General features: G+C 61.9%; 41 protein-coding genes and 1 riboswitch (1 of these 42 only partly in view). Of the genes, 24 read left to right on the plus strand and 17 right to left on the minus strand.

The genetic code is table 11. The features are described from left to right. Nucleotides 1-1,037, minus strand: partial view of a threonine synthase gene (gene thrC / locus OHL18_RS14525; protein ID WP_317890498.1) — the 5' portion only. It extends 262 nt beyond the left edge of the window; 1,037 of the gene's 1,299 nt are visible here — the first part of the coding sequence; the start codon lies at nt 1,035-1,037; the stop codon falls past the left edge of the window. 176 nt (nt 1,038-1,213) lie between these two features. On the opposite strand from thrC, the gene modA reads away from it, so the two are divergent. The 3 genes from modA to OHL18_RS14540 all read left to right on the plus strand — a co-directional run bounded on the left by modA (nt 1,214) and on the right by OHL18_RS14540 (nt 3,609). After that, entirely contained in the window at nt 1,214-1,990 is a 777-nt protein-coding gene (modA, locus tag OHL18_RS14530; RefSeq protein ID WP_263375565.1) for a molybdate ABC transporter substrate-binding protein, read from the plus strand. Between the two features lie 133 nt (nt 1,991-2,123). Continuing rightward, complete coding sequence (gene modB / locus OHL18_RS14535; RefSeq protein ID WP_317890499.1) at nt 2,124-2,888, plus strand: molybdate ABC transporter permease subunit; 765 nt, start codon at nt 2,124-2,126, stop codon at nt 2,886-2,888. Next, entirely contained in the window at nt 2,881-3,609 is a 729-nt protein-coding gene (locus tag OHL18_RS14540; RefSeq protein ID WP_263375566.1) for an ATP-binding cassette domain-containing protein, read from the plus strand. Before modB ends, OHL18_RS14540 begins: the two co-directional genes overlap by 8 nt. 96 nt (nt 3,610-3,705) lie before the next feature. Here the strand turns inward: OHL18_RS14540 and OHL18_RS14545 are convergent, their stop codons facing one another. Beyond that, the gene (locus tag OHL18_RS14545) at nt 3,706-4,773 is read right to left on the minus strand and encodes a UDP-N-acetylmuramate dehydrogenase (RefSeq protein WP_263375567.1); all 1,068 of its coding nucleotides are present in this window, start codon (nt 4,771-4,773) and stop codon (nt 3,706-3,708) included. 156 nt (nt 4,774-4,929) lie between these two features. On the opposite strand from OHL18_RS14545, the gene OHL18_RS14550 reads away from it, so the two are divergent. The 3 genes from OHL18_RS14550 (at nt 4,930) to OHL18_RS14560 (ending at nt 8,563) form a co-directional block, all read left to right on the plus strand. After that, on the plus strand, nt 4,930-5,355 hold the full coding sequence (locus OHL18_RS14550; protein ID WP_263375568.1) for a BrxA/BrxB family bacilliredoxin: 426 nt from the start codon (nt 4,930-4,932) through the stop codon (nt 5,353-5,355). 116 nt (nt 5,356-5,471) lie between these two features. Next, nucleotides 5,472-6,632, plus strand: a complete 1,161-nt coding sequence (locus tag OHL18_RS14555; RefSeq protein ID WP_263375569.1) for a sigma-54-dependent transcriptional regulator — start codon at nt 5,472-5,474, stop codon at nt 6,630-6,632. 158 nt (nt 6,633-6,790) lie between these two features. Further along, the gene (locus tag OHL18_RS14560) at nt 6,791-8,563 is read left to right on the plus strand and encodes a DUF885 domain-containing protein (protein ID WP_263375570.1); all 1,773 of its coding nucleotides are present in this window, start codon (nt 6,791-6,793) and stop codon (nt 8,561-8,563) included. Nucleotides 8,564-8,565: 2 nt separating this feature from the next. Here OHL18_RS14560 and OHL18_RS14565 read toward each other — a convergent pair whose 3' ends face one another. Beyond that, entirely contained in the window at nt 8,566-9,159 is a 594-nt protein-coding gene (locus OHL18_RS14565) for a nucleoside deaminase (RefSeq protein ID WP_263375571.1), read from the minus strand. A gap of 216 nt (nt 9,160-9,375) precedes the next feature. Between OHL18_RS14565 and OHL18_RS14570 the strand changes: the two genes are divergently transcribed. From OHL18_RS14570 to OHL18_RS14585, 4 genes are all read left to right on the plus strand, one after another. After that, on the plus strand, nt 9,376-10,107 hold the full coding sequence (locus tag OHL18_RS14570; protein WP_263375572.1) for an SDR family NAD(P)-dependent oxidoreductase: 732 nt from the start codon (nt 9,376-9,378) through the stop codon (nt 10,105-10,107). A gap of 85 nt (nt 10,108-10,192) precedes the next feature. Continuing rightward, complete coding sequence (gene proC / locus OHL18_RS14575; protein WP_263375573.1) at nt 10,193-11,056, plus strand: pyrroline-5-carboxylate reductase; 864 nt, start codon at nt 10,193-10,195, stop codon at nt 11,054-11,056. A gap of 148 nt (nt 11,057-11,204) precedes the next feature. Next, on the plus strand, nt 11,205-12,149 hold the full coding sequence (locus tag OHL18_RS14580) for a COX15/CtaA family protein (RefSeq protein ID WP_263375574.1): 945 nt from the start codon (nt 11,205-11,207) through the stop codon (nt 12,147-12,149). A gap of 212 nt (nt 12,150-12,361) precedes the next feature. After that, on the plus strand, nt 12,362-12,691 hold the full coding sequence (locus OHL18_RS14585) for a hypothetical protein (RefSeq protein ID WP_263375575.1): 330 nt from the start codon (nt 12,362-12,364) through the stop codon (nt 12,689-12,691). A 62-nt stretch (nt 12,692-12,753) separates the two neighbouring features. Here OHL18_RS14585 and OHL18_RS14590 read toward each other — a convergent pair whose 3' ends face one another. Next, on the minus strand, nt 12,754-15,081 hold the full coding sequence (locus OHL18_RS14590) for a glycoside hydrolase family 31 protein (RefSeq protein ID WP_263375576.1): 2,328 nt from the start codon (nt 15,079-15,081) through the stop codon (nt 12,754-12,756). 137 nt (nt 15,082-15,218) lie between these two features. On the opposite strand from OHL18_RS14590, the gene OHL18_RS14595 reads away from it, so the two are divergent. After that, on the plus strand, nt 15,219-16,832 hold the full coding sequence (locus OHL18_RS14595; protein WP_263375577.1) for a DUF5597 domain-containing protein: 1,614 nt from the start codon (nt 15,219-15,221) through the stop codon (nt 16,830-16,832). 17 nt (nt 16,833-16,849) lie between these two features. Here OHL18_RS14595 and OHL18_RS14600 read toward each other — a convergent pair whose 3' ends face one another. Continuing rightward, nucleotides 16,850-17,980, minus strand: coding sequence for a LacI family DNA-binding transcriptional regulator (locus OHL18_RS14600; RefSeq protein WP_263375578.1), 1,131 nt, complete (start codon nt 17,978-17,980; stop codon nt 16,850-16,852). 209 nt (nt 17,981-18,189) lie between these two features. Here OHL18_RS14600 and OHL18_RS14605 point away from each other — a divergent pair, with 209 nt between their 5' ends. Beyond that, a complete protein-coding gene (locus OHL18_RS14605; RefSeq protein WP_263375579.1) occupies nt 18,190-20,013 on the plus strand; it encodes a glycoside hydrolase family 2 protein in 1,824 nt (607 codons plus the stop codon). A gap of 250 nt (nt 20,014-20,263) precedes the next feature. Here OHL18_RS14605 and rpiA read toward each other — a convergent pair whose 3' ends face one another. Continuing rightward, on the minus strand, nt 20,264-20,956 hold the full coding sequence (rpiA, locus tag OHL18_RS14610; RefSeq protein ID WP_263375580.1) for a ribose-5-phosphate isomerase RpiA: 693 nt from the start codon (nt 20,954-20,956) through the stop codon (nt 20,264-20,266). A gap of 380 nt (nt 20,957-21,336) precedes the next feature. Between rpiA and OHL18_RS14615 the strand changes: the two genes are divergently transcribed. The 6 genes from OHL18_RS14615 (at nt 21,337) to OHL18_RS14640 (ending at nt 30,986) form a co-directional block, all read left to right on the plus strand. Beyond that, on the plus strand, nt 21,337-22,743 hold the full coding sequence (locus OHL18_RS14615) for an acetyl ornithine aminotransferase family protein (protein WP_263375581.1): 1,407 nt from the start codon (nt 21,337-21,339) through the stop codon (nt 22,741-22,743). 112 nt (nt 22,744-22,855) lie between these two features. Continuing rightward, nucleotides 22,856-23,875, plus strand: coding sequence for a DUF1338 domain-containing protein (locus tag OHL18_RS14620; RefSeq protein ID WP_263375582.1), 1,020 nt, complete (start codon nt 22,856-22,858; stop codon nt 23,873-23,875). Nucleotides 23,876-23,964: 89 nt separating this feature from the next. Next, nucleotides 23,965-26,937, plus strand: coding sequence for an FAD-binding and (Fe-S)-binding domain-containing protein (locus tag OHL18_RS14625; RefSeq protein WP_263375583.1), 2,973 nt, complete (start codon nt 23,965-23,967; stop codon nt 26,935-26,937). Between the two features lie 107 nt (nt 26,938-27,044). Next, complete coding sequence (locus tag OHL18_RS14630) at nt 27,045-28,043, plus strand: carboxypeptidase-like regulatory domain-containing protein (RefSeq protein ID WP_263375584.1); 999 nt, start codon at nt 27,045-27,047, stop codon at nt 28,041-28,043. 285 nt (nt 28,044-28,328) lie between these two features. Next, entirely contained in the window at nt 28,329-28,772 is a 444-nt protein-coding gene (locus tag OHL18_RS14635) for a response regulator (protein ID WP_263375585.1), read from the plus strand. Nucleotides 28,773-28,775: 3 nt separating this feature from the next. Continuing rightward, complete coding sequence (locus OHL18_RS14640; protein WP_263375586.1) at nt 28,776-30,986, plus strand: PAS domain-containing protein; 2,211 nt, start codon at nt 28,776-28,778, stop codon at nt 30,984-30,986. A 152-nt stretch (nt 30,987-31,138) separates the two neighbouring features. On the opposite strand, the gene OHL18_RS14645 is transcribed toward OHL18_RS14640, so the two are convergent. After that, on the minus strand, nt 31,139-31,582 hold the full coding sequence (locus tag OHL18_RS14645; RefSeq protein ID WP_263375587.1) for a hypothetical protein: 444 nt from the start codon (nt 31,580-31,582) through the stop codon (nt 31,139-31,141). A 127-nt stretch (nt 31,583-31,709) separates the two neighbouring features. On the opposite strand from OHL18_RS14645, the gene amaB reads away from it, so the two are divergent. Both amaB and OHL18_RS14655 read left to right on the plus strand, forming a co-directional pair. Further along, nucleotides 31,710-33,281 (plus strand): L-piperidine-6-carboxylate dehydrogenase, encoded by a 1,572-nt coding sequence (amaB, locus tag OHL18_RS14650; RefSeq protein ID WP_263375588.1) that lies wholly within the window; start codon nt 31,710-31,712, stop codon nt 33,279-33,281. 127 nt (nt 33,282-33,408) lie between these two features. Then, nucleotides 33,409-35,157: a patatin-like phospholipase family protein gene (locus OHL18_RS14655; protein WP_263375589.1), complete on the plus strand. Its 1,749-nt coding sequence runs from the start codon at nt 33,409-33,411 to the stop codon at nt 35,155-35,157. Nucleotides 35,158-35,165: 8 nt separating this feature from the next. On the opposite strand, the gene OHL18_RS14660 is transcribed toward OHL18_RS14655, so the two are convergent. Further along, a complete protein-coding gene (locus tag OHL18_RS14660; protein WP_263375590.1) occupies nt 35,166-36,569 on the minus strand; it encodes a porin in 1,404 nt (467 codons plus the stop codon). A gap of 196 nt (nt 36,570-36,765) precedes the next feature. On the opposite strand from OHL18_RS14660, the gene OHL18_RS14665 reads away from it, so the two are divergent. Continuing rightward, nucleotides 36,766-40,059, plus strand: coding sequence for an alpha-mannosidase (locus tag OHL18_RS14665; RefSeq protein ID WP_263375591.1), 3,294 nt, complete (start codon nt 36,766-36,768; stop codon nt 40,057-40,059). Between the two features lie 320 nt (nt 40,060-40,379). Here OHL18_RS14665 and OHL18_RS14670 read toward each other — a convergent pair whose 3' ends face one another. Then, a complete protein-coding gene (locus tag OHL18_RS14670) occupies nt 40,380-41,735 on the minus strand; it encodes a phospholipase D-like domain-containing protein (RefSeq protein WP_263375592.1) in 1,356 nt (451 codons plus the stop codon). A 270-nt stretch (nt 41,736-42,005) separates the two neighbouring features. Between OHL18_RS14670 and OHL18_RS14675 the strand changes: the two genes are divergently transcribed. Then, entirely contained in the window at nt 42,006-44,018 is a 2,013-nt protein-coding gene (locus OHL18_RS14675) for a hypothetical protein (RefSeq protein WP_263375593.1), read from the plus strand. 199 nt (nt 44,019-44,217) lie between these two features. Here OHL18_RS14675 and OHL18_RS14680 read toward each other — a convergent pair whose 3' ends face one another. The 7 genes from OHL18_RS14680 to OHL18_RS14710 form a co-directional block, all read right to left on the minus strand. Continuing rightward, the gene (locus tag OHL18_RS14680; protein WP_263375594.1) at nt 44,218-45,387 is read right to left on the minus strand and encodes a ribonucleotide-diphosphate reductase subunit beta; all 1,170 of its coding nucleotides are present in this window, start codon (nt 45,385-45,387) and stop codon (nt 44,218-44,220) included. Nucleotides 45,388-45,546: 159 nt separating this feature from the next. Continuing rightward, nucleotides 45,547-48,393 (minus strand): ribonucleoside-diphosphate reductase subunit alpha, encoded by a 2,847-nt coding sequence (locus tag OHL18_RS14685; RefSeq protein WP_263375595.1) that lies wholly within the window; start codon nt 48,391-48,393, stop codon nt 45,547-45,549. A 101-nt stretch (nt 48,394-48,494) separates the two neighbouring features. Beyond that, nucleotides 48,495-48,689: riboswitch (cobalamin riboswitch) on the minus strand. 84 nt (nt 48,690-48,773) lie between these two features. Further along, the gene (rbsK, locus tag OHL18_RS14690; protein WP_263375596.1) at nt 48,774-49,694 is read right to left on the minus strand and encodes a ribokinase; all 921 of its coding nucleotides are present in this window, start codon (nt 49,692-49,694) and stop codon (nt 48,774-48,776) included. A 9-nt stretch (nt 49,695-49,703) separates the two neighbouring features. Then, complete coding sequence (locus tag OHL18_RS14695; RefSeq protein ID WP_263375597.1) at nt 49,704-50,702, minus strand: GRP family sugar transporter; 999 nt, start codon at nt 50,700-50,702, stop codon at nt 49,704-49,706. Between the two features lie 71 nt (nt 50,703-50,773). Continuing rightward, the gene (locus OHL18_RS14700; protein WP_263375598.1) at nt 50,774-51,280 is read right to left on the minus strand and encodes an NUDIX domain-containing protein; all 507 of its coding nucleotides are present in this window, start codon (nt 51,278-51,280) and stop codon (nt 50,774-50,776) included. Between the two features lie 73 nt (nt 51,281-51,353). Next, nucleotides 51,354-52,847 (minus strand): glycosyl hydrolase family 8, encoded by a 1,494-nt coding sequence (locus OHL18_RS14705; RefSeq protein WP_263375599.1) that lies wholly within the window; start codon nt 52,845-52,847, stop codon nt 51,354-51,356. A gap of 113 nt (nt 52,848-52,960) precedes the next feature. Continuing rightward, nucleotides 52,961-55,867 carry a ligand-binding sensor domain-containing diguanylate cyclase gene (locus OHL18_RS14710; protein WP_263375600.1) on the minus strand — a complete coding sequence of 969 codons (2,907 nt, stop codon included), beginning with the start codon at nt 55,865-55,867 and terminating at the stop codon, nt 52,961-52,963. A 645-nt stretch (nt 55,868-56,512) separates the two neighbouring features. On the opposite strand from OHL18_RS14710, the gene OHL18_RS14715 reads away from it, so the two are divergent. Both OHL18_RS14715 and OHL18_RS14720 read left to right on the plus strand, forming a co-directional pair. Next, nucleotides 56,513-56,677, plus strand: a complete 165-nt coding sequence (locus tag OHL18_RS14715; RefSeq protein WP_263375601.1) for a Flp family type IVb pilin — start codon at nt 56,513-56,515, stop codon at nt 56,675-56,677. A gap of 105 nt (nt 56,678-56,782) precedes the next feature. Continuing rightward, nucleotides 56,783-57,016 (plus strand): Flp family type IVb pilin, encoded by a 234-nt coding sequence (locus OHL18_RS14720; protein ID WP_317890500.1) that lies wholly within the window; start codon nt 56,783-56,785, stop codon nt 57,014-57,016. 204 nt (nt 57,017-57,220) lie between these two features. Here the strand turns inward: OHL18_RS14720 and OHL18_RS14725 are convergent, their stop codons facing one another. Further along, the gene (locus OHL18_RS14725; protein WP_263375602.1) at nt 57,221-57,601 is read right to left on the minus strand and encodes a YidH family protein; all 381 of its coding nucleotides are present in this window, start codon (nt 57,599-57,601) and stop codon (nt 57,221-57,223) included. Nucleotides 57,602-57,671: the final 70 nt, after the last annotated feature.

Consider the following 57,671-nt stretch of genomic DNA (forward strand, 5'->3'; position numbering starts at 1 on the left):
AGCTTCTTCAGCCCAGCCAGCGTCACCGCCGAGGCCGGCTCGCAGCCAATCCCCTCGGCGCCAATCTGCGCCTTGGACAGCGCAATCTCCTGCTCGGTCGCCTGCTCCACCCATCCCCCGGTAGTCCGCAGCACCTCAACCGTCTTCTTCCAAGAAGCCGGATTGCCGATCCTGATCGCCGAAGCCCGCGTCTCCGCCACCACCGGCTCAAGGCTATCGCCACCATTCGCCTGCATCGCGCGATAGAGAGGATTAGCCCCCGCCGCCTGGATAACGCTGATCTTCGGCACCCGCGAGATCAAACCAAGCTGCTTCATCTCCGCGAACCCCTTGCCCAGGGCAGCGCCATTCGCAAGGTTGCCGCCCGGCACAATCACGTGCTCCGGAACCTGCCACTCCAACTGCTCCACCATCTCGAACGCAGGAGTCTTTTGCCCCTCCAGCCGGTACGGGTTCACCGAGTTCAACAGATAAATCGGAAACTTCTTCACTAACTCCGTCAGAACCTTGACGCAGCCGTCAAAGTCCGTCTTCAGCTGGATCGTCAGCGCGCCATAGTCCATCGACTGCGACAGCTTGCCCCACGCAATCTTGCCCTCAGGGATAAAAACGATGCTCCGCAGCCCCGCCCGCGCCGCATAAGCCGCCATCGCAGCAGAGGTATTGCCAGTCGAAGCGCATGCGACCCACTCGAACCCACGCTCCGCCGCCACCGAGATCGCCGCCGTCATCCCGGTGTCCTTGAACGACCCCGTCGGATTCATCCCCTGGTGCTTCGCCAGCAGCCAGTCGATTCCGGCAATCGCGCCACAACGCGGCATCTCGTACAGCGGCGTGTTGCCCTCGCGCAGCGTCACCACGCGCTCAAAGTCCTTCACGATCGGGAACAGGTCGCGGAACCGCCACACACCGCTCTGGTCGATCGAGAGCGTAGACGTCCGCCGCTCCTGCCACAGCCACCGCAGAGCATTAGGGTTAGGAGGCAGCGCGGATCCGCCCGAGCTCGCCGAAGGCGTTGCGCTCCAGGGATACACCACCTCGTACAAACTTCTGCAATTCGTGCACCGGAAATCGCTCGCAACCTCGCGGCCAGGTATCTCCGACCCGCAACCAGTGCATCGTAAGCTATGTGTATCGAATGTCATTGTCCCCTCTAGTCTATTGCAATCGCCGGAAGCGACCAACCCATCCACTGCAACAATTGGGCCAATTCATGCGCAATCGTTCCGCGTATCTCGTCGCCGTCTGCGCTGCAGCCGTGCTCTGCTTCGCAGCCAACTCCGCCAACGCCCAGGCTAAAGAGATCCGCGTCGCCGCCGCCGCCGACCTTCAATCCGCGCTACCGGCCATCGCCCAGCGCTACGAGGCCAGGACCGGCGTGAAGCTCGTCGTCAGCTACGGATCATCTGGAACTCTGGCGACTCAGATCCTCAACGGCGCCCCCTTCGACCTCTTCCTCGGTGCCGACTACGTCTTCCCCGAAAAGATCGTCGCCGCCAACCTCGCCGACTCGAAGGACGCCATTCCCTACGCCAAGGGATCGCTGGTCCTCTGGGCGCGCAAGGACAGCCCCCTCCAGCCTTTGCACCTCGAAGCCCTCTCCGACCCACGCGTCCAGAAGATCGCGATCGCCGACGAGCTCCGCGCTCCCTATGGCCGCGCGGCCGTTTCCGCCCTTACCAAGCTCAAGCTCTACGACCAGCTCAAGCCCAAACTCGTCGTCGCGGAGAACGTCGCCCAGGCCAGCCAGTTCGTCCAGTCCGGCAACGCCCAGCTCGGCTTGATCTCGCTCACCACGGCGATGTCGACCACCTTCAAGGACCAAGGCACCTACGTCCTCGTCCCCAACATCTATCCCGAGATCCGCCAGTGCGCCGTCGTCATCTCCAAATCCGACCGCCGCACCGAAGCCCACGCCTTCCTCGACTGGCTCCGATCCTCCGAGATCCAGGCCGAACTCCCCAAGCTAGGCCTCGACCCCGTCCAGTAGGAATCTCCGTCAGGACGCCTGTAGCCTTAGAGCTCTGACATCCCCAACAACAGCCCGGGTGCCCCATCCATCGCAGTCTCTTCGCGATGGGTGGGACGTAAGAAGTCGACTCCCCCATTCATGCGGCTTCATCTTGAGTGAGAACTCGCGCGAAGCACGAACCGCCGTCCCTGCTCCCTGTTCCCTTATCCCTCAATTTAGACTTACCCACAGCATGGACATCCCTGCTCTCTTCCTAACGCTGCGGCTAGCACTCTCCACCACCGCGATACTCCTGGTAATTGCGATCCCGATCGCCTGGTGGATCGCCTCCGGCTCCAGCCTCACCCGCGCGCTCACGCAAGCCATCGTCGCCCTCCCATTAGTCCTTCCCCCGACTGTCCTCGGCTTCTATCTCCTCGTAGCTCTTGGGCCGCTCACCGCTCCAGGACGCCTCATCACCCACCTGCTCGGCCACCCTCTGGCCTTCAGCTTCTCCGGACTTCTCATCGGCTCGCTCCTCTACAGCTTTCCCTTCGCCGTCCAGCCGCTGGTAGCCGGATTCACCGCCGTGGACCGCGCCTACCTCGAAGCCGCAGCTGGCCTCGGCATCCCTCCGCTTCGTCGATTCACCAGCATCGCTGTTCCACTTACACGTGGCTCGCTCCTCACCGCCGCCGTCCTCACGTTCACTCATACGGTTGGTGAGTTCGGCGTCGTCCTCATGCTTGGCGGCAACATCCCCGGCGCCACCCGCACGCTTTCCATCGCCCTCTACGACCAGGTCCAGGACTTCAATTACGCCGCCGCCAACCGCACCGCCGCGCTTCTGCTCGGCTTCGCCCTTACCGCACTCCTCGTGATCTATCTGTTGCCGGCAAGTCGCCGCAGCAACGCCCTGCGAGACGGCCTTGCCTGATCCCCGCCCCCACCTCTCCTGCGAGATCCGGCACCGTCTCGGCACCCTCAATCTGGATGTCGCCTTCGAACTCAGCCAGCCTTGGACCGTCCTCTTCGGTCCCTCGGGTAGCGGGAAGAGCACCATCCTCCGCGCCATCGCCGGCCTCGCCAGGCCACACCACGCCAAGATCGCCCTGCATCACAACGGCAACGCTCAAACCATTTCCGACACCAGCGCTGGCGTCTTCCTGCCACCCCACAAACGCCGAGTGCGTTGGGCTGCCCAGCACGCCGCGCTCTTCCCCCACATGACCGTCCGTGAAAACCTACGGTATGCCACCGAGACAAGAGACGCTGACTCGGATCGAGCGGCAGACCTTGCGCTCGAACGCTTTCATTTAAAGAAGTTCGCGGACAGCAGACCAGCAACCCTTTCTGGTGGCGAACAACAAAGAGTCTCCGTAGCCCGCGCCGCTATCGCCGCCAACGGTCGCCTGTTGCTCCTGGACGAACCCTTCACCGGCCTCGACACCCCGCTCCGCGATGCTCTCCTCACCGACCTGCAAGAGTGGCTGGCCCTCTCGAAGACGCTCGTCCTCTCGGTAACCCACGACATCGCTGAAGCCTTCCAGCTCAACGCTGAAGTCCTCAAGCTCCACGAAGGCCGCATCCTCCAGCAGGGTCCCGCTGCTGAGGTTCTGGCCGAAGAGCGCTTACGCCTTCTTGCGCAGCTCAGCTAATGCTCGTCTTAGGGTAGGGCACCCACTAACTTCGGGGCGCAAGGCAAAGTTCCCAGAATGAATGAGTTACGGAACATCCCTCTTGCAAGATCTTGATTACAGTGAACTTGCCGGGGAGCTGAGACGGCGCGAATCTCCCAGAATGACCGGTTCCTGCTCGAGCTGCACGCTGAAGCGTTCCTCTACTCGCCGCACAATCTCGTCCCGAAGTGCCACAATCTCTCCAGCCGTAGCTCCTCCGCGATTTACCACCGCCAGCGTATGACTCGAGGAGATGCCCGCCCGCCCCATCGCAAATCCCTTGTGAAATCCCGCCTGCTCCACCAGCCACGCCGCCGCCAGCTTCACCTTTCCTTCACCAGCGTCCCAATAAGGAACTGCACCCTCCGCGGCATCGGAAATTCTTTGGAATACAGCCGAAGACACGACGGGATTCTTGAAGAACGATCCCGCGCTTCGGCAGTCCGCCTCGCCGGGAACCAGCAGCATGCCCTTCCCATGCCGAATCTCCCGCACAGCTTGATAGACCTCCATCGGCGTCGGCGACTGCCCCTCAAACCGCCGCTGCAACTCTGCATACCTCAACTCAACCCTGAGCCGCCGATCAAACCGGAACGTCACCGACGTCACCACATACCGCCCGCGAGCCGTCGAGTTGAAGATGCTTCGCCGATAAGCGAATCCACACTCTGCGGCGCTCAACGAGACGAACTGCATCGTCGTAAGATCAAGGGCCCGCACCGACACGATCGTCTCCGCGACCTCCTGCCCGTACGCTCCGACGTTCTGCACCGGCGTTCCGCCCACCATCCCCGGAATCCCCGCCAGGCACTCCACGCCGCTCAAGCCGCGCTCGCATGTCGCGAGCACAAACCCGTCCCAGTCCATCCCCGCAGCCGCCTCTACCTCGACCGCATCGTTTTTTTCGTCAAACGCCAGCGAACCGGCGATTTCCATCCGCAGCACCAGGCCGTGGAATCCGTTATCCCCAACCAGCAGGTTGCTGCCGCCACCCAGCACAAAGACCGGCAGCGCCTTCGCCCGCGCAAACTCCACCGCCTCCACCAGACCGCCTTCGCTGCGAACGCGAACCAGGTACTTCGCCGCCCCACCCACACCGAGCGTCGTAAGCGGCCCCAGCAAAACATTCTCTTCAATCGTCACCGATTGAGACTACAACAGCCCGGCGCGCATCAGAACCCTGCTGGCGCACCGTCTCCCAGTTGGCGCGGCGTTTCCCAGTTGGCGCGGCGCTGCTCCAGCCCTTACAATCAAACGTGACGCCAGCGTTAACGGCTTGAAGAAAGCCAAGGAGAAAACATGTACCCAGAGATGATGCTGATCCCGATGCGCGAGGAACTCACCCGCGCCGGTCTCAAGGAAGCCCGCACCGCCGCCGAAGTCGACTCCGCGCTCGCCGAACCCGGCACCACCATGCTCGTCGTCAACTCTATCTGTGGTTGCGCCGCTGGCAAGATGCGACCCGGCGTCCGCCTCGCGCTGCAGAACGCGACCCAGCCCGACCACAAGGTCACGGTCTTCGCCGGCCAGGATCGCGAAGCCACCGAGAAGGCCCGCAGCTACTTCGGTGGACACCCGCCGACCTCGCCCGCCATCGCCATCCTGCGCGACGGCCAGCTCGTTTACCTGATGCAGCGCTCGGCCATTGAAAGCTCGACTGCTCCGGCCATCGCCCAGGAACTCGCCCGCGCCTTCGACACCTACTGCGCGAAGACCACCGCCTAACCGTAACGATTCAGCACGTTCCATAGCGGCCGGTGCCCATTGCGGTGCCGGCCGTTACCTTTTGTCGCCAACCCGCTCATCCCTGCGGACTTGTCTGCCGATACCGTCTTGAGCAGATGAGCGAATACGACCACTCCGTCAGCACCTCGCGAGCATACGCTCCAGCGCTCCGCCAGCACCTCGAAGATCCCGGCCTCTGTGCGCTCGAAGACTATGTCTGCCTCACCGGCGACAGCTTCGCGATGCGCTCCCTCCGGGCCCAGCTTCGACGCGTCTCGCCCCACTTCCGTGTCGCCCTCATCACCGGCGAGACCGGAACCTGCAAGGAGACCGTCGCCCTCGCCCTCCATCGCGTCTCCGCCGACTCCGACGGCACCTTCTCTACCCACACCGCAGCCTCGCTCCTCGAACTCCTTCCCAGCGTCTCCGCCCAGGTTCGCGCCACCCTCCGCAGCCTCGGTTCGCCGTCTCGCTCGTTCCGGCTGATCCAGTCCAATGGCGTTGCGGCCATCCTGCAAGCCGTCCCAATGCGCCCCGAGCCCGTCCCCGATCCGCGGCCTGAATTCCGGCCCGAACTCCTCCCCAACTTCACCGGCCCCGGCCGCACCCTTTTCATCCGCGGTGTGGACGAACTCTCCACCACCCAGCAGGTCCAGCTCCGCCAGACCCTGCAGCGTCTCTCCAGCGCCCGCATCGGCCCGGAACGCCCTCGCATGATCTTCTCCGCCGGCCGCGATCTCCGTTCCCTGGCCGGTGCGGGACAATTCGACCGCAAACTCTACCGTCTGATCTCCGCCGTGGAGATCCTCATCCCCGCCCTGCGCTCCCGGCTCGAAGACATTCCCCTGATCACCTGCGCCATCCTGGGCCGCTGCACTCCCGAGGGCTGCCATCCTACGGCTGCCTTCGATGGCCGCGCCATCGCCCAGCTTCAGGCCCACGACTGGCCCGGTAACGTTCGCGAACTCGAGCGCGTCGTCGAGCTTGCCCGTCCCCACAGCGAAGACGGCGATCCAGACTGCCCCGACGGCGTGATCGAGGCCGCGCATCTGCCTCCGCTCGGCGAGTTCGCCCAGGAAGAACGTCCCAGCCAGATCGAAGCCCGGGTCGAGCGCCTCGACGACGTCATCCACAACCACGTCCTCGACGTCCTTCTCCGCTGCAACGGCAACAAGGTCCGCGCCGCCGACCGCCTCGGTATCAGCCGGTCCACCCTCTACCGCATGCTCGAAGCTGGCTCCCCACCCGACCGAAAAAAGCCTAACTCGGTGCCCTGATCGAAGCGCCGTCTCGTCGCACCACATTTAACCTCCGAGTACAACTCTGTGCCCCATTCATCGCGCCTCTGTCTTTCGCGATCAGTGGGTCTCGCCACGAACGCCAGTGGCAACACTCCGCCACGATAGACTGAACTCTCATAACCTCCGAGGTCTGCGTGAAGAGTCTCCTCCGTTCCACTGTCGTCGCCGCCATCCTTGCCACCACCGCGCTCTTCGCATCAGCCCAGGCAGCCCCGTCCGCCGCTCAGCGCAGCAAGGACCTCGCTGCCCTCTTTCACGACATCTGGGAAGACAATCTCAAGCACTCTCCCGAGTACGCTTCCACCCTCGGCGACAAGCGCTACAACGACCAGCTCTCCGACTACTCTGCGAGAGAAGTCAACGCCCGGCTTGAGCGTGGCCTTGGCTACATTGCACGCCTCTCGATGATAGACACCACTGGCCTCTCCGACCAGGAACAGCTCTCCGCCGACCTCATGCTTCGCTCTCTCACCGAAGAGCAGGAGGCCGCCCGCTTCAAAGAGTGGGAGATGCCGGTCGACCAGTACACCGGCTTCCATCTATCGTTCTCGCACCTCCTCGAAAGCTTGAGCTTCGACTCCGTCAAGGACTACGACGACTACATCGCCCGCCTCAAGAAGTTGCCCTTAGCCTTCTCGCAGCAGATGACCAATATGCAGCTTGGCATCGACGAAGGCCGCATGCCGCCTCGTTACATCCTCGAAAAGGTCCTCACCCAGACCCAGTCCATCGCTGGCACAACGGCCAAAGACAGCCTCTTCGCCGAACCGCTGAAGAAGTTTCCAAAGTCCATCACCGCAGCCGAACAGACCCGAATCTCCGCCGACCTCCTCGCCGCCGTCTCCAATGACGTCCTGCCCACCTACCAGCGCTTCGCGAAGTTCCTCTCGACGACCTACATCCCCGCCGGGCGCAAAGATCCCGGCGCATGGTCTCTCCCCGACGGCGACGCCTACTACGCCTTCTGCGTCCGCCGCAGCACCACCCTCGACAAATCCCCAGCCGAGATCCACCAGATCGGCCTTGACGAAGTAAAGCGCGACGAAGCCGAGATGCTCGCCATCATCCACAGACTCGGCTTCTCCGACCTGAAGACCTTCAGCGCCGCCCTCAAAGCCAACCCCAAAGAGCACCCGCAGTCGAAGCAGCAGCTCCTCGACCTCTACACCGGCTACATCGCGGCGATGAAGCCCAAGCTGCCCGAACTCTTCGGCCGCCTGCCCAAGGCACCGCTCGAAGTGATCGCCATGCCCGACTCCATCGCTCCCGGCAGCCCGCCGGCCTACTACGACCAGGGCACCGCGGACGGCAAGCGTCCGGGCCATGTAGACGTGAACCTGCTCAACTTCTCCGACCGCCTGCTGACCAACGTCGAGGTCATCAGCTACCACGAAGGCGTCCCCGGCCATCACCTGCAGATATCCATCGGGCAGGAGCTGACCGGCCTTCCCGACTTTCGCAAGCAGTCTTCCTACACCGCTTTTGTTGAAGGCTGGGCGCTGTACAGCGAACGCCTCGGTAAGGAGATCGGCTTCTACCAGGACCCCTATAGCGACTACGGCCGCGTCGAAGCCGACATGTGGCGGGCAATCCGATTGGTCGTGGACACCGGCGTCCACTCCCAGCACTGGACTCGTCAGCAGGTCATCGACTACTTCCATGAGAACTCCGCCATCGACGAGCCCACCGTTCAGTCCGAGACCGACCGCTACATCGCGTGGCCCGGGCAGGCACTCGGCTACAAGATGGGGCAGTTGAAGATCCTAGAACTACGCAAGCGCGCGCAGGATGCCCTCGGCCCGAAGTTCAACCTGAAAGCCTTCCACGACGAAGTCCTCGACTCAGGCGCTCTACCGTTGGATGTTCTCGACAAACGCATCACGGCTTGGATCGCCACGCAGAAGTAAGGTCACTTCCACTTCTTCATCACCGCCTGCATCTTCGCATTCGTGAACAATTCCAGTGCCCGCTCTCGCTCAACGGGCCCCGTCACCGAGCACTTCAAATCCGTCCTTCGCGCCACCTCCACCGACGGAATCATGATCTGGTGACCGAACCGCGCTGCATCCGCGATAGTCGCGCCGTACACCACGCGGTCGAGCTCAGCCCACAGGCAACACGCCATGCACATCGGACAAGGCTCGCACGTCGTATACAGCGTGTAACCCTTCAGGGACCACGCCTGCAGCTTTGCGCACGCCTTCCGGATGGTTACGATCTCGCCGTGCCCGCTCGGGTCATGGTCTTCGCTCACTCGATTCACCGCGCGCATCAGCGATGCGCCGGTCGCGCTGTCAAAGATCTCCGCCCCATAAGGCACCGGATGCGGTGTATCCATCGTCGTCATTGTGAACGCGATCAGTGACCGCATTCTCTCTGCATCGAGCGACGTTGCCGCGGTCGTCGTCACGACGCCGCCCTCGGCAGCAGGCGCGAACATGGAAGCTCCCGCCACCGCAATCCCGCCTCGCAGAAACCTCCGCCGCGATCCTTGCTTATTCAAACTCCGCACAGATCTCACCTCTAAGTGATTGCCCTGCTACTCGGCTCGGCATCGTGGCAATATATCAGACACGACTTTTCTGGCCATGCGGGTGCGCAACCAATAGTTCATAGATACAGAACTAATGAATCTCGAGAATCGCCGCCACCATCCATTCAACTGAACGCACGCCGGGCAACAAAGTTCAAACGCAGCAGACAAATCAGGAGAATCGCAATGGGAAAACTTGACGGAAAAGTAGCGGTCATCACCGCAGCCACCTCGGGCATGGCCCTCGCCACCGCAAAGCTCTTCGTCGAAGAAGGCGCCTACGTCTTCATTACCGGACGCCGCCAGGACAAGCTCGATGAGGCTGTAAAAGCCATCGGCCGCAACGTCACTGGCGTCCAGGGCGACGCAGCCAACCTCGCCGACCTCGACCGCCTGTACGAAGTCGTGAAGAAGGAGAAGGGCAAGATCGACATACTCTTTGCCAGCGCCGGGCAGGGCGAGTTCGGCAAGATCGGCGAGATCACCGAGAAGCACTTCGACGATATCTTTAACCTCAACGTCCGCGGAACCCTCTTCACCGTGCAGAAGGCTCTTCCCCTCTTCACGGACGGCGGCTCCATCATCATGAACGGCTCTATCGCTGGCATTAAGGGCTTCCAATCCTTCGGCGTCTACGCCGCCAGCAAGGCCGCCGTACGCTCCTTCGCGCGCACCTGGCTCAACGACCTGAAGGACCGCAAGATCCGCGTCAACGTCATCAGCCCCGGCCCCATCGACACGCCCATCCTCGACCCGCTCGGGCCCGATGCGAAGGCGCAGTTCACATCCATGATCCCGCGCGGAGAGATCGGCCGCCCGGAGGAGATCGCCACCGTCGCCCTCTTCCTCGCCTCCAGCGATTCCAGCTTCGTCAACGGCGTAGAACTCTACGTCGACGGCGGCATGTCTCAGATCTAACCTCAACAACTCTGGGTATCCCATATCTGGCAGCTTCATCGCCAGATGTGGGAGCCCAGGCGTCTCAGTCTGATAGCCTTTCCAGATGAGCACGCAAGAAGAATCCTTCATCACCCCCGCCGCCATCCCGCCTACACTCCCCGGCCTCCGCGTAGCCGTTCTTGGAGCGGGCAAGATGGGCGGCATCCTGCTCCAGGCCTTTCTCAAGAACAACCTCCTCGCACCCGAGCAGATCGTCGCCACGGTGCAGCACTCGGAGCGCGCCCTCGCACTCTCCGCGCAGTTCGGCGTCGAAGTCATCACCGACAACCTCGAAGCCGCCCAGCGCGCCGACGTCATCCTCATCGGGGTCAAGCCCATCCAGGTCCCGGCACTTATCGAGACCATCAAGCCCGCGTTGACGAAGGAGAAGCTGCTGCTCTCCTTCGCCGCCTCGGTCACCACCAAGTCCATCGAAGAGGCGTCCGGAATCGACATCGCGGCGATCCGCGCGATGCCCAACACGCCAGCTATGCTCGCCGCCGGCATCACGGCGCTCTGCGCCGGCCGTTTCGTCTCCGAACAGCAGATGGCCATCGCCCAGCGCATCTTCCAGACCGTAGGCCGCACCGTCGTCGTCGATGAAAAACACATGGACGCCGTCACCGGTCTCTCGGGTTCCGGCCCCGCCTTCCTCTACATCATCATCGAGGCCCTCGCCGAAGCCGGCGTCAACGTCGGCCTGCCTCGCGACGTCGCCACGCTGCTCGCCGCGCAGACCACCTACGGGTCGGCCCGCATGGTGCTCGAGACCGGCTACCACCCAGCGCTGCTGAAGGACGCCGTAACCACCCCCGCCGGCTGCACTGTAGACGGCATCCTCGAATTGGAAGAAGGCGGCCTTCGCGTCACCCTCATCAAAGCCGTCAAACGAGCCACCCAGCGCGCCAAGGAACTCGCCGCGGGCTAACCCTCTCTTGGTTCGTCATTCTGAGCGAAGCGAAGAATCCCCGCATTCGCTTTGGCCCTGCAACAAGAATCGGGTGCCCCATCCATGCGGTTTCCCCGCATGGGTGGGACGGACACCGTCACCCCGCCCACAGTCGTAGAATGTCGGTATGGCAACGGCAACCGTAGTCGCCCCCGCAAAGAATACCCGAGCCGTGGCCCGCTTCGCCTGGGTCACGCTCTGCTTCTTCATCCTCGTCGTCCTTTGGGGAGCGGTCGTGCGCGCCACCGGCTCCGGCGGAGGCTGCGGCAGCAACTGGCCGCTCTGCAACGGAGACTTCGTACCGCACCACCCGCGCCTCGCCACCGTCATCGAGTTCACCCACCGGTCCACATCCGGCATCTGCACAGCCCTGCTCGTCGTCCTCGGCATCTTCACCTTCCGCGTTACTCCGCGCGGCCACCGCGCTCGCAACGCTGTCCTCTGGGCCGCCTTCCTGCTCGTCACCGAAGCTCTCCTCGGCGCGATGCTCGTCCTCCGCCACTGGGTCGAAGCCAACATCTCCACCGGCCGCGACATCGCCCAGTGCATCCACCTCACCAACACCATGCTTTTCATGGCCGCACTCGCGCTCACAGCTTTCTACCTGACACCAGACACGCACCCTGTTGCGTCATTACGCTCGTCGCGCCCAGCCGCGGTAATTGCCATCGTAGCCACGCTCTTCATCGCCGCCACTGGCTCGCTGGCCGCTCTCGCCGACACGCTCTTCCCCTCACCCAGCCTCGCCGCCGCCTTCGCATCGGATATGTCCTCAGCCTCACCCATCCTCGTCCGCATGCGCTGGATGCACCCTGCGATGGCGATCATCGGCACCGTTTGCGTCCTCCTCATGCTCCGAGTCACCGGACTTCGCAGCCCGCTTGCCCGCATCGTTGTCTCTCTGTTAGGCGCGCAGTTCGTTCTCGGCATAGCAGATGTCCTGCTCCTCGCCCCTATCTGGATGCAGGTTCTCCACCTGCTAGGCGCAGACCTCTACTGGATCGCCCTCACATTGCTAGCCGCAAAGCTCATCTGGCCCGCCACTAACGACCATGCGAGCCAAGTCGCATGAGATGGCTTGATCAACGAAGCTGGACAAGCCTCGATACTGCTGACTCCATCGTAATCACGGTTGTCCGCGATAGAGGTCTGCTCAGTTCTCTGGTAGGTCCATTGATGATCTTCTTTGTATTTTCCGTGGCCTACCATTACCGGAGTTGGTTTTGGTTCGCTTGTGGGGTTATCGGCCTCGGGTCAACCATTGCCGATTGGCTGCATGGCAATATGACACAGCTTACCGTGACTACTCGCGAACTCACCGTCCGAGGAAACGTGGGGAAGACGTTCGACGACAGCGTCTGCGTCAGCGCTCACGGTCTGAGCTCGCTCGCGTACTATAACGGCGGCGAGGACGATCCCTCAGGCCTCTATGCTTTTAGCGGATACTCTCAGAGCTGTCTTATAAGTGGCTTGAACGAGCGACAAGCTACGGAGGTCGCACTCCTCATCTACAAGCGGTTCCCTGATCTGGAATCTGGCGATACGAACAGTGGTTCGCTGCTCTTCGGAAATAGAGGTGAATTGATGAGTCTTGGACTCTCAAAGCCCAAGTGACCAGGGCGATACTCCGCCCCACTTAGCCAGACTCACCTAGCCGCCTGAAGCGGAAAGCTTCTTTACTTCCCCACCACCTCCACCGTAGCCCCGGTCCCGCTCAACTTCCCAGCCGCATCATCCCACTTCAACTTCGTCACCTCGAACTTGCCCTGTTCATACGCATACGTCTTGCCATCATCGTTATAAAGTTCGAAGCTCGCATCCGATCCCGGATACACCTTTACCTTCGCGATCTTCTGCACCTCGTTCGTGCTCTCTACATAGGAGCCCATGGGCAGAATCGACCCCGCTTTCACAAACAGCGGCAGCGTATCAATCGGCGCATTGACGGAGATCGTCTGCCCGCCATGCACCTTCTCGTTCGTCCAGAAGTTGTACCAGTCCGTCCCCGCCGGCAGATAAACCTCGCGTGTCGTCACGCCCTGCTCGGTCACTGGAGCCACCAGCACCGCCGGGCCAAACATGTACTCATCGCCAATGTTCGCCACCTTCGGATCGTCGCCAAAGTCCATGAACAGGCCACGCATAAAGGGCGCTCCCGTCATATGCGTCTTGTAGCCAAGCGAGTAGATATACGGCATCAACTCATACCGCAGCTTCAGATACTTCTCCAGGATCGGCTCCGCCTGCTTGCCATACGACCACACCTCGTTGAACTTGCGTCCGCCGTGGGTGCGGAAGTTAGGCTGAAACGCTCCGTACTCGAACCACCGTGTGTAGAGCTCCGGATAGTCATCGTAGTGATTGACATTCTCGCGAGCGTCCGAAGGATCGAGCAGCGGCGTCCGCTCTGGCTTGTGGAAGTACGGAATGTCCTGCCATCCGCCAATGTCGGTGCTCCAGTAGGGCGACCCCGAAGCCACAAAGTTGATGCCCGTCGGCACCTGCCGCTTCAGCACGTCCCAGGTCGGGCTGATGTCCGACGACCAGAAGATCGCCCCGTTATGCTGCGCTCCAAGATACGAGTCACGAGCCAGAATCAGCGCCCGCTCCTTCATGTCGCGCCTCATCCCGTTGTAGAACGCAGCGGTATGAAACAGCGGATAGACGTTGAAGAACTGCGTCCCCGGCCCAACATGGAAGTAGCTGTTGCCAGGGCTAAGGTCCGGCTCCGTCTCATCCGCCCAGAACGCGTCGAAGCCCTTCTTCACATAGTTCTCGTTCACTATGTTCCAGTACCACTTCGCCGCGTCGGGATTCGTCGTATCGATGTCCGATCCAGCGAGGTCATACGGCAGTCCATTGGTCGGCGTGCCATCGGCCAGCTTCTCAAACCAGTCGTTCTTCTTGATCGTGTCGTAGAACCGGCTCTCCGGAACAAAACGCGGCCACACGCTGATCATCACGTGGAAGTTCATCGCGTGCAGCTCTTTGTTCATCTCCACCGGGTCCGGCCACATCGCGGGGTCCATGTCCATCTGGCCCATCTTCGTGTACGTAAACCAGTCGATCACCAGGTCATCGATCGGCAGATGCCGGTCGCGATATCCCTTCGCCACGGCAAGAATCTCCGCCTGGCTCCGATACCTCTGCTTGCACTGGATATATCCATACGCCGACTTCGGCAGCATGGGCGTATCCCCCGTGAGCAACCGGTAACCCTCGTAGATCTCGTCATACGTCTTACCCGCAATCACGAAGAACGAGACCCGCTGCCCCACGTCCGACACGAAGTTCGTCGAGTCGTTGAACGCGAAGCTGGCCGTGGTCTTCGATGGGTTGTCCCACAGAATTCCATAGCCCTTATTTGTAACCACGAAAGGCACACATACGCTTTGCCCGCCAGGAGCGTTGTAGTCATGCTCGCAATGCACGACGTGTCCACGCCGGTCGAGGTAGCCTTCCTGGTTCTGCCCCAGCCCATAGTAGTGCTCGTCTTTTTGCGCGGAGAAGTTAGCACCCACGGTAAAGAAAGGCTTGTCCGTCGGACGGCGGTCGTACTCAACGTCATATGTTCCGTCTTTGTGGTTCGGGATCGCCATCTGCCATCCGCCCATATCCACAAGCGTCTTTCCCTCCGGCGTCTTGAAGCTGATCCCCACATACGGCGCGGAACCCGAGAAGAACTTAGAAGTCTCGGGCATCGGGCCGCCTGGGTGTGGCGGCGGAGTCACCGTCACCACCATCCGCGACGACCGCAGCACATCTCGCTCTCCATCCTTCGCAATCGACCATCCCTCCGGCATCGCCTTCGCGACGATCCCGTACCCCGGCGCAGCCAGTGCCTCCTCCTTCATCAGGCTCAGAGTCACACGCACGACATTCGGCGCGTACGGCTCGACCATCACCGTCGATTTGCCTCGTTCCAGCGTCAACTTCTGTGCCGGGACTGTCGAAGTTGCAAGGAAAGTTCCAAGAAGGGACGCTGCTAAAACGATTTTTGTCATAAGGGGTTTCCCACAACAATCTAAACCGCGAAAGACATCTCTGTACAGACACGAACGCCCGGGTGCCCCATCCATGCCCTCTCATCGCATGGTCGGGAAGCAGAAAGTCCATGCGAAAATCTGCGAAGATACTCCCTATGCTTCGCACAACCATCGCCGCACTCGCCCTCGCCGCGACCCTCCATGCCCAGGCACCTCAGAAGACTCCGCGCAACCCCATGCCCGCCCTCGTCGAACGCGACGGTCGCTTCGCCCTCATGGTTGACGGAGCCCCGTACCTGATGCTCGCCACGCAGGTGAACAACTCTTCGGCGTTCGCAGCGACGATGCCCGAGGTCTGGCCCGCCGCCGAGCAGTTGCACATCAACACCCTCGAAGCTCCCGTCTACTGGGAGACCATGGAGACAACCCCAGGCCACTTCGACTTCGCCCAGGTCGACATGCTCATCGACCAGTCCCGCCAGCACAACGTCCGCCTGGTGCTGCTCTGGTTCGGCACCTGGAAGAACGGCAGCGGCCACTACTTGCCGCAGTGGATGAAGCTGGATGAACAGAAGTACCCTCACGTCGTCACCGCCAAGGGCGTCGCCGTGGATTCGCTCTCGCCGCACTCGAAGTTCACTCTCGAAGCCGACAAGCGAGCCTTCACCGCACTCATGCGGCACCTGAAGGAAAAAGACCCGCAGCACACCGTCATCATGGTGCAGGTAGAGAACGAGTCGGGCACCTACGGTACCGTCCGCGACCACTCCGCCACCGCCGACGCGCTCTTCGCGCAGCAAGTCCCGGATGTTGCGTTGAAAGCCATGGGCAAGTCGCAGTCCGGCACCTGGCAGCAGGTCTTCGGCGACGATGCTGACGGCATCTTCCACTCCTGGTACGTCGCCAGTTACATCCAGCAGGTCGCCGCCGCGGGCAAGGCAGAGTATCCGCTCCCCTTCTACGCCAACGCCGCCCTCCGCGATCCCATCCACCCTGGCAAGCAGGGCAGTTGGGAATCCGGCGGCCCCACCGACGACGTGCTCGCCCTGTGGAAGGCCGCCGCCCCCAGCATCGACGTCCTCGCCCCCGACATCTACATGGACGAACACAAGAAGTACACGGCGGTCCTCGACCTCTACTCCCGTCCCGACAACGCTCTCATGGTGCCCGAGACCGGCAACTCCTCCGACTTCGCCCGCTTCTGCTTCGAGGCCATCGGCCACGGCTCGCTAAGCTGGTCACCCTTCGGCATGGACTTCACCGGATACGCCAACTATCCCAACGGCGCCGCGAAGATCGATGACAAGCTGCTGAAGCAGTTCAGCTTCAACTTCGCCGATCTCGCTCCGATCTCCCGCCTCATCGCCCGGCTCAACTTCGAGGGCAGGGTCAAAGGCGTAGCGGAAGACGAAGCGCCTGACGCAAAGCACGTCCAGCGCCTCGACTTCGGTGACTGGACCGCCGTCATCTCCTACGGCCTGCCCCAGTTTGGCGGATGGACGCCCGCACCCGGCAACAAGCCCCCTACCGGCGAGGCCCTCGTCGCCCAGCTAGGCCCCAACGAGTTCCTCGTCACCGCCTACAACGCCCGCGTCGACTTCGAACCCAAGGCGCCGGGCAAGCAGCGCCAGTGGCTCGCCGTCGAAGAAGGCAACTACACCGGCCAAAAGTGGAATCGGGCACGTATATGGAACGGCGACCAGTCTGACTACGGCCTCAACTTCCTCACCGGGCCGCAACTGCTCAAAGTCACCGTCGCCACCTACTGATCGCCGAAGTCTGTCGATCAACGCTTCGCTCGCGCCACCTTCAGCGCTGGCTTTGCCTCATGCACCTCGGATCGCGCTTTCGCCACAGCCACCTTCGCCGCTCCCGAAGACTCGCGCACCATCAGCTCCGGCTCGAACGTCATCTCCTCCGGATACGCCTCGTGAGGCTTTGCAATCCGCTTCACCAGCAACTGCGCCGCCGCCTCGCCCATCTTGTGCAGCGGCTGACGAATCGTCGTCAAACTTGGGGTCTGGTACATCGCGCTCGCAATATCGTCGAACCCCACCACCGACACATCTCCCGGCACCGACAACCCCACATCCGCCAGCGCCCGCACCGCTCCAATCGCCGCAATATCGTTAAAACTGAAGATCGCCGTGAAATCTCGCGTCTTCGTCAGCAGGTCGCGAATCACCGGATACCCCAGCTCCGGCGACGATGAGTTCGCCTCCAGATACACGCAAAGCTCCGGATGTACCGGCACCCCCATCGCCTTGGCCATCTTCAGGATGCTCTCCCACCGCGTCTCGGAGTCGGGAATATGCTTCTGCCCCTTCATGAACACAATCCGCTTATGTCCCTGGTCGCGCAGATGCTTCAACGCTAGCGCAGCCGATCGATCGTGATCGAGCACGATATTGCTTACGCCCTTCATCCTCTTGTGCCCGGAGATCGACACTACCGGCTGATTCACAGTCTCGTTCAGCGTCGTATTGACCAGGATGAATCCATCCACCGCCCGCTTGATCAGCAGCCGCGGATACTCGTCGATCAGGTCCGCCCGTCCCTGGTGGCACAGCACCATGTAGATGTAGCCCGCCTCCATCAGCGTCCGCTCCACGCCGTTCATCACCATGGTGAAGTAGCCTTCGCTCAACTCCGGCACGATCACTCCGATCGTCAGCGTCTGCCGCATCCGCAGCGACCGAGCGATGGTATTGGGTCTATAGTCCAACTTCTTCGCCGCGGCCAGCACCCGCTCCCGCGTCGCCGGGGCGATCGACTTCGCCCCCGGAGCATCGTTCAACACAATCGAAACCGTCGCCGGCGACAGATCCAGATACTCCGCCATCACCTTCAGGTTGACCGGCCGGTTCTCTGTTGGCTTCTCGGGTTTTTCTTTCGGCTTCTCTGGTTTCAAAGTCATGGCCGATCCTATCTCGCCAGCTTCCAGATCGTCCATCTCAATTCCACTCGCCTCTGTCCGTTACCCGCCGTCATTCTGAGCGAAGCGAAGAATCCCGACGAACCCAATCCCACCCGAACCGCTCGAACCTTTCTGCCCACACCCAAAGTTGGCGCCATAAAAACGTGGTCAGACCAATTTGGCGTACTATTTCCACGACGACTTTATCCATGAAAATCCTAAATCTAGCCCTCGCCGCCCTCATCTCCGCCTCTGCCGCCGCCCAATCCACCCCCACCGTCCTCGTAGACGTCGACCACCGCACCGCCCAGTCCCTCAACGGCGCTTGGCACTACATCCTAGACCCTTACTCCGCCGGCCTCTCCGACTTCCAGGGCGGCATCAACAAGCACGGCTTCTTCGAGAACCGCGAGCCCGAAGCCAACTCCAACAACACCGCCAACAACGGCTTGATCGAGTACAGCTTCGCTCGGTCCCCCGTCGTCAAAGTCCCCGGCGACTGGAACACCCAGAACATCGCCCTACTCAACTACGAGGGACTCTTCTGGTACCAGCGCGACTTCGAGTTCACCCCGAAGGCAGGCGAACGCACCTTCATCCACATCGGTGCCGCCAACTACCGCGCTCGCGTCTTCATCAACGGTCAGCACATCTGCGATCACGAAGGCGGCTTCACGCCGTTCGACTGTGACGCCACCGCCGCGCTCAAGCCGGGCAAGAACTTCGCCGTCATCGCCGTCGACGACACCCGCCTGGCCGACGGTATCCCAACGCTGAAGACCGACTGGTACAACTACGGTGGCCTGACACGTGACGTCTCTCTCGTCACCGTCCCGAACACCTTCATCGACGACTACGACCTCCACCTGAGCCGCGCGGATCACAAGACCATCGAAGGCTACGTCCACGTCGTGGATGCTCCCGCAGACACCAAGGTCCATGTGTCCATCCCTGAAGCCCATGTCGATCTCAACACCACGACTGACGCCACTGGCCGCGCCGTCATCTCCATCGCTCCCGCCAGCCTAGATCTCTGGGCCCCCGGCAACCCCAAGCTCTATAAAGTCGAACTCGCATCCGGCTCAGACAAGCTCACCGATGAGATCGGCTTCCGCACCATCGAAGTCTCCGGCACCCACATCCTCCTCAATGGCAAGCCCATCGCCCTCAACGGCATCAACGTTCACGCCGAAGCCCCCATTCGAGGCGGTCGCGCCAACACCGACGCCGACGTTAAAACCCTCTTCGACTGGCTCCAGCAGCTCAACTGCAACTTCGTCCGCCTCGCCCACTACCCCCACGACGAACGCATGACCCGCGAAGCCGACCGCCGCGGAATCCTGGTCTGGAGCGAGGTCCCCGTCTACTGGGCCGTCCACTTCGACGACCCCGCCCTCCTCGTCAAAGCCAAGCAGCAGCTAGGCGAAAACATCCGCCGCGACCACAACAAGGCCTCCGTCATCCTCTGGTCCATCGCCAACGAGACGCCGAACATCCCCGCCCGCACCGCGTTCCTTACCAAACTCGCGGATTACGCGCATGAACTCGACTCGACCCGTCTCGTCACCGCAGCTCTTCTCGTGCGCGGAGAAGGCGATACCAAGATCGTCGACGACCCGCTCGGCAAAGCGCTCGACGTCCTCGGCACCAACGAGTACGCCGGCTGGTACGAGATGTCCCCCGAGAAGATCCCGAACGTCAAATGGGACATCCGCTACGACAAGCCCGTCATCATGAGCGAGTTCGGCGGCGGCGCCAAGGCCGGCCTCCACGGCCCCGAGACCCAGCGCTGGACGGAAGAATTCCAGGCCGCCATCTACCGCAACCAGATCACCATGCTCAGCAAGATTCCCCAGCTCCGCGGAACCACCCCCTGGCTACTGATGGACTTCCGCTCTCCCGTGCGCCTGTTGCCCGGAGTGCAGGACGGCTTCAATCGCAAGGGTCTGATCGCCCCCAACGGACAGAAGAAGCTGGCATTCTCTGTCCTGCAAAAGGCTTACAAAGAAAACGCCGTCGCCAAACCTGAATAGCGACAGCGATACCGGCTTTTTTGTTTGTCATTCCCAAAGGGAATCTGCGTTTGTATTTGTTCTTGCCGTCATTCTGAGCGCAGTGAAGAACCCGCCACACCGATCGCATCACACAATCCATCCGAAGCTTTCCGCCACAAATCCGGGTGCCCCACATCTCGATTCTGAGATGTGGGCTCATCCCAGCCACAAACCCGTGCCCCATTCATCGCGCCGTTGTCTCACGCGATGAGTGGGTCTCGCCACAACCCTACCCCTGCATCTCCGTAACCCCGTCATCCCCAGCCACGAGGGCCATCGCCGCCATCCCCAGAAACAACCCATGCTCCACCACGCCGACGATCCCGCGAACCTCCGCCGCCGTCTCCTCCGGATTCTCGATCACCCCCGCCGCGCAATCCAGAATGTAATTCTTCTCATCCGTAAGATAAACCGACCCGTCCGCCTTCTTCCTCTGCTTCGGATTCAGCCCCAGCACCGTCAGCTTGCCTTCCACCAGCGGCAGCGCCATCTTGATGACCTCAATCGGCAACGGAAACTTCCCCAACTTCTCCACCACCTTCGTCGAATCGACGACCACGATGAACTTCTTCGCCGAGCTGGCAACGATCTTCTCCCTCAGCAACGCTCCGCCGCCGCCTTTGATGAGCGCCAGACTGCCGTCGGAATCCCGCGCAACCTCATCCGCGCCGTCGATATAAACATCGACCTCCGGCAGCTCCGCCAGCGACACCACCTCCAGGCCGAGCGATTGCCCCAGCTCCTGGCTCGCATCGGACGATGCCACGCACCGGATCTTGATGCCCGTGGCCTTCACCTTCGCGCCGAGCTCTTCGATAAACATCCGCGACGTAGACCCTGTCCCAAGCCCAACGGCCATGCCGTCCTCAACAAACTCCACCGCCCGCTTCGCCACCAGCCGCTTCGCTTCGTCCTGTGTCATCTCGTCCCCTTCTCAGACCACCAGTAAACAGTAAACCAGCCAATGCCCGGGTGCACCATCCATGCAGCTTTATCGCATGGGTGGGAAATTCGCGCCACGAGCGAACTATTTTCTTCCCGAACCAGCACAATCCCACCGAAGATGCACCATACGCGTACCCAACAATCACATTCCCGCGCTATACTTGCCCGCAAGGGGGCATGGACAATGCGCATCGCAAAGCTTCTCGCAGCCACCATACCCTCCCACTCCCGCCCGAACCTCTTCGGCGACTAACTCCCCACAAAATTCAGCCTCAAGCGAGCCCTTCCTTCAAAGGAACCGGCACCACGCAGCGATCTCCCAACCGCGCCCGAACTCCGTTCCGGCAGGAGCATCCCATGAGCGCCACCCTTCACATCCCCGAAGCCGTCGTTCCCAACGCGCAGCTTCACACGAGCTTCGGCCCGAAGATCAAGACCACTCTCCCCGGCCCCAACGCCGCCGCCATCATCGCCCGCGACGAAGCCCTAATGTCACCCAGCTACACCCGCGACTACCCGCTCGTCGTCCAGTCCGGTCGCGGATGTCGACTCACCGACGTCGACACCAATGAGTTCCTCGACTTCACCGCCGGCATCGCCGTCAACTCCACCGGCCACTGTCACCCAGAAGTCGTCGCCGCAATTCAAGCTCAAGCGGCGAAGTTCCTTCACATGTCGGGAACCGACTTCTACTACGACCTGATGCCGCGCGTCGCCGAACGCCTCTCCGCGCTCGCTCCGATGGCTGGCCCGCACAAGTTCTACTACGGCAACTCCGGCGCCGAGGCCGTCGAGTGCGCCCTGAAGCTCGCCCGCTACCATACCGGCCGACAGCACATCATCAGCTTCCTCGGCTCCTTCCACGGACGCACCATGGGCGCGCTCTCGCTTACCGCCTCGAAGCCGCAGCAGAAGCGACGTTTTGGACCGTTCGTACCAGGAGTGACGCACGTCCGCTACCCCTACGTCTATCGCGGCTGCAGCGGCGGCCCGCAAGCTGCGGAGGCCTTCGGCCTCGGCTGCGCCCGCTACATCGAAGACAAGCTCTTCAAGACCCACCTTCCGCCGGAGGAGGTCGCGGCGATCATCGTCGAACCGATCCAAGGCGAAGGCGGCTACGTCGTTCCCCCGAACATCTTCCTTGAAGAGATCCGCCGCATCTGCGACCGCCACGGCATCCTCATGATCGTCGACGAGGTCCAGTCCGGCGCGGGCCGCACCGGCAAGTGGACCGCCATCGAACACACCGGCGTCCAGCCCGACATCGTCACCATGGCCAAGGGCATCGCCTCTGGCATGCCGCTCAGCGTATGCATGGCGAAGGCGCACATCATGGACTGGGTGCCGGGTTCCCACGCCAGTACCTTCGGTGGCAACCCCGTCGCGCTCGCCGCCTGCCTCGCGACCATTGAGATTATTGAGCGCGAAGCTATGGCCAATGCCGCCGTCGTTGGCAACGCCGCAATCGAGCGCCTTCAGACCTGGGTCTCCGGGGAAGGCATCGGCAAGCACCCCATCGTCGGCGACGTCCGCGGTCGAGGCCTCATGATCGGCGTCGAGATCGTCAAAGACACCCTCACCCGCACCCCTGCCCCGGACCTCCGCAACCGCATCGTGGACCTCGCCTTCGAGCGCGGCCTCTTGCTGCTCGGCTGCGGCGAGACCAGCATCCGCCTCTGCCCTCCGCTGGTCGTCAAGCCAGAAGAGATGGAAGTAGCCCTCGACATTCTGGAAGAGTGCGTCATCATAGCCGCCCATAATTAACCTAGCGCTGCTCTTGGCACGTCTTGCTTAAGGGCACGGCTTCAGCCGTGCCGCAAGAGCGTCAAAAACACGTGGGGCTCTATAGCCCCTGAGGTACCAGAAGGAGCCACACATGCCCACCCTGCACTCCATCCTCGAGCCCAACATCGGCCTCACCCGCACCGACCGTCTTCTCCGCATCCTCGAGATCCCCCAAGCCTTACTGAACGAAGACAAAGCTAAAGCCTCAAGAGCCGTCATCGCTCAGGCCCTCAACATGCTTCTCTTCGAAGACCTTCTCGAGCGCGTCCCCGCAGCCAAGACCTATGCCTCCGACTGCCGTCTCGCCGGCCGCAGGATCATGCACGACCACGGCGCAGTCCGCACCGTCGCCCTCGCCAATATGGGCACCCTCCCCGCTGGCGAAGAGGCCATCACCCGCATCCTCCGCCCGCTCGGCTACGCACTCAACGGCGTCTATCCCCTCGAACGCCTCAAGATGACCGGCCGCTCCCACGCCCAGGTCGAGTTCCCCGAGGAGATCGCCCAGTTTTTCATCAGTGAGCTCCACCCGGACCGCTTCTCCGAAAAGTTTCAGCAAGCTGTACGCAACGTCACCGGCACCTCCATCGACCCGCTCACGCCCGAAGCAGTCACACTACTCGCCGAGCTCAACCGCGAACATTCTCTACCGCGCGAAGCCGCCACCCGCCTGTTACCGCTCCTCACCCGCTGCTTCACCCGTCAGCACGCCACGCCCACCCTTGCCGACTACGACACCCTGCTCGCCGAATCCGCCGAGATGGCCTGGATCTCCACGGAAGGCAACGCCTTCAACCACGCCACCGACCGCGTCCCAGACGTCGACGCCCTCGCCGCCGAACAGAAGGCCCTCGGCCAGCCCATGAAGCCCACCGTCGAGACCTCCCAATCCGGCCGCGTCCGCCAGACCGCCTTCGTCGCTGCCCGCGTCAAGCGCTGGTTCCGCACCGCCCAGGGCGACCCCATCGAACGCGAAGTCCCCGGCTCGTTCTACGAGTTCATCACCCGCCTCCCGCTACCCGAAGAGACGGATGGCAAGCAGCACCTGGACCTAAGCTTCGATAGCTCCAACGCGCAAGCCATCTTCAAGATGACCGCTGAGGCCAAGTAGCAATCGTCTTCGCGCTTGGACAGTCGAGGTGCGACTCATTGCTCCGTGAGAGCAATGAGTCGCGCGCGCCACTACACTGAAAGCAATTCATGTCCTCTGCCTTCACCATCCTGCCCAGCTCCCACGCTCGCGCCCACGACACCTTCCCCGGTGCCGACAGCCTCGCCTCCGAACTCTCCGCCGTCATCCGTGGCGAAGTCCGGTTCGACGCGGCATCCCGCGCCCTCTACGCCACCGACGCCTCGAACTATCGCCACATCCCCATCGGCCTCGTTATCCCGCGCGACGAAGCCGACGTTATCGCAACCGTCGCCGTCTGCCGCAAACACGACGCTCCTATTCTCACGCGCGGTGCAGGCACCTCGCTCGCCGGTCAGGCCTGCAACGCTGCCGTCGTCCTCGACTTTTCGAAGTACATGAACGCCATCGGCGAAGTCGATCTCGCGAACAATACGATGCGAGTGCAACCAGGCGCCATCCTCGACCGCGTCCGCGAAAAAGCCGAACTGCACAACCTTACCTTCGCTCCCGACCCCGCCACCCACAGCCGCTGCACCCTTGGCGGCATGATCGGCAACAACTCCTGCGGCGTCCATGCGCTGATGGGCGGCAAGACCGTCGACAACATCGTCGCCCTCGATCTCCTGCTCTACGACGGCACCCACATCACCGTCGGCCCAACCACCGAAGCCGAAATCGCCGCACACATCGCGGGCGGCGGCCGCACCGGCAGAATCTATGCCGAACTCAACCGTATCCGCGACACTTACTCTGAGTACGTCCTCACCAAGTTCCCGCGCATCCCGCGCCGCGTCTCCGGATTCAACCTCGACGAGCTTCTCCCCGGCAGCGACTTCAACGTAGCCCGCGCCCTCGTCGGCAGCGAAGGCACCTGCGCCATCATCCTGTCGGCAACGTTGCAGCTCGTTCGCAGCCCACAGTTCCGCACTCTCGTCGGCGTCGGCTTTGAAGACATCTTCATCGCGGCCGACTTCGTCCCTCAGCTCCTCACACATCCATTGATCGGCCTAGAAGGCGTCGACGGCCTTCTCCTCGAAGCCCTTCGCCGCAAACAGAAATCCCTCTCTTCGCTTGAACTTCTTCCTCCCGGCGAAGGCTTCCTCCTCTGCGAGTTCGGTGCAGACAGCCAGGCATCCTCCGACGCCCTCGCCGCAGCCTTCGCCCAATTTGTAACTACGCTCGCTACAAATGTATCTCCGCGCATCTACACCGGCGCAGAAGCCAAACGCGTCTGGCACATTCGCGAGTCGGCTCTCGGCGCAACCGCCTTCGTCCCCGGCAAAGGCACCGGCTGGGAGGGCTGGGAGGACGCCGCAGTCGATCCCGCTCAGCTTGGCTCCTACCTCCGCGCAATCAAAGCCCTCATGGACGAGTTCGGCTATCAAAGCCCCATGTACGGCCACTTCGGCCAGGGCTGCGTCCACATGCGCCACAACTTCGATCTCGAAACCGCTCCCGGCATCCTCAAGTTCCGCGAGTTCATGGACCGCGCCTGCGACATAGCCCTGGCCCACGGCGGATCGATATCCGGTGAACACGGAGATGGGCAAGCGCGAGGCGCTCTGCTTCCCAAGATGTTCGGCCCTGAACTGATGCAGGCCTTCCGCGACTTCAAGCGCGCCTGGGACCCCGACAACAAGCTCAATCCCAACAAGCTCATCGATGCCCACGAGCCCCACGAAGACCTTCGCCTCGGCGCGGACTACAACCCATGGAAGCCAGCTACCCACTTCGCGTTCGCCGAAGACAACGGCAGCCTCGCCTCCGCCGCCTTGCGCTGCGTAGGCGTAGGAGCCTGCCGCAAGACCGACGCCGGGACCATGTGTCCCAGCTTCATGGCCACCGGCGAAGAGCTCCACTCCACTCGCGGCCGCGCCCATCTCTTGTGGGAGCTGATGCAGGGCGAAGTCCTCCCCAACCAATGGCGCAATGAGCAAGTCAAAGAGTCCCTCGACCTCTGCCTCGCCTGCAAGGCCTGCAAATCCGAGTGCCCCGTCTCCGTAGACATGGCCACCTACAAGGCCGAGTTCCTATCCCACCACTATGAAGGCCGACTGCGCCCGCTCGCCCACTACGCCTTTGGCCGCATCGATGTGTGGGCCCGCATCGCCAGCCACTTCCCCACGCTGGTCAACGCGATCAACGCCGCTCCCGGGATCTCTCAGCTCGCCAAGTCTCTACTCCACATCCACCCCAACCGCACTCTGCCAAAGTTCGCCCGAGCCTTCTCTCGCACACACGAGAAGGCTTCTCATTCTGGTATAGACTCGTCATCTCGACCGGAGCGAAGCGCAGTGGAGAGACCCCCGCATTTGCCTTCCTCCGGGTCCGCCCAAAACGTCTTCCTCTGGGCCGACACCTTCAACAACTACTTCCACCCCAACACCATGCAAGCGGCGCACGAAGTCCTTACCAGTGCAGGCTTCGCAGTTCAACTTCCTACCAAGCACCTCTGCTGCGGTCGCCCCCTCTACGACTTCGGCCTACTCGACACCGCCAAACAATATCTCCTCAAAGTCCTCGACGCCCTCGCCCCACAGCTTGCCGCCGGAACTCCTATCGTCGTCCTCGAACCAAGCTGCGCCAGCGTCTTCCGCGACGAAATCTGCAATCTCCTCCCGAACGATCCCCGAGCCGCGAAACTCTGCGATCAGACTCTTCTGCTCAGCGAGTTCCTCGTCAAATACGCGCCTAACTACACGCCGCCTCAACTCAGCGGCGACATTATCGTCCACGGCCACTGCCACCACCGAGCGACCATGTCAATGGACGACGAAATGACCTTACTTCGCGCAACGGGCGCGAATGTGACCCTTCTCGACTCCGGCTGCTGCGGCATGGCCGGTCCGTTCGGCTTTGAGCAGGACAAGTACGAAGTCTCGCAGACCCTCGGCGAGCGCGTGCTTCTGCCCGCCGTTCGCGCTGCCTCATCAGGCACGATCATCGTCAGCGACGGCTTCAGCTGCTCCGAGCAGATCACACAGAACACCGCAGCGCGTCCGCTTCATCTCGCGGAAGTCTTAGCAATCAAGAAGCCATAACCCGCAGAGGTGCGTAGCTTACACGCTCGGCAATTGTTAAAAGACGGCACATTTTGAACCTTTAGCCCCTCCGCAAACGTCTGCTCACATAGGAAATCCATCAAACTATGCACTGTAGGCATCTGCTTTCTTTTTTGCTTCTCCCTTTGTTTGTCATTCGCAGTCCGGCGCAACTCTTTTCAGCCCCGGAGCCACAGACCGCCAGCATCAACGGTTCTGTTACCGACATCGACGGCGGCCTCATTCCCGGCGCGACGATCATCGCCAACGGGCCTAATTCCGGCCAGCATACTTCCACCACCTCGGACGACACCGGCACCTTCCAGCTCCGCAATCTGCGCCCGGCCGTTCCCTATCGCATCGTCGTCTCAGCAAGGGGATTCGCCCCCGCTACCTCGGCCCAGATCATCCTCACCCCCGGCCAGCAGTTGCAGCTTCCCGCCTTCAAGCTCGTCGTCGCTGCCGTCGAGACCAGCATCACCGCTGAGTCGCAAGAGCAGATCGCCACCGAGCAGGTCCATGAAGCAGAAAAGCAACGCATCCTCGGCGTCATCCCAAACTTCTACGTTGTCTACGATAAGCAATTCGTCCCGCTTACCCCAAAGCTCAAATTTGAACTGGCCCTGCGCTCCTCGACCGACGTCGTGACCATCGCAGGCACAGCCTTTCTTGCCGGCGTGAATCAAGCCGCCAACACGCCCGACTACCAGCAGGGATGGAAGGGCTACGGCCAGCGATTCGGAGCCATCTACGCGGGCGGCGTCTCTGATGTCCTCATTGGCGGTGCCATACTTCCTTCCGTTCTGCATCAGGACCCTCGCTACTTCTATCAGGGCACCGGCACCAAGAAGTCCCGCTTCTTCCACGCGCTCGAAGCCCCCTTCGTCGCCAAGGGAGACAACGGTGAGTGGCAGCCCAACTACTCCAGCATCGGAGGAGACCTAGCCTCGGGCGCGCTCTCCGTCACCTACCTTCCCCAGTCGAATCGAGACGCCAGTGACGTGCTCACGGGCATCGTCACGACAACCGCCGGCCGCATCGTCAATGCCATGGCGGAGGAGTTTCTCCTCAACCGCTTCACCTCCAAGACCAACAAAGCCCCCTGATAAATTTTGCTTAGTGCAGGCCGTCATCTCCACTGCGCAGAGGCCGGCTTTACTGTCTGCTGCGCAGTGGAGAGCCCCCGCATTTCGGATTCATCTAGACGCCACACTCTCTTGCGCAATAGAGATTCACACCCACTCAACGGTTCTCCTCCCCTTCCATAACACCTCCGCATAATTCTGCCCTCAATAGTGGGATGTACCACTCTCGTACATCTGTCTAGCTTTGGGATTGGACAGGCAGCCGAGCACGCAAACGAGCCGCCAGCCCAGCGCCGGAGGTTTGTCATGCTGCCACAAAAGAAGATCCTCGTCGTCGATGACGACCCCGAGATGCGTCTCGCGCTCTCCGTCAGGCTCCGCGCCAACAACTACGAGGTCTGCGTCGCTGTAGACGGCGTCTCCGCCATCGCCGAAGCGCGCAAACACATGCCCAGCCTGATGCTGCTCGACCTTGGCCTCCCCGCCGGCGACGGCTTCACCGTTCTGGAGCGCCTACACTCGATGGAGGCCATCGCGCATATTCCCGTCATCGTTGTCTCCGGGCGCAATCGTCTCGCAAATCAGGAGCGAGTCCTGCTCGCCAAGGCGCAGGCCTTTCTGCAGAAGCCGGTAAAGAACTCGCAGCTCCTCGCGGCCATCGAGAAGGTCCTCGGCCCGAACACCGCGCCTGCCTACGAACGCGCCGCCACCATCTACGATCTCGGCCAGCGCATGACCACGACAGTCTAGAGTATGCCATCCAGTTCGTCTGCTTCCTTCAAGCCCTGGCACGCACTCGCTTCCGCTGCAACCGGCGCTGCCGCAACCTGCCTTCTCTTCGGATACATCGGTGCGCCCCACACCAATGTCCTCACTCTTCTCTGTGCAACGATCTCCGTACCCGCCGCGGCTGCGCTCCTCTACAGGCTCACGCGCGCGCAGCGCGCCTCAAACCACGCCTGGGTTGAACTTACGCAGCCGCATCCCCCCTGCAAGACCGAAGCTCTGCTCGATAAGACCGGTCGCATTGCGGGCATAGGCGGTTGGGAGGTCGATCTTCTTACCGGCGAGGTCGTCTGGTCTCTCCACACCTACGAGTTACATGGTGCTCCCCTCGACTTCGTGCCTACACTGGAAACCGGCCTCAGCTTCTACGATGAGCCTTCGCGCCCCATCATCGCCGCTGCCGTCGAGACCGCCTGCCGCACCGGCAAAGGGTGGGACCTGGAACTCTCCATCGACCGATTCGATGGCCAGAAGGTCTGGGTCCGCACCGTCGGCGGCGCGGAGATGCAGGAGGGCAAAGCCGTTCGCCTGGTAGGAACCTTCCAGGACATCACCGCCCGCGTCGCCGAACGGCTCGCCCTCAGCGAAGCCAACGAACGCCTCACCCTCGCGACCGATAGCGGACGCATCGGTATCTTTGAGTGGGACCTCGTCCGCAACGTCCTCCGCTGCGATCCTTGGATGAACCGCCTGCACGGCATCGAACACACCGTTCTCGATCAGGACCCCAACTTCTGGACAGAGCATGTCCACCCCGAAGATCGCCACCGCTTCCTCAACGCCATGCAGGACGCCATCGATGGCCACAGCCTCTACGACACCGAGTTCCGCATCCTGTGGCCCGATGGCAGCATTCGCAATCTCCGCGCCGCCGGACAGGTCACCAGCGACGCACACGGCAAGCCCCTTCGCATGATCGGTTGCCACTGGGACGTGACCGAGGCCCGTCGCCTCACCGCCGAGCTCGCCCAGCAGAACGAGCTTCTCCGCGTCACGCTCCGCTCCATCGGCGACGGAGTCATCACGACCGACGCCCAGGCCAACGTCGTCTGGCTCAACTCCGTCGCGGAACGCATGACTGGCTGGAGCAGCGAAGAGGCCCTTGGCAAACCCATCGCCTCCATCTTCAACATCGTCAACTACGTCACCCGCCGCCCCGTCGAAAATCCCATCCTCACCTGCATCGCTACGGGCGCAGCCGGCAAGCTTGCCCCCGACACCCTCCTGCTTTCGCGCGACGGCGCCCGCTTCGGCATCGACGACTCCGCCGCCCCTATCCGCGGCGAACAGGGTGAACTACTCGGCGCAGTCCTGGTCTTTCACGATGTCACCGAGCAGCGCCGTCTCTTCTACGAGACCACCCGCATGGCCAAGGTCGAGCTCAAGCTCAAGGACGACTTCCTCTCCCGCGTCTCGCACGAGCTCCGCTCCCCGCTGACCTCGATCTACTCCTTCACCTCGATCATCGCCGACGACCTCGCCGGCAACACCACCTCGCAGCAGCAGGAGTATCTCCAGATCGTCCTCAAGAACGTCGATCAGCTCCAGTCCATGATCGAGGACCTGCTCACCGTCACCCAGGCCAACGAGGGCAAGCTCAGCATCGACCTCAAGCCGATCCAGGTTGCCGAGTCCGTCACCGACGCCCTGCACACCATCCACGGCCCCGCCACCAGCAAGCAGATCGCGCTCCGATCGAACTGCGAAAAGTCACTGCCACTGGCTCTCGCTGATCCCACCCGTCTCCTTCAGATCCTCATCATCCTGCTCGATAACGCCGTCAAGTTCACCCCTGAGGGCGGCCTCATCGGCGTCAAAGCATCGCAGACGGACGGCGGACTTCTCCTCATCCAGGTCTCCGACACCGGCCGCGGCATTCCCCCCGAAAAACGCGCCCGCGTCTTCGAACATCTCTACCAAGTTCCCGGTCCTGAAACGCAAAATGCTCAGCCCGACACCAGCCGCGCCGGCCGCAACGGCCTCGGCCTCGGCCTCCACATCGCCCACGACCTCGTCGTACGCCAGGGTGGCAAGATCTGGATTACAGGCGAACTGGGCAAAGGCAGCACCTTCTCCTTCACACTGCCTATCCATCGCGAAACACCGTCGTTCGACCCGCCAGCAGACCTCGCCGAAACTACAGAGCTGCCGTCACTCGCCATCGCCCAACGCTCCTGATCGCTTGCCGTGTGCCATAAGAGATGCAGCAGCATCGTCCGTCAGATGGTGGAGAGCCCCCCCATTGGCCGTTGCTCTGGCTGGTTGCTGGAACAGAAAGCCCGCCGAACTCCGGCGGGCTTTCTACAAATCATCAAACAGCGTCAGCTGGTCTAGCGATGTCCGCCAGGGTGACCACCGCCCGGACGCCCGCCACCAGCAAATCCGCCGGAGTGTTCGTTTTCCGGCCCGTGTGCCGCCTGACCGACGTGTCCCTGTCCGTCCCTCGCTTCATTCGCATGGAAATGGTTGAAAGCTCCCGCACCACGCTCCGGCAAAGGTCCGTGATAGCCATTGCGGGGGTCGTAGCGGTTGTCGACGTGTCCATAGAAACCGTGCGGCCCATGGAACCATGGCCCAGCTCCGTAGAACCTGCCGCCGACAAACCAGTCCGGACCGTAGTAACCATAAGGGGCGCAATCGTACGGGGCATAGTCGAAGTAACCGTACGGGCAAACAGGCTCAACTCCTATACCGATTGAAATCTGCGCGGGAGCCACAGACCCAGCACTGAGTAACGCCGCGGTTAAAACTGCAAGAGGCTTCCAGCTAGACATGATCGTTCTCCTCAATTCATTTACGTTAGATGTCGGCTGCACAACCGAGTTGTGCGCAGACTCGAATCTTGAATCTGCCAGCCGCGTTCCGTCATGACAGACCTATGAGGCATAAACTAAGTTCACTATGTCCGCACTCGCTGAAACGCTGCTGGTCGCCACCGAATCGACGCCCCTCTCATCCCAAGTCCACGCGCTTCTCTCTGAGCTAGGCGTGCCCACTACCGCCTACACCCATGGCGACCTTCCGGCCCACTCTCCTATCACCGGCGAGACCCTCGCCCATCTTCCGCAAATTTCGAGCGGCGCAGCGACGACCGCCATTGTTCAGGCCCACGCCGCTGCCAAAGAGTGGCGCAACGTCCCCGCCCCGCGTCGCGGCGAACTCATCCGCATCCTCGGCGAGGAGCTCCGCGCAGCCCTCCCGTCCCTCGGCCGTCTGGTGACCATCGAGTCCGGCAAGCTCCTCTCCGAAGGCTTCGGCGAGGTCCAGGAGATGGTCGACATCTGCACCTTCGCCGCTGGCCTCTCCCGGCAGCTCGCTGGCCTCACGCTGCCCTCCGAGCGCGCCCACCACCGCATGATGGAGACTTGGCACCCGCTAGGCGTCGTCGGCGTCATCTCTGCCTTCAACTTCCCAGTCGCCGTCTGGAGCTGGAACGCCGCACTCGCGCTGGTCTGCGGTAACTCCGTGGTCTGGAAGCCCTCCGAAAAGACGCCGCTCACCGCGCTCGCTACGCAGGCCATCTTCGACCGCGCCGCCGCCAAGTTTGCAGCCGCAACCGGCCACTCTATTCCTGAAGGCCTATCCACGCTCCTTATCGGCAACGCGCAGATCGGCGAACTCCTTGTCGACTCCCCGCTCGTCCCGCTCGTCTCCGCCACCGGCTCAACCCGCATGGGCCGAGCCGTCGGCCCAAGACTAGCCGCACGCTTCGCCAAGTCCATCCTCGAGCTAGGCGGCAACAACGCAGCCATCGTTGCACCCTCCGCCGACCTCGACCTGACCCTCCGCGCCGTCGCCTTCTCCGCCATGGGCACGGCAGGCCAGCGCTGCACGACATTGCGTAGACTGATCGTGCACGAGTCCGTCTACGACACTCTCATCCTGCAGCTCAAGCGCGTCTACTCCTCAGTGGTCATTGGCGACCCCCGCACCGCTGGCACCCTCGTCGGCCCTCTCATCGACGAAGCCGCCTTCAACGCCATGCAGCAAGCCCTCGCCAACGCGAAGCAAGACGGCGCGACCATCACCGGCGGCGAACGCGTCGCGATCACGAACCAGCCCGAAGCCTTCTACGTCCGCCCAGCCCTCGTCGAAATCGCCACCCAAACCGATACGGTCAAGCACGAGACCTTCGCCCCCATCCTCTACGTGCTTAAGTACCGCGACCTGGACGAAGCCATCGCCCTCCAAAACGATGTTCCCCAGGGTCTCTCGTCCTCAATCTTTACCTTGAACCTCCGCGAAGCGGAATTCTTCCTCTCCGCACGCGGCTCCGACTGCGGTATCGCCAACGTCAACATCGGCACCTCCGGCGCGGAGATCGGCGGAGCCTTTGGTGGGGAAAAAGAGACTGGCGGAGGCCGCGAGTCCGGCTCCGACGCCTGGAAGCAGTACATGCGCCGAGCCACCAACACCATCAACTTCGGCACTGACCTTCCCCTCGCCCAGGGCGTCAGCTTCGACATCGACTAAACCGCGCTCCTGATAGGTGCCACGTAACGATCCCGCATCCGCGGACACGATAGCTCATCGACACGGCCTGGCAGTCGTGTATAAAGGCCGCGTCACTTTATCCCAGCCAGGCAGGAGCTTGTTCGCGATGCCGCCCTTCAAACTTGGTATCAACATGGCAGGAGCTGTCTCCGCCGGAGCCTACACCGCAGGCGTCCTTGACTTCCTCACCGAAGTGCTCGACGACTGGTACGCCCAGAAAAAAGTCGACCCCACCGTGCCCGCCCACGACATCTCCATCGAAGTCTTCACCGGTGCCTCCGCCGGCGGCATGTGCGCTGCCATCTCCGCCATCCTCCTGCAGGACGAATTCGAGCACATCTCCGACACTTCCAAGACCGGCACCACCAATCGCTTCTACGAGAGCTGGGTCAACAAGATCGACATCCAGCCTCTCCTTGGCAGCGACGACCTCGCCGACCCCGAAACTTCCGTCGAATCTCTCCTCGACTCCACCATCATCGAAGAGATCGCTCAGTACGCGCTCACCCGCAAGAACCCACTCCCCGAACCCCGCCCCTACGTCTCGCCCAATCTCAACATCTTCCTCTCGCTCACTAACCTCCGCGGCGTTCCTTACTCCATCGTCAGCGTCGCTCCCGGCTCGGTCGAAGAGTCCACCTTCTTCTACGGCGACCGCATCCGCTTCCAACTCGAATCCGCCGCCTCCTTCCCCACCTACCCGCCCCCACCGCTGCCCGACCGCATCCTCGACGTCAACGCCGCCGCCATGTCGTATCCCCCAACCCTCGCCTGGCAGACCCTCCAGACCGCCGCCATGGCCACCGGCGCATTCCCGGTCTTCCTCAAGCCTCGCGTCCTTCCGCGATTCCAGGCCGAGTACTGCCCGCCCGGCTGGGAGTCCGTCGCCACTGCCGACAGCACCACGACGCCGACGGGGCCGCCGCACTTTCCACCCGCCATGCCCAATCCTTTCAAGACCGTGAACGTAGATGGCGGCGTCACCAACAACGACCCCTTCAACTACGCCCACGATTTCCTGCTCGCATCTTCCTGCCCCGTGCCCGGAACGACACACCTCGTCAGCGACGCCGTCGCGACCGACCGCGCCGTCCTCAGCGTCGCTCCCTTCCCCACCACACAGGTCTACGACTCCGTCTACGACCCTGACAAGCAATCCGCCGTCGTCCGCGCCCTGCCCGCGCTCTTCGGAGCTCTCATCTCGCAGTCGCGCTTCTTCGGCCAGTCGCTCAGCAAGCTCCTCGGCGGAGCCAGCTTCAGCAACTTCATCATCGCCCCCTCCGACGACGACCTCCGCAGGAAACACCTGGCCGACCCATCCAAGACCCCACCCGCATTGCAGTGCGCTGCCCTCAGCGCCTTCGGAGGCTTCTTCGAGCGCGGCTTCCGCGCCCACGATTTTGCCCTCGGTCGCCGCAACTGTCAGAAGTTCCTCATGGACCACTTCCTCCTGCCCCAGGACAACGTCATCATTGCCCCATCGCTTCCTTCGGATGCCGCCGCCCTGGCCGCACTCATCGCCCGCTACGGCCGCCCCAACCCTACGCCGCCGGATGCCTCCAAGCCTCCCGTCTCACCCGGCAAACCCTGGCTGCCCATCGTCCCCATCTGCTCTCCGCATCTCCGCGAACCCATCCCCGAAGTGCCGCGCTTCCAGATGCGCGAGGCCAAGCTCGACATCATCGTCGACCTCATCTTCAGGCGTTTCCGCGCCGTCATCGCGAAGCTCATCGCTCCCGCACCCTGGGCGCTCCGAACCTTCCTCTCGCCTGGCCCAGTGATCATCTCCTGCCTGGCAAAGGGCGCGCTCAAGAGGGCCTTGGTCAAGCAACTCGGCAACTCCTACAAAGCGTGACCGCCCCGTCAAAAGTGAACAATCACATCCGAAGCAAACGTGAACTGGTTTGTCCTTGTGCCTTTGTCATATCCCGGCCGATCCCACGCATGGTCGAACCGCACCTCCGGCCGTATCTGAATCGTCGACCCCACCCAGTGGCTCAGCATCAGAGTGCCCTCGCTGTACTTCGTCGCCGTCCCTGTCCGCTGCCCCTTCTTGTCATTCAGGAAGTCGCTGCGAAACGAGAAGAAGTCATGCGCCGAAAGTTGCCGGTTCGCGTAGTTCACCATCGCCCACTCAGGCGCAAAACACTTCACCTCGCCCAGCCTGCAGGCCGCTCCATTTGTGCCTTTTTCGGGAGCGATCGGCCCCGTCACGCTTGGCACGTCTCGCTGATACATCGCATACGCCTCAGTCGCAAAGTGCCAGTTCTTTCCGACCTTGTGATACCAGGTGCCGTCGTACATCTGCACGTTGTTGAAGGCATACTCTCCATCGTTGATCCCGTTCGCGCACACGTAGAAGTTGTCATTCACACTCTTGGTCGTATAGTTCACGCACCCCGTAAACGACGGCTTCGCATCGGGCGTCCATAACGCCACGTCGTGGCTGCCTGTAAGCCCCGCCTGCACCAGCCACTGGTCGTTCAACTGGATCGTCGCCAGCACTCCCGTGTCGGTGAAAGGGTCAATCGAGTACAGCAGCGAGTGGCTGAAGTCATAGTTGTTCGGGGTCAGTTGGGCCTCGATTCCAGGGATCGAGATCCACCGCCCTACCCGCACATTCATCCCCTTCGCCACGTGCGGGAAGTACACGTCCAGATACTCCAGCACCGGATCGAAGCCGTACTGGCGGTCATGGTCGATCAGTTGACTGCTCAGGTAGCCTTTGTCCGTCGTCGACCGATAGTCCGTCCCGAAGAACGAAGTCAGGTGAAATCCCCAGTCGATATGCTCCCGCTGCACCGTGTCCGGAAGCCGCTCCACGTACACCACGAACTGGTCTAACTCCACCCGGTTTGAGTAGATGTCGTTGGTTTGCGGATAGTTCCGGTCACGCGATGTGCTCAGATTGAACGATGGCTCAACCCACCCATAGAGCTTCGTCCGGCTCTTTGCCCCGTTGATCGCGGTCATCAACGGATACCCGTTCGTGTCCATCTCGCCAATCTGTGGTGACCCGCCATAGGACCAGTCCACGTTCGGAAACGGCGGCGAGCTCAAGGGCGAAGGCAATCCCCGTCGTGGGGCAGGCGGCCCCGAAGCCGCCGTCCCCTTCCAATCCTCCGCGTAAAACCGTTCCCAGCGCTCAAACAGACTGCCCGTCCGCGAAGCCGCCGTGTCAGCTGCAGGCGCCGGCTCCGTCTGAGCGATTAAGCGCCCCGCCAGCAATACCCCACACAGCAACACCCATTCAGTTCTCTGCCACACCGTCAACCTGCTCTCCGTCCATGTCGTCCCGTGAAGCGTCTCCAGTTACGGGCCTAATCGCTCACCCATCATAGGACCCCTCCCCACATCCCGCGTGAAAGCCCACCCCGCACGCCTCGCCACCCCGCAAAATGTTATCTTCAAAACCGGTCGGTCAAACGCTTGTTCCGGTCGCCAATCTTGCTCAAGGTGGTCTATGCGCGTCCCGCTCCTCGCCTCAGTTCTCTCGGTCTTCTGCCTCCTCCCCACGCTCGCGACCGCCCAGTTCGGCCAGCAGCCTCCCGCGCCCCAGGCCACCCTCGACCCCGCATCGACCGCGACCCTCGACCGCCTCGGCTCTCTCGGCAGCTTTCCCGCCGTCGACTGGCGCTTCCACCCCGCCGACATCGCCCACGGCGAAGATCCGAAGCTCGACGACTCCGCATGGCCCGTCGCCAAGACGACGCGCAACACGACCGACCACGAGGCCGTCTGGTACCGCGCCCGCCTCACCGTGCCCAAGACGCTCAACGGCTACGACCTTACCGGCACTCGGATCTGGATTCGCTTCGACGTCGGCGCGAACGGCCCCATGCCGGAGATCCTCTACTTCGACGGTCGCCGCGTCGCCCTCGGCGAAGACCTCGAACAGACGGTCTTGTTTGAGAATGCGAAGCCCGGCGATTCCGTCCTGGTGGCCGTCAAGCTCCTCCACACCAATGACGACAAGACCTTCAACGGCGTCATAATGCACATCGACATGGCCCCCGGCCGTCCGAATCCTCTCGACCTCCGCACCCAGTTCGAAGTCTCCCAGAAGCTCCTTCCATGGGTGGGAGACCACCATGGTGCCGCCGACCCCAAAGACCTCGCCACCCTCACCGCCGCCATCAAGGCCGTCGATCTCTCCGCTCTCGACAAATCCGATCAAGCCGCCTTCGACGCCTCCCTCACCAAGTCCCTCTCGCTCCTCGAACCGCTGCGCCCCATCCTGCAAAAAGACACGATCCACATGACCGGCAACTCACACATCGACGCTGCGTGGCTATGGCCCGAGTCCGAGACCATCGACGTCGTCCGCCGCACCTTCTCCACCGCCCTGCAGTTGATGAACGAGTACCCCGACTACACCTACACCCAGTCCGCCGCGCAGTACAACGAGTGGATGGCCGACAAGTATCCGGCCATGGATGCAGAGATCAAGCAGCGCATCAAGGAAGGCCGCTGGGAGGTCGTCGGCGGTATGTGGGTCGAGCCCGACCTCAATCTTCCCGACGGCGAATCGCAGGTCCGGTCACTTCTCCTGGGGAAGCGCTGGTTCAAGCAGCACTACGGCGTCGACGTCCGCATTGGCTGGAACCCCGACTCCTTCGGCTACAACTGGCAGCTCCCGCAGATCTACAAACGCTCTGGAGTCGATTACTTCGTCACCCAGAAGATGACCTGGAACGACACGAACCAGCTTCCCTTCAAGCTCTTCTGGTGGCAGTCCCCCGACGGCAGCAAGGTCCTCAGCTACTTCCCCCACGACTACGCCAACGGCAACCTCGACCCTGTCCGTCTCTCCGGCGATCTCGCCGTCTCGCGCCAGCGCGCCCCGGGTATGTCCACCATGATGGACCTCTACGGCATCGGCGATCACGGCGGCGGCCCCACCCGCACCATCCTCGACGAGGGCGAGCACTGGGCCCACGCGGACAACGCCGTGACGCCGCAGATGCACTTCGGCCTGGCCCAGACCTTCTTCACCGCCGCCGAACAGACCATCGCCCCTGACTCCCAGACCTGGAACTACCAGTCCATCGCCAAGGGCTACAAGTTCCCCACGCCCGAGTCTGGCAAGATGGTCATTCCAACCTGGAAGGACGAGATGTACTTCGAGTACCATCGCGGCGTCCAGACCACCCAGGCACAGCACAAGCGCAACATGCGCGAGGCCGAAGAGAACACCCTCAACGCCGAAAAACTCTCGTCCATCGCCTGGCTCTACGGCGACACCTACCCCAACGCCCAGTTCACCGATGCCTGGAAAAAGATCGCCTTCAACGGCTTCCACGACCTGGCCGCCGGTTCCGGCATCGGCATCATCTACAAAGATGCTCAGAAAGAGTTCGACATGGTCCGCCTCGAAGATGCTGAGGCTGCCTCTCACGCACTCAAATCCATCGCCGCGAGAATCGACACCGGCGAAGAACCCGGCATCCCTGTGCTCGTCACCAACCCACTCGCGTGGCCCCGCGATGGCCTCGTCCGCGTCGAAGTCGAACTCCCGAAGCCCGACGGCGAACCCTCCGTCCGCGATGCCAACGGCAACGTCCTGCCCTCGCAGATCATCGCCGCCGACCCTCAGACCAACCGCTTCACCCTCGAAGTCCTGACCAATAAGACGCCCAGCATGGGCTACCAGGTGCTCCACGTGACCTCTGCGGAGCACCTCGCTGGCGTAGGCTACGCCGCAACTTCCACCAAGCTCGAAAACGGCAACCTTCGCCTCACCATCGACCCCACCACCGGCTGCATCACCAGCCTCGTCAACAAAAAGTCCAACTTCGACGCCATTGCCCCGAAGTCCTGCGGCAACCAGCTCCAGGCCTTCAAGGACACCCCCAAGGACTACGACGCCTGGAACATCGACTACGGCACGCTCGATCACCCGATGCCGATCGACAAGGTCGACTCTATCAAGCTCATCGAGAATGGCCCGGTTCGGTCAACCATCCGCATCGAACGCACCTGGCAGAGCTCCCACTTCATCCAGGACATCTCGCTGGCCGCCAACGCCGACACCGTCGTCATCGACAACACCGTCGACTGGCACGAAACCCACATCTTGCTGAAGGCCGCTTTCCCGCTCGCCGCATCCGGCCCCATGGCCACGTTTGAGATTCCCTACGGCACCATCCAGCGGCCAACCACGCGGAATAATTCGTGGGAGTCCGCGAAGTTCGAAGTGCCCGCCCTCCGCTGGGCCGACCTCGGTGACGCTCACAACGGCTTCTCGCTCCTCAACGAAGAGAAGTACGGCTACGACGCCATCGGCAACGTTCTTCGCCTGTCGCTTCTCCGCTCGCCCACCTGGCCCGACCCCGAAGCCGACCGTGGCATCCAGCACTTCCGCTACGCGCTCTACCCACACGCCGGGACCTGGCAGCAGGCCATGACGGAGCGCAAGGGCTACGAGCTCAACTACCCGCTGCAAGCCTCCGCAGTCGAAGCCCACATGGGCTCGCTAGCAGCCTCGCACTCCTTCGTCTCCGTCGAAGACGACAACGTCATCCTCACCGCCATCAAGAAGTCCGAGGACACCAACGCCCTTATCCTCCGCGTCTACGACTGGTCCGGCAAGTCCTCCAGCGCGAAGTTCATGCTGCCCCCCGGCGCAACCTCCGCCACAGAGGTCAACCTCATGGAGCAGCCCATCGGCAACCCGATCTCTGTGGCCAACAACACCGCCACCCTGCCCGTAGGCCCGTTCGAAATCAAGACCCTCAGAGTCGACTACCCCCACTAAATCGGGTGCCCCACGTCTCGATTCTGAGACATGGGTTCTCTCCCATCCTTAAGGACCCAACCCCCGGAAACCGTCATCCTGAGCGAAGGCGCGTGCAGTATCACCGCACTCGCCGTAGCCGAAGGACCCCGATACGGCTCACATCACCCACGCCGCTTGAATCCCTCAGCCAGCGCACCTCGAATCCCCCGGCCAAAAGGTTCGAGAACCTCAGGCAGGCACGAACATCGTCGGGGTCCTTCGACTGCGTTCGTCGCAAGAGCGCGACGAACTCCGCTCAGGATGACGGAAGATGCGAGGCAGGTACACACAATCGGCCTTCAGCTCTGGCTCTCCAACGCCTCTCCCAATAGATCCTCGAGCTTTCCGAGCGGAGTCCGCTCCCGCATCATCGCCAGCGTCAGCGGCTCGCTCTGCTTCAGATCTTCCGCAAAATCGCCTTCGATCGTCGCGGCCAACTCGCGATCCAGCACCGCCAGGTTCACCTCGTCATTCAGCGCAAACGACCGGTGATCGAAGTTCGTCGATCCAATCACGCACCACATTCCATCCACCGTCAGCAGCTTGGCGTGGATCATCGCCGGCTGATACTCGAAGATCTCCGCCCCGGCCATCAGCAGATGCCGGCTGCTCCGCCGGCTCAGCGTCCTGACGAACTTGTGGTCGATATGAGACCCAGCTGTCAGAATCTGCACGCTCACCCCGCGGTTCTCGACCGCTTCGATCAGCGCCTCGCGCGCCGCCTTGTCAGGAAGAAAATACGGCGTTGTAATCCGAATCGTCCTTCGCGCGCTCTTGATTAGCGCCTGGAATAGTATCCTCGCCTGCGTGCCGCCGCCGCGGGGCGTACTGGCCACCACGAAGCTCTCCGAACCCTCCGGCATCGCCTTGAACCCGAACTGCTTCGGCCCGGAAAGTATCTCGCCAGACGCTTCCAGCCAGTTTTCGCTGAACGTCGAGATCATCCCTGCAACCGCCTCGCCCTCCACGCGGAAGACCGTGTCCCGCCAGACCGGCCTTCCGCTTACCGGCTCAATCCACTCGTCGGCGACGCCCGCGCCGCCCATAAATCCTGTCTCGCCATCGATGATCAGCAGCTTGCGGTGCGTCCTCTGGTTCAACTCCTGCCAGGTGTCCCAGCGCAGCGGGTGATACCAGCACATCTGGCCGCCCGCTCTTCGCAACTCGTCGAAGTAGCTGTCGCTCGTCCCCATGCTTCCGATCGCATCGACGATCACCCTCACTTCGACTCCAGCTCGTGCCCGTTCCGTCAACGCGGCCAAGACCTTTAAACTCACCCTGCCTTCAAGAAACTCATAAAACTCGAGATTGATCGACTTTCGCGCCTTACCGATCGCCTGAAGATACGCGGGATAAAACTCAATTCCATTCTTCAGGCGTTTCAACCTCGACCGTCGCCGCGTCCCGTCCGTTACCAAGCTCAAAAATTGAATGAACTCCTCCGAGTCCAGCGGCACCCCGAGATCTTCGTTGATCGCAAACCTCGGCTGCGGCCCAAATAGATTGAGCAGCACCTTCGCCCCATAAAGCGCCACCGCCCCAGCCCCAATCACCGCCAGCCCACGAACCAGCCCGCCTGTCGAATCCTTCGACTTTTCACCCATCCCCGCAGAATACACAGCCCTCCATCTTGTGTCGTCCTCACCTGCGACCATGGTCTCCCGGTCTCACACCACACCTCCCAAATTTCTCTTGACCTCCGCACCACACCAGCTATTCTTTCCCCGATACCGCGCAGCGCATTTCGCCGTCCCCAAATCCACAAGTTGAAACGCTCTCTCTCGACCAGGCACCATGAGAAGCGCTTTCCAGACCCACAATCGATCTGGCTCTCCCAAGTCGTAACGGCATCTTTTTCGTTCTGCCCTTCAGCAAACACCGCAAGACCAGGGCCCGATACCCAGACCACTTCCAAGAGGTGCTTCGTGATCGTTCTCCCACGTCTCGCAGCTGCGGCTCTCCTGCTCACGCTCCCCGCGCTCGCCCAGACATTTGCCCAGACACTTGCCCAGACACTTGCCCAGACACTTCCAGCCGTCACCACCCGCGCCTTCACCAACGACCGCGCCGGCGCAAACACTCAGGAGACCATCCTCACCCCGAACGTCCTGCTCACCAAAGGTCTTGTTCGCAAGACCACCATCCCGGTCATCGGCGATGCCCGCGGCATGGAAGCCCAGCCCCTGATCCTTCCAGCAGTCAAGCTCCCCGACGGCTCCACTCACGACGTCATGGTTCTTCCCTCCATGGCCAACGTCGTCCGCGGCGTGGACGCGCACACCGGTGCCGGCCTCTGGCAGACCGCCCCGCTTGGAACTCCTATCCTCGGATCGCTGCCAACCGGCCCGCGCAAGACGAAGCCTGACGGCTGCGTCGGTGACTTCCCTACCATCGACTGCCACGCGATCAACGACCGCTGGGGGATACTCTCCACCGGCGTCATCGACCCGGACACCCAGATCGCTTATATGGTGGCCTGGATCTCCCCGGACAGCACTCCCCTGAACGGCGTCCACAGCATCTTCGCGATCAACGTCGCCACCGGAGCCATCGTTGGCTCACCCGTCTCTCTCGCCGGCCTGAAAAACGGAGCCCAGGGATACGGCGACACCATGCGCAAGCAGAGGTCTTCCATGGTGATGACCAACGTCGCCGGGAAGAAGACCATCTTCTTCGCCTACGGAACCGTCCGGGAGACCGGCCCCGCAGCGGCAGGGGCCATCATTGCGTACGACGTGGCCAGCCACACGATCACCGGCTTTCTCCCGATGTCCCAGGGCCGGGGAGCTGGAATCTGGATGGGCGGCCAGGGCCTCGCCGCGGATTCCGCAGGCAATCTCTACGGCGTCACCGGGAACGGATCGTTCGACGCAGTCACTGACTTTGGAGAGTCGATCTTCAAGGTCAGCTACACCCCGGGCGCGGGCATCGCCAACTCGCTCAAGGTGGTCACCTGGTTTTCTCCTTACTCCGACCAGGGCCGCATCGGCATGAACCCGACCGTGTCGGACACGGCGTCTCCTATGCCCGCCATGAAGGTCGCGGGCGTCTCGCAACCGACCGCCGACATGACGCCCGTGGGCAGCGCCATGGCGATCAGCATGGTGGGCGCAACCGCCAAAGTCACGCAGGACGTAAACACGCGCGCCATGGTCACCCTTATCTACCCTGCCGACACCAAAGACGCCGCCTGGAACGACGAGGACCTTGGCAGCGGCGGCTGCATTCTGATCGAGGAGTTCGGCAAGCTGCTCTGCTCGGGCAAAGACGGCATCGGCTACGTGGTCAAGACCGATAACATGGGCAACACCCAACCAGCGGACTTTGCCCCCGACCGCGTCAAGATCAACTGCGGCAAACTCGCCACCCTTCCAGTCTGGCTCACCGCCTCCCCCGGTCCCGTCGATGCCTGCCCCACCGACACCACCGTTCTCAACTTCATGCCCTGGGGCAAGACCCGCCACATGCACTCCACACCGGTCAAGTACAAGTCCCCGGACGGTACCGTGCATGTCTTCGTCGCGGGCGAGAACAGCACCATCCACATGTGGAAGATGGACCCGTCGGGTGCACTAACCTACGAGGCCGAGAGCTTCGAGGTCGCCTCGATCGAGTCCGTCAACCCGCCTGGTGGCATGCCCGGATCCTTCTGCTCGATGTCAACGAATAACTGGGCGTCGGGAAGTTCCGTCCTCTGGTGCTCGCTGCCCTACGGTGACGGCAACGCTACCATCACCAACGGCCGCCTCATCGCCTACGACCCTGAGAACCTCATCACCAACCCCGCGAACGGTAACAAGAACCTGAAAGTTGTCTGGGACTCGCAGCGCTGGGCGATCCCGTACCTCTTCAACAAGTTCATGCCTCCCATCGTTTGGGACGGCCAGGTCTATCTGCCGAACTACAACGGAGGTGTTGACGTCTATGGCGTCCCATGACCCGGGCCGTCTTTCACCAGTCAAGCGTCATCTCGACCGAAGCGGCGAGCGGCATCATCGTCCGCCGCGTAGTGGAGAGCCCCCCGCATTTCGCCTTTGCCCTTGTTCTTGCCCCTTCGTCTCTCTTCTTGCTTAAGGGCATGCCTTCAGCCGTGCCAAAAGCCTCCCCACATGCAAGGGGCTTTAGCCCCTGAGGTACCTACTCCCACCCCAACGACCCACCCGTCTGATACTCAATCACGCGCGTCTCAAAGAAGTTCTTCTCCTTCTTCAGGTCGATCGCCTCGCTCATCCACGGGAACGGATTCTCCACCTCCGCAAACACCGGCCCCAGCCCGATCTGCGCGCACCGCCGGTTTGCGATGAAGTGCATGTACTGCTCGCAGGCCGCAGCACTCAACCCAAGAAACCCATTCGGCATCGTGTCCCGCCCATACGCCGCTTCGAGCTCCGCCGCGGTACGCAGCATCCCGCGTACTTCCTCTTGAAACTCTTCGCTCCAAAGCCCTGGATTCTCCGCCTTGATCTGATTGATCACGTCGATCCCGAAGTTCAAGTGAATGCTCTCGTCGCGCAGGATGTACTGATACTGCTCCGCGATCCCGATCATCTTGTTCCGCCGTCCCAGCGAGAGAATCTGCGCGAAGCCGGTGTAGAACCACATGCCTTCGAACACCACGTAGAACGCAATCAGATCCCTCAGAAACGCGCGATCGTTCTCCTTTGTCCCCGTCTCAAACGCCGGATCCGAGAGATGCTGCGTGTACCGGATCGCCCACTCCGCCTTGCGCGTGATCGAAGGCACCTCACGATACATATTGAACAACTCGCCCTCGTTCAGGCCAAGGCTCTCCACGATGTACTGAAAGGTGTGCGTATGCACCGCCTCTTCAAACGCCTGCCGCAGCAGATACTGCCGACACTCCGGGTTGGTCAGGTGGCGGTAGATCGCCAGCACAATGTTGTTCGCCACTAACGACTCCGAGGCTGCGAAGAAGCCGAGGTTGCGCTTGATCGCTCGCCGCTCATCTTCCGTCAGACCATTCGCGCTCTTCCACACCCCGATGTCCGCCTGCATGGAGACCTCGGTCGGCATCCAGTGGTTATTGCAGCCCGAAAGGTACTTCTCCCACGCCCAGCGATACTTCAGGGGCAGCAACTGATTCACATCGGCGCGGCAATTGATCATCGCCTTCTGATCCACCCGCACCCGCGCCCCATGCATATCGATTACCACTTCGGCCTCAGGCGGTGTCTCGGCTACATCGGAAACTCGCGCGTCCTCAACTGCATGCATCACCGTGACCACGGAGACCTGCGCCTGCTTCGGCTCAACCGCTACCTCAACATCATCCCAACTAAGACTCATCGACCCCTCCCCAATCCCAGAATTCCTAACCCAACAAAACCGTCATCTTGACCGGAGCGAGCGCAGTGGAGCCCCCCGCAATTCGCCTCTGTCGCTCACAAATCTGTGCCCCATCCATCGCGCCGTTGTCTCTCGCGATGAGTGGGTCCGCCACAACTCCTACTGGCAAGCCTCGCAACCCGGATCGCTCATGTCGCAGACCGCTCCTTGCGGCACTGATGCCGGCAGTGGAGCCGACACCGCAACGGCATTCAGCTTCCCATCCGTCTTCCGCACCGTCGACTTCTCCACATGCGTAGCCGACCGCGACCGCAGATAGTACGTAGTCTTCAACCCCGCATGCCAGGCCTCGCGATACAGCCCATCCAGCTTCTTCCCGCTCGGCTGATCGATGTACAAATTCAGCGACTGCGCCTGATCGATCCACTTCTGACGGCAAGCCGCCGCTTGGATCAGCCACGTAGCGTCTACTTCGAAAGAAGTCGCATACAGCCGCTTCATCTCGTCCGGCACGCGATCGATGGCCCCCACGCTGCCGTCGAAGTACTTCAGGTCGGAGATCATCACCTCATCCCACAGCTCCAGACGCTTCAGGTCATTTACCAGCCACGCATTCACCACCGTGAAGTCGCCGCTCATGTTCGATTTCACAAACAGGTTCTGATAGGTCGGCTCAATCGACTGCGTCACGCCGCAGATGTTCGAGATCGTCGCCGTGGGTGCAATCGCCAGCGTGTTCGAGTTCCGCATCCCAATCGTCTTTACCCGCTCGCGCAGTCCATCCCAGTCAAGCCGCGTCGTCCGGTCTACATTCACCGTCTCATCGCGGTTCGCCTCCAGGATCGCAATCGAGTCGATCGGCAGAATCCCCTTGCTCCAAAGCGATCCCTCGAAGCTCGGATACCTCCCACGCTCCGCCGCCAGGTCCACGGAAGCCGAGATCGCCTCGTAGCTCACCCGCTCCATTGACTCGTCCGCGAACCGCACCGCCTCCTTCGAAGCAAACGGAATCCGCAGCTTGTACAGGGCGTCCTGGTGGCCCATCACTCCCAGACCCACCGGCCGATGCCGCAGGTTCGAAGCCCGCGCCTCCGGCACTGTGTAGAAGTTGATGTCGATGACGTTGTCGAGCATCCGCATCGCCGTCTTCACCGTCCGCGCAACATGCTCGTGGTCGAGGCCGGTGTCCGTCATGTGGTTCGCCAGATTCACCGAACCCAGGTTGCACACCGCAATCTCACGCGAAGAGGTATTCAGCGTGATCTCCGTGCAAAGGTTCGAAGAGTGCACCACGCCCGCGTGCTGCTGCGGCGACCGCAGATTGCACGGGTCCTTGAACGTGATCCACGGATGCCCTGTCTCGAAGATCATGGTCAGCATCCGCCGCCACAGCTCGACCGCGCGCACTGTGCGGCTCACCCGCATCTCACCCCGCGCCGCCTTCGCCTCGTACTCGACATACTTATCCGCGAACGCACGGCCATACAGGTCATGCAGATCGGGCACCTCGTCCGGCGAGAAGAGCGTCCAGCTTCCATCAAGCTCGACCCGCTGCATGAACAGGTCCGGAACCCAGTTCGCCGTGTTCATGTCATGCGTGCGGCGGCGGTCGTCGCCCGTGTTCTTCCGCAGGTCGAGGAACTCTTCCACATCGATGTGCCACGTCTCGAGATAGCCGCAGACAGCGCCCTTGCGCTTGCCGCCCTGGTTCACCGCAATCGCCGTATCGTTCGCCACCTTCAGGAACGGTACGACTCCCTGCGACTGCCCATTGGTCCCCTTGATGTGCGATCCCAGCCCACGCACACCGCTCCAGTCATTGCCCAGTCCGCCCGCATACTTCGATAGGAGCGCGTTGTCCTTGATCGCCTTGAAGATCCCGGCCAGGTCGTCATCGATCGTCGTCAGGAAGCAGGACGAGAGCTGCGGCCGCAGCGTTCCCGCGTTGAACAGCGTCGGCGTCGAGCACATGAAGTCGAACTTCGAGATCAGGTCATAGAACTCAATCGCACGTGCCTCGCGATCGATCTCCCTTATCGCCAATCCCATCGCTACGCGCATGAAGAACGCTTGCGGCAGCTCGAACCGAACGCCATCGTGGTGCAGGAAGTAGCGGTCGTACAGCGTCTGCAGACCCAGCAACTGGAAGTTACCATCGCGCTCCGGCTTCAGTGCCGCCGTAATCTTATCCAGATCAAACGTGCGCAGCTCCTTGTCCACCAGCTCCAGCTCGATCGCCCGGTTCAGGTATGCGGGGAAGTACGTCGCGTAGTCGATCGTTACTGCCTCGCGCATCCGTCGAACTTCGCCTGGAAGTACGAAGGCCAGCGCCTCCTCGCGCAGAATGTTGATCAGCAGCCGCGCGCTCACAATCGCGTAGTTCGGCTCCTGCTCGATCAGCGTCCGTGCCGCCAGCGTCTGCGCCAGCCCCACCTCGTGCTCCAGCACGCCGTCGTACAGGTTTCGCTTCACCTCCGCCATCACCGCGTCGTCCGAGACGCCATCGAGGCCCGCGCAAGCGATCCGCACCTCGCGTCGTAACCGCGTCTCGTCCAGCGGCGAAGTCGTCCCGTCCGCATGGCGCACCGTGATCCCCGACACCACAGGTGCAGCCACAGCAGCCTTCCGCAACTGTGCCCGCTCCGCGCGATAGAGCACGTACGCCCGCGCCACCTTGTGCTCGCCCGAGCGCATCAGCGCCAGCTCCACCTGGTCCTGAATGTCTTCAATATGCAGCGCCCGCGACTGGTCCGTCCGCCCGCTCAAAGACTCGACGATCTGCATCGTCAGCTCTTCCACCAGGTCGTGGATCCGCCGCGACGACGTCGCTCCCGTCCCCTCCACCGCGATGAACGCCTTCGTAATCGCAACCGAGATCTTGCTCGCATCGAACGCCGAGAGCGCTCCGCTGCGGCGGATCACTTTGAAGTCAACGCCGGTATGAATCGACGAAACAGGGATGTGGCTGGTGGTGGAATCAATCTCTGGAAGTACAGATGCGGCCATGGGGAGTCTCCTTGGCCTGCGAAGTGTTGCGAAGAAACAGAGCCCACGCCGGAAGACTCCGAGCGAGGAACACTCTGCCACCTCGCCTCCCCTCGGAGGCGCTAGCGAATGTTTCCAAGGCAGGTCTTCGGACTCTGCAGGCTCATCCCTACTCACCGGACTTCCCAGGTCTCTCAACCCAGTGTCATCGTCGGCTTTCGTACCTGCTTACCGCTGCGGGGCAGTTCCGGATTCCCACCGGATTCCCTTTTCACCCTCAGCATCGCTGCTGAGAGACCGTGGAATAAATCGACTATATAGCGTTTTCATGAAATAGCAACACTACAGAATGTGGATATCGCGCATTATCTGCCGAATTGCACCTTCCACGCACATACCGCCTACCTAGGAAGCCCACCCAGCAATCCGTTGACCTCTTCGAGCGTCGCCATGGAAGGCTGCGCACCACGCCGCGTCACCGACACCGCTGCTGCAGCAGCAGCAAACCGCCCACTCTCCGCCGGCGTCTTGCCCGAAACCAGCGCCATCGCAAACGCCCCGTTGAACGCGTCCCCCGCCGCAGTCGTATCCACCGCCTTCACCCGGTAGGCCGGATACAGTTCCAACCGCCCATCCGCTCCGATCAGCGCGAAACCCTCCGCTCCACGCTTCAGCAAGACATTCCCCACACCCATCTTCATCAACCTGTGCGCCACCGCCTCCGCGTCCTCTGAGCCCGCACCCGCAAAGAACGCCGCCTCACTCTCATTCGGCGTAAACCACGTCACCAGCTTCAGCAACGACTCCGGCAGCTCCCGCGCCGGTGCCGGATCAAGGATGAACGCGACCTCCGCATCCCGGCAGATCTCCCCCAGCCGCTCCACCGTCTCCAGCGGAATCTCCAACTGCGCCAGCACCGCCCCTGCCGACCGGATCGTCTCCACATGCTCGTCCAGATCCTCAGGCCGCAGAGTCCCGTTCGCTCCCGGAACCACCACGATGCAGTTTTCGCCACTCGCCGCCACCACAATCGCTGCGACACCGGAGCTCCCCGCCACGCTCTTCACCCCGGAAGCATCGACACCCGCGCCTTCAAGACTCGCTCGCAGCTCCGTCGCAAACGCGTCCTCACCCACGCGCCCAATCATCTTGACCGGATAGCCCAGCCGCCCCACCGCCACCGCTTGGTTCGCACCCTTGCCGCCCGGATGGGTCGCAAATCCGTCGCCGGAGATCGTCTCCCCAGCCAACGGAATTCGCTTCGCCGTCGTCACCAGGTCCATGTTGATACTGCCCACCACTACGATCGACTTCCGCTCCATCCATCCCCCTCATCCGCGATGAAACAACGGCGCCAAAGCTACCAGCGCCAGCCCACACACAAACAGCACAAACATCCACCCAAGGTAGGTCTTCGCCTTCGCCGGAGCCCCTGCAAACTCCCGCCACACAAAAACGCCCCAACAGGCCGAAACCATCGTCGCGCCCTGCCCAATCGAGTACGATACCGCCGGCCCCACCACCTGCGCCCTCGAAGCCACAAAATTGAGAACCGCGCCCGTACACCAGATCCCGCCACCCAGCACACCCGCCATATGCCAGCCCGCGCGCGCCGACCAGAACTCTTTCATCGCCACCGGCACCTTGCCATCCAGAGGCTTTCGCATTAGCACCAAGTTCACCGGAACCGCGCAGATCGCCACGCCTATCGCGAAGAAGAAGCACGTCGCATAAGGCCCCGGCCCACGCACCCCAGACATCGCCTTCGACACCAGAGGAAAGAAGCTCCCCATCAGCACGCCGCTGATCAGGCTGATCACCACGCCACGCGTACTCAGCGACGCCCGCGTCGCCTCACGCAGCCGGTAAGCAATCGCATCGCAGACGATCGCTCCGACCACCAGAGCGACGCCAACAAAGAGCATCCACGGATTCCCGTTCGGCGACATCACATAGCTGCTCACCGCGCCGATGACCAACGCCAGCCCAATGCCCACCGGAAACGCCACCGCCAGCCCCGCAATATCGATCGCCGCCACCAACAGCAGGTTGGCCACGTTGAAGACCGCGCCGCCAGCCATCGCCCACAGCATTGAATCGACACCACACCCCGCAACATCCTTCACAAAAGAACTACCCGTCGACCCGATGCTCCCCAGCGTCAGTCCCCACGCCACGCTTGCGAGCAGTAGCCCGCCCACATAGTCCCAGTAAAACAACTGGAATCTGTATCCCGGGCAAAGCTTCAGCGTATTCGCCCACGAACCCCAGCAAAGCATCGTGGCGACCATGAAGGTCAGCGCCACCCCATAAGTCTCTGGTTGATACAAACCTGCAACCTCCGCCCAAAGCGATAGGTAACAAGATAGCAATCAAACACCTTTGCCCGCGCGTCTTGTGTTCAGATTCCCCGCAGCAGCAGTGCCTCCAGCGCATCCACCAGGGGAACCTGCTCCGGCCGGATCGATTCACGCGCGGCCGTAAGCCCGAACCACGCACCCCGGTCCACCTCCGGAATCTCGATGATCTTTCCTGACCGCGGCGGCCACTCGAGCTCGCAGGTATTGCTGGTCAGCTTCGCGGGATCACAGTTGCCTTTGAACGCCCATCCTGTCACCACCTTGCCACTCTTCTGCGTCACGGAGCCGAGTTCGACAAACGGGCCCTTCGCCACGAAACCGGTCTCTTCGTTGAACTCCCGCAGGGCCGCGTCCAGAGGAGTCTCCCCGACTTCATACCGGCCCTTGGGGATCGTCCATGCGCCCTTGTCCCGCTTCGCCCAGATCGGGCCGCCTGGGTGCGCTAGAAACACCTCCACCCCGCCAGCTCGCTTGCGATACATCAGCAGCCCCGCGCTCTGCCTCACGGTCTTCGCCGCCTGCTTTACCGCTTTGACACTCTTCGCCATCGCACGAGTATGACGTACCCAATGCAAACGGACTGTGAATACCTCGCCAAGCCGTGATCCTGTTGCCCCAGAGTTACCGCCCCTCCACAATCCGAAACTCCCCACTACAGTGCAGCAGACTCATAAGGTAAAGCATCCCGTCGAAGTATCTCTGCTCCCCCGCCGGAATCGGCGTCCGCCAAAGCTCCTCCACAAACGCCTTCTCATTCGCTCCCCGCGTGGCCGCCAGTCCACCGACGGTCGTCGCCGCCACCATGCCCGTCGAGTGCCGCGTCGAAAGCGGCTTCCCTGCCAGCGTGTACTGGTCGGCAAACGTGCCGATCCCCTGTCCGGCCAAGAAGCTCTGAATACGGTCGCTCAATACTACCTCGCCTGCATCCTTGCGCCACCAGCTATAGTCCACGGACCAGTTGCTCACCGTTCGCCAGGAGTCGTAGCTGAACGGCATCTCACCGCCATTCCAGTCCGGCATCGATGTCATATCGAAGTTGTTCCGCTCCGGCGACAGCCCCGTTTTCGGCCCCGTCACCCTCTTGAACAGCTCCCGGCTCACGTCCGCCGCCTTCGCCCAATACTCGCGGTCCTCTTTTGGCCCCCAACGCGCAAACAGCTCATAAAACGCGGGCAGATGATAGGACGCGTCCGTGAACCCGTGCCCCACATCCGGCACAAACCGCACCATCGAGTGCTCCTCTTCAAGCATCGGCCCCGCGGTCACCGTATATGCCGCGTTGCTCGGACGCGCGGGCGGCGGGGGCGGGGGCGTCTTCCCCTGCGCTCTCAACTCATCCGCCAGCTTTGCCTCGGCGCGTAGCTTATCCGTCTTATTCGGGCTATGGAACTTGGACTCGTCATACACGAACGGCGGGTCTTCTGGATGAATCCGGAACGGTCCCGTTCCAGTCAGCACCGGATGATGCCGCATCCCGCGCAGAATCTTCTCAGCCTGCGCCTGGTAGTCGTAGAGTCCCTTTCCATTGCCCCACCGCCGTGCCGCGAACAGCAGCGCCATGGCGTAGTACTCCTCGCCATCCGGAGCAGGCCCGGTCGCCCTCGGAGTTCCGTCGGTATACATCGACCACGCAAAGTAGCCCACGTTCGGATTCTTCGGATCGGTGATCAGCATGTAGGTGTTCGACCAGTTCCACAGCGCGTCGAACTCGCGCTTCTTATCCATCTGTACGGCGATCATCATGCCGTAGCTCATGCCCTCGGTACGCGCGTCGTTGTTGGCCCAATCCGTCACATAAGCCAGCGGCCCATTCGCGTTCGCTCCCGTCTCGAAGTAGACCCGCTCCCACTGGCCATCGCCATGAAAGAGCTGTTGAAATGCCCCATCGATCTTCGCCCTGATCTCCTCCGGCGACTTGCCCTCTTCGGCAAAGAGGTTCCTGTACCGGCCCGTAGCGAAGGCCCCCGCCCCGTCGCCCGGCATTCGTGGAATCACGCCTTCCGGAGCATTCACATGGGGTGCCCGCGAAGCATCCTGACCCGCTGCACCGGCACCCGCGCAGCAACTGCTGAGCGCCAGGACCGCCGGCGCGATTTCTCTGAAAAATCGATTCATGACTGATCTTTTCGTGATTTTCAAACACGAACACTATACCCCGCCTCGTGGGTTTCGGATGCACGGCCACCTGAAGATGCCTCGGGAAGTCCTCGCGCTCGCCAGCTTCGCCCTTAGACCCTCACCCCTGCATCGGTCACTGCGAACTCCACCCGGTTCCGCCCGTTTGCTTTGGCCTGATAAAGCGCTTGGTCCGCCGCGTGAATCAACGCCTCAAGGTCATCGCCCGCTCCCAGCCACGCCACCCCGAAGCTGCAAGTCACGTGCAGACTCGCCTCGCCGCACAGGAACGTCTTTTCTTCGATGATCTTCCGGATGCGCTCGATCAGGTGTACCGACTCGGCATCTCCCAGACCCGGGATGAGGATCAGAAACTCCTCCCCGCCATATCGGCCCAGCGAGTCGTAAGTCCGAATCGCCGAACGCAGCCTCTGTGTCACCTCGCGCAGCACCGAGTCTCCACACTGGTGCCCGTAGATATCGTTGATCCGCTTGAAGTGGTCGACATCGGCCATCACCGCCACCAGAGGCTGCTCCTCGCGCCGCGCCCGCTCTATCTCCTGCTGCAAGAGCGCGTGGATTGCTCCGCGATTCAGAATGCCGGTCAGCGAGTCTCGAGTCGCTTGCTCCATCAGCGCCGCGCGAGCATCCAGCAGCGACGCATTCTTCTCCTCAAGCTCACGCGTCCGCTCCTTCACTTGCCGCTCCAGGGCATGCCTGCGCGCGATCGCGATGCGGTTGCTCCAGCGCCACGCGGCGACGATCAGCAGCGCGCTCCCTATTCCGGCGAGGGCAAAGAACCATGCAGTGCGCCACCACGGCGGACTGATTACGAACTCCAGCACCTGCGGCTCTGAGACCCGGTGATTCGCCGCGTCTATCGCGGTCACCACCAGCCGATGCCGCCCATCCGGAACAAACGAGTAGCGGATATCGTGCTCCTCGGTCTCCTGCGGAGCGTCGTCAACCCCGCTCAACTGATACCTGTATCGGAGTTCCTGTCCCCGCGCAAAGTCAGGGGAGGCGACATGAAACACAAGCGGATAGTGGCCCCACTTCGCCGTACTGCGAACGCCCCGTTTCAATTCGAGCGCGCCCAGCTTCGCCTGGTTCAGCTCGAGTTCAAGAGGTTCTTTCGCAAAGAGCCTCTCCGGATGCAGCAGATGTGACAAGCCTCCACTCGTACCGATCCATACCGAACCGTCCGCATCGGCGAAGAAGGCCCCGGTATCGGTGTCGTTCCAGACCATGCCATCCTCTTCCCCGGCATGCCGCCACTCCGCGCCATTGAAGACATCCACACCCGAGTCCGTTCCAACCCACACCCAGCCGCGCCGGTCGGACGCCATAAGATACACATTGGCGGAAGCCAACATCGGCACCGATGCCTCGCTGACCTCCGTGGCCGTGTCCCCGTCGATGCGAATCTGCAACACCGACGGCGATGTTCCGGAGATCCAGAACGTGCCGCCCTTGCCCATCGCAATCTGGGTGTTGTATGCGGGCTTGTACGACGCTGGCATCTGGATATGGCTCCAGCGCTCCTTGGAAAGCCGGAAGATCCCTTCATCCGAGGTAAAGATCAGGTCGCCCGACGCGTCCTCTACCGCGCGGAAGAACCGCGTCGGGGGCACCGGTGGCAACCGCATCTCCCTTCTGCCGCCGCTTCTGTCCACCCAGAAGAGACCGCTTGCCGTCAGCACCCAGACCCGGTCATCTCGATCTACTAACACTTGATAGACATTTCGCTCGCCTGCGAGCAGCCTCGAACTCTTACGCTCTGAATCGAACTCGACGATGCTTCCGTCGTCGCTGCCAATCCATAGGTGATCGTCCGCAGTCTCCGCGATGCTCTGGACCCGACGCACATGAAGGTGTTTGCCCACGCGCTGCAGCTCCCGTCCCTGGGGAGTCGCCTCCATCCGTTCCAGATCCAGCTCCGTACCCAGCCACAGCCTTCCTCCCGCGCAGCGCATAATCGCCCAGATCAGGTTGCTCGCCAGCCCCTGCTCGGTCGTCCAGTTCTCCCACTGCTCGTATCCGACCCAGCGCTGCAGTCCCGCCTTGCCGCCGTCGAACCACAGCGACCCCTGCCGGTCGAAGATCATCGTCTGCACCAGCCCGCCGGGAAGCCCGTTCTGCTTGTTGAACACGGTCCAGCTTCCCTGGGTCCATCGCGCCAGCCCATCCGCCGTGTTGGTCAGAATCCGTCCCTGCGGGTCTTCAATGAGGCATGGCTTGCGTAGCTCCAGCACCGTCGCCGGGACGTCCTTGTCCTCGGACACGAACTGCGACTCCTGCTTGCCCAGCCGCACGATGTGATGATCTCCGCGCGCCCATACGTTCCCGCGACGGTCCTCCAGCACCGCCGACCATTCATCTGCCGGAACTCCCTCCGCCCGTCCCCACCGCTTCACCTCGCCGTGGCCCGTCTCACACAGCTCATCGTCGCAGCCCACCCACAGGTGACCTTCCCGGTCTGCGTAGGCGCCCTTGACCTTCGTCAGCATCGGATACCGGGCCAGCGTCGTCTCGTCATAAGCCTCCAAGATCTGCCACGAGACGCCGTTGTCCTGGGTGCGTGCCTGCATCAACCGGTGCTGGCTGATGAAGTAGACCTGGCTCGGATCTCCGGGCGTCGCCACAATCGGAGTCTGTAGATCGATCTTCAGGTTCTGGCCAGCCGGTCCCACACCGTGGACCCCTAACCGATCGCGATACAACAGCCGCTGCGGAGTGCTTACCCAAATCCGCCCAGCCAGATCCTGCGCGATTCCCTGAATCAGCGGCGAGGACGATCCCTCGACTGTCGGAACGAGTTCAAACCTTGACCCGTCGTAGCGGTAGAGTCCAAACTCCGTACACACCAGCAGGCTGCCATTACCCTCCTGAAGCATGCAGTTGAAGTTGAGGTTGCGCAGGCCGTCCCGCTGGGCAAAGTTCTGAAACGTAAAACGCTGGGCGACAGCAAGGGAAGAGTGCAGCAGCCACGGCAGTGTAAAGGCTGTGCAGAGCTGCACGTACAAGGAGATCTTAAAGAGCAGGCGGGCGACGCCCCCGAAGTTCCGCCGGGCCCCATCCGATCTACGCTCTCCGCCTCGTTGCACCCTGTAGCCGCCCTTCAATGAAACCCTCTCGAGACGATGTAGGCCATCTGGAGATCGGCAACCGATTTCGGCAGAACTCCCGGTCTGGACGGAGACTCGAGCAGCAAGGGAGGTGCCATCACACCTTCGAGCGGCCGGCGAAAGACCTGTCAACCCTCTATATCGGCGGCACAGCAAAATATTCCAACAGATTCCCTTTTTACATCCTCCGGAGAGATGGTGAGAAAGGGCCGAAATAGAGCGAAAGTCTTACTCCAGCGACGAAAGCCGCCTTGCAGATTGAGCACTTGCGGCAAGACTGAAGCCGTGCCCGTAAGCAACCCCGGGTCTTTCAACAAGATCGTAAAGAACGAGGGTCGCCTGCTTCGCTGTGCATCGCTGCGACGTTACTATGCTTTAGATTCGGAGGCCTTGGGAATGAGTCGTTTGGGGGATTGTCAGGGTCTGAGCTGCGGCCGATGCTTGAAAGGTTAGACACCTCGGACTGGAACGGACTTCTCTGCGATGACTTCGATGACACCCTGTAAGAACGGCGTTGCGAAACCGCAGACATTGAGAATGTGGTCTCGATTCCTGGCGGACGAGAGCGGTCAGGACCTGATCGAATATGCGTTGGTCGTGGCCTTTATTGCGCTGGGGTCTGTGGCGACGATGAAGGGGCTGGCGAGCAGCCTGGGAAGCTTCTTCGGAAGTCTGGGAACAACGCTGACTAGCTCTGTCTAGTCTTCTGCGTGACCCAACCCGCGAACTTCAGCATACTTTCGTGGGATATTCGTTACTCCGGTACCGGCTCGATGATGGGAAAGCATTCATTCCAGTCAGGTTCAGGTGACGGTGTCTACCATGGTCTTCCACTTCGCGATCGATTTCAGAAGGAATCTCGAGGCTCTCCGTGAGCCTCTGTCGCATTTGCTACGCGATGAGGCGGGACAGGATCTGATTGAGTATGCTCTGGTGGCAGCGCTGGTCGGTCTGGGCGCGGTGGCTTCGATGAAGACGTTGAGCACGAAGATCGGAACGGCGTTCACGACGATTGGGACGTCGTTGACGAGCAACGTTTAGGGGCTTGTTGAACGAGTCAGGAAGAATGCGAAAGTCGTATCCAGCGGCTGAAGTCGCATGGTAATTCAAGCGTTTACGGCACGGCTGAGATGGTCCCATAAGCAAGACCGAGTCTTTGAACAAGCCTCGTAAGGCTCGCAGTCTCTTGTAGCCGGGTTGGCTCGTGGTCTCTTAGGCCGTGCCGCCTCGTGGTTCCGAGAATATCTAACGGATGATCAGAAGGTAGATCGCCATGGCGATGCCCACGAGAGCCAGCAGCGAGGCGAGGACGATCGCGTTGCGGGAGCTGCGGCCAGGTATCCATGTGCCGGTGCTGAGTTCGCGGATGAGAACCAGGTGCTGGACCACAGACGCGATCAGGACGACGACTCCGAGAGCGACGATGGCTGTCCCGGACAGGACTGAGATTCCTGGCTGTTGGATTGGGCCGTGTGCCTGGGAGGCCTGCATCTGACGGAGGAATAGGCCGAAGCGAGCGACGGCGAAGCCTACGCCCATCAGGCCAAGTCCGGTCCGAATCCAAGCGAGGAAGGTGCGTTCGGCAGCGAAGTAGACGCGGGGGTCTTGTTCCGGAGTATTCGGCATGGTGGTTAGAGGCGGATGCGGGCCGGAGGGTTGTGGTTTCGGCCATCTCCCGAAGTCGAGATAGAGGGCA

The sequence above is a fragment of the Granulicella aggregans genome (assembly GCF_025685565.1).
Lineage (GTDB): Bacteria > Acidobacteriota > Terriglobia > Terriglobales > Acidobacteriaceae > Edaphobacter > Edaphobacter aggregans_B.

Bases quoted from the DNA above. Each gene is read 5' to 3' on its own strand.
- modA (WP_263375565.1), top strand. From the start codon at position 1,214: ATGCGCAATCGTTCCGCGTATCTCGTCGCCGTCTGCGCTGCAGCCGTG.
- OHL18_RS14550 (WP_263375568.1), top strand. From the start codon at position 4,930: ATGTACCCAGAGATGATGCTGATCCCGATGCGCGAGGAACTCACCCGC.
- OHL18_RS14555 (WP_263375569.1), top strand. From the start codon at position 5,472: ATGAGCGAATACGACCACTCCGTCAGCACCTCGCGAGCATACGCTCCA.
- OHL18_RS14570 (WP_263375572.1), top strand. From the start codon at position 9,376: ATGGGAAAACTTGACGGAAAAGTAGCGGTCATCACCGCAGCCACCTCG.
- proC (WP_263375573.1), top strand. From the start codon at position 10,193: ATGAGCACGCAAGAAGAATCCTTCATCACCCCCGCCGCCATCCCGCCT.
- OHL18_RS14580 (WP_263375574.1), top strand. From the start codon at position 11,205: ATGGCAACGGCAACCGTAGTCGCCCCCGCAAAGAATACCCGAGCCGTG.
- OHL18_RS14585 (WP_263375575.1), top strand. From the start codon at position 12,362: ATGACACAGCTTACCGTGACTACTCGCGAACTCACCGTCCGAGGAAAC.
- OHL18_RS14590 (WP_263375576.1), bottom strand. From the start codon at position 15,081: ATGACAAAAATCGTTTTAGCAGCGTCCCTTCTTGGAACTTTCCTTGCA.
- OHL18_RS14595 (WP_263375577.1), top strand. From the start codon at position 15,219: ATGCTTCGCACAACCATCGCCGCACTCGCCCTCGCCGCGACCCTCCAT.
- OHL18_RS14600 (WP_263375578.1), bottom strand. From the start codon at position 17,980: ATGACTTTGAAACCAGAGAAGCCGAAAGAAAAACCCGAGAAGCCAACA.
- OHL18_RS14605 (WP_263375579.1), top strand. From the start codon at position 18,190: ATGAAAATCCTAAATCTAGCCCTCGCCGCCCTCATCTCCGCCTCTGCC.
- rpiA (WP_263375580.1), bottom strand. From the start codon at position 20,956: ATGACACAGGACGAAGCGAAGCGGCTGGTGGCGAAGCGGGCGGTGGAG.
- OHL18_RS14615 (WP_263375581.1), top strand. From the start codon at position 21,337: ATGAGCGCCACCCTTCACATCCCCGAAGCCGTCGTTCCCAACGCGCAG.
- OHL18_RS14620 (WP_263375582.1), top strand. From the start codon at position 22,856: ATGCCCACCCTGCACTCCATCCTCGAGCCCAACATCGGCCTCACCCGC.
- OHL18_RS14625 (WP_263375583.1), top strand. From the start codon at position 23,965: ATGTCCTCTGCCTTCACCATCCTGCCCAGCTCCCACGCTCGCGCCCAC.
- OHL18_RS14630 (WP_263375584.1), top strand. From the start codon at position 27,045: ATGCACTGTAGGCATCTGCTTTCTTTTTTGCTTCTCCCTTTGTTTGTC.
- OHL18_RS14635 (WP_263375585.1), top strand. From the start codon at position 28,329: ATGCTGCCACAAAAGAAGATCCTCGTCGTCGATGACGACCCCGAGATG.
- OHL18_RS14640 (WP_263375586.1), top strand. From the start codon at position 28,776: ATGCCATCCAGTTCGTCTGCTTCCTTCAAGCCCTGGCACGCACTCGCT.
- OHL18_RS14645 (WP_263375587.1), bottom strand. From the start codon at position 31,582: ATGTCTAGCTGGAAGCCTCTTGCAGTTTTAACCGCGGCGTTACTCAGT.
- amaB (WP_263375588.1), top strand. From the start codon at position 31,710: ATGTCCGCACTCGCTGAAACGCTGCTGGTCGCCACCGAATCGACGCCC.
- OHL18_RS14655 (WP_263375589.1), top strand. From the start codon at position 33,409: ATGCCGCCCTTCAAACTTGGTATCAACATGGCAGGAGCTGTCTCCGCC.
- OHL18_RS14665 (WP_263375591.1), top strand. From the start codon at position 36,766: ATGCGCGTCCCGCTCCTCGCCTCAGTTCTCTCGGTCTTCTGCCTCCTC.
- OHL18_RS14670 (WP_263375592.1), bottom strand. From the start codon at position 41,735: ATGGTCGCAGGTGAGGACGACACAAGATGGAGGGCTGTGTATTCTGCG.
- OHL18_RS14680 (WP_263375594.1), bottom strand. From the start codon at position 45,387: ATGAGTCTTAGTTGGGATGATGTTGAGGTAGCGGTTGAGCCGAAGCAG.
- OHL18_RS14685 (WP_263375595.1), bottom strand. From the start codon at position 48,393: ATGGCCGCATCTGTACTTCCAGAGATTGATTCCACCACCAGCCACATC.
- rbsK (WP_263375596.1), bottom strand. From the start codon at position 49,694: ATGGAGCGGAAGTCGATCGTAGTGGTGGGCAGTATCAACATGGACCTG.
- OHL18_RS14700 (WP_263375598.1), bottom strand. From the start codon at position 51,280: ATGGCGAAGAGTGTCAAAGCGGTAAAGCAGGCGGCGAAGACCGTGAGG.
- OHL18_RS14705 (WP_263375599.1), bottom strand. From the start codon at position 52,847: ATGAATCGATTTTTCAGAGAAATCGCGCCGGCGGTCCTGGCGCTCAGC.
- OHL18_RS14715 (WP_263375601.1), top strand. From the start codon at position 56,513: ATGTGGTCTCGATTCCTGGCGGACGAGAGCGGTCAGGACCTGATCGAA.
- OHL18_RS14725 (WP_263375602.1), bottom strand. From the start codon at position 57,601: ATGCCGAATACTCCGGAACAAGACCCCCGCGTCTACTTCGCTGCCGAA.